The sequence below is a fragment of the Pseudoclavibacter sp. AY1H1 genome (assembly GCF_002931055.1).
Classification (GTDB): Bacteria; Actinomycetota; Actinomycetes; order Actinomycetales; family Microbacteriaceae; genus Pseudoclavibacter.
Genome location: NZ_PSXX01000009.1, coordinates 111,566 through 166,777 on the forward strand (window position 1 = coordinate 111,566; position 55,212 = coordinate 166,777).

The window sequence follows — 55,212 nt, forward strand, 5'->3', positions numbered from 1 at the left end:
GGTGGAGGTCGCGGTGACCTCCGGCAACAAGTCTTCCAGGCGGCATACGCCCTGCCCGAGCTCGGCGAACCGGTCGACGCGCTGGGCGAATCAAAGCGCGCGAAGAGCCGGAAGGCAGCGCGATCCAGGCAGCTCAGCAGGAATACTGCAGCGATTCTGCGCGTGCTCGCCGCTCCTGCCCACGTGCTTGCCAGGACCCTCTCAAGTGGGGCCCGGGCGTGTCACTCAGTCGAGGCGCACCGGAGCAAGCTCCGACCACACATCCCCCGGCCCCGGGTTCCCGGCAGCGGATGCGCCCCCGAGGTGCTTCGCGACGCCCCACACGGCGTTGAGGGCCGTCGTCACCGCACCCTCGGCCCAGCCCGCCGTGAACGAGATGTCGTCGCCCGCGAGGAAGATGCCCCGCTGGTGGTCGTCGAGCTCGTCCTGCACGAAGTGGCCGAAGAGGCGTTCCTGGTACCGGTAGTGGCCGGGCAGGTTGTTCTTGAACGCGCCCATGTAGTTGGGGTCGGCCTCCCACGACACGGTGATCGGCTCCCCCACGATGTGCGCGCCGATGTCGAGGCCGGGGTAGATCTTGTCGAGCGAATGCAGCATGAGCCGCGTGCGCTCCGACGCGTCGAGGGCCAGCCACTTCAGGGCGTCGTCGTTCCACGTGTAGGAGAGCAGGATCACGGCGGGCTTGTCGGGGCCCTCGTCGATGAGGTAGGTCGCGCGGGGCAGGCGGTCGGTGAGCGTCATGCTCATGACGGGCTTCCCCGTCGCCGGGTCCAGGTCGCGCCAGAAGGGCCGGTCGACCATCACGAACGTCTTCGACGAGAGCATGTAGTGGCTCTTCTCGATGGCCGTCCACATCTCGGGCGTGAACAGCTCCTCGTCCGTATCGATGCGCGCCGACAGCAGCCACGACTGGCAGGTCACGATGGCGGACGCGAACTCCTGCGTGCGCCCCCACTTCTCCGTGATGCTGACGCCACCGTTCTGCCCGCGCTTGATCGCGGCGACTGCACCCCGCGGCACCCCACCGTGCAGGCTCGCGAGGCTCGTGCCCTCGGGCCAGTGCTCCAGTTCGGTCGGCTCGTGGTGCCACAGGTCGACGGGCAGCTTCTGCGCGCCGCCCACGATGCGGCGGTGCGCGTCGTCGGCGTTCGTGAACACGACCCGCAGGATCTCGAGGATCGAGTTGCCGAAGTCGGTGTCCCAACCACCCGTGCCGAAGCCCACCTGCCCGAACGCCTCGATGTGCTCGAAGCTGAGATCCCTGAAGGCCGCGCTCTCTGCCACGAATCCATAGAACGAACGGTTGTCGAACTTCTCGACCAGCTCGTTCCATGCGGCCTTCAGGGTCTCCGTATCGCGTGCGCGGATGGCGTCCTGGATGCGAACCAGGTCGGCCTCCTCCGTCAGCGCACGCTTCCACGCCTCCGCCACCTCCGTGAAGAACGGGGGCAGGTCGGCGGGAGTCTCGGCGTAGAACGAGGTGCCGGCGAGCTCGATGACCGTCGACGGCGTCACCTCCGCCAGCGGGTTCGGGAACGCCTGCGTCTCCAACCCGACGAGGTCGACGTAGTGGTAGAACGCGCGCCCAGACTCGGGGAAGCGCATGCCGCCCAGGTCGGCGATGACGCTCGGCGCCGCATCGAACGACCGCGTCTTGAGGCGTCCGCCGATGCTGTCCGCCTCGAAGATGACGGGCTTCAGCCCCATCTTCATGAGCTCGTACGCGGCGACGACACCCGCGAGACCGGCGCCGACGACGGCGACCTCGGTGCCGTGCATCCGCTCCGGCACCGAGCCGAGCCCGGCCGGGTGCGTGAGGAACTCGTCGTAGCTGAACGGGAAGTCCGGGTTGAGCATGGTCACCGGCTGGGAGTCCTGCGGCGTGGATGCGCCTTCCGCGCGCTGCGGGCCGCTCGGCATCGGGGTCGCGATGGTCACTTGTGCTCCTTCATGATGACGGGGGTCGCGGCGGTCGCCGCGTTGACGTAGTCGTTCTCGCTCATGGCGCCGACGATGGAGTGCTTCCGACCGTACGCGAAGTACAGGCCGACACCCACGAGCATCCACAGGCCGAACACCATCCAGGTGGTGCCGCCGAGCGTGACCATGAGGCCGAGGCACATGACGATGCCGAGGATCGGCACGACGGGGAAGAACGGCACCTTGTAGCTGCGCGGCAGCTCGGGGCGGGCGCGGCGCAGGTAGATGACCGAGAGGTTGACGAGGGCAAACGCGAACAGCGTGCCGATGCTCGTCGCATCCGCCAGCTCGCCGAGCGGGATGAACGCGGCGACGACCGCGATGATCGACCCCACGATGACCGTGCCGGCTACCGGGGTGCCCGTCGAGGGGCGCACGCGGCCGAAGATCTTCGGCACCATGCCGTCGCGCGACATGCGGAACAGGATGCGCGTCTGCCCGTAGTAGACCGTCAGCACGACGCTCGCGATCGCGATGACCGCGCCCACCGAGAACATGAGCGCGAGCAGCGGCTGGCCCGTGATGTCGGTGAGGATGCGCACGAACGCCGCCTCGCCGTCGTTGAACTCGGTCCACGGGAGCGCGCCGATGGCGGCGACCGCGACGAGGATGTACACGACCGTGACGATGACCATCGACAGGATGATCGCGCGCGGCAGGTCCTTCTGCGGGTTCTTCGCCTCGTCGCCGGCCGTGGAGGCGGCGTCGAAGCCGATGTAGGAGAAGAAGAGGCGGCTCGAGGCGGCCGCGACGCCGGCTGCGCCCATGGGGGCGAGCGGCTCGAAGTTCGCCGTCGTGAACGCCGTGAAGGCGATGAACACGAAGATGAGCAGCACGATGACCTTGATGGCGACCATGACGGTGTTCACCCACGCGCTCTCCTTCGCGCCGCGCACGAGCAGCAGCATCGCGACGATCACGAGCGCCGCGGCTGGCAGGTTGAAGAAGCCGCCGTCGAGGCCGATCGGGTTCGCGAGCGCCGGCGGGAGCGCGAGGCCGAAGACGCCGAGCGTCTCGTTGACGTACTGCCCGGCGCCGACCGCGACGGCGGCCACCGAGACGCCGTACTCGAGCACCAGGCACCAGCCGCACACCCAGGCGACGCCCTCGCCCATCGTCGCGTAGGAGTAGGAGTAGCTCGACCCGGAGACGGGCACCGAGCTCGCCATCTCGGCGTACGAGAGGGCCGAGAGCAGCGCGGCGAGGCCGGCGACGGCGAACGCGATCCAGACGGCGGGGCCGGCGAGCGGCACCGCGGTGCCTAGGATCACGAAGATGCCTGTGCCCAGCGTCGCGCCGACGCTGATCATCGTCAGCTGCCACATGCCGAGGGTGCGCTTCAGGCCGCCCTCGCCCGACTCGGTCAGGGACTCGTCGGTGAGCTGCTCCAGCGGCTTGCGGCGCAGCAGCTGCGTGCCGAGCGGCGTGCGTGACCGGCCGGCTGTGGTGGGTGGTGTCGCCATTGACGGTTGCCCTTCTTGGGTTCGGGACCAGCATGATCAGGGATCGATCGGCGCTGTCCAACTGCGCCCAGCAGTGCTGGGCCTGGCAATCGTATGGTCGCACCACGCAGTGCTTCCACGGGCGATATGCTCGGTTCGTCGCGAAGATGCGACAGAATGCACGGGAGCTCGCATGCCATCACCCTCGTCACCGCACGGCCAGATCTCACTCGCCCAGCTGCTCGCACGCCCCGAGCTGCACCTCGAGGTGCTCGTGCCCGGCGACCTCGATGTGAGCATCCGCTGGGTCGCGACGAGCGACCTCACCGACCCGACGCCGTACCTCCTCGGCGGCGAGTTCCTGCTGACGGCCGGCGTCGGGCTGCGCGATCTCGACCACGCGGAGCTGGAGGGCTACGTCGAACGGGCCGTCAGCGCCGGCGTCGTCGCGCTCGGCCTCGGCATCGACCCGGTGTTCCACGAGGTGCCACCAGCCCTCCTCGAGGCCTGCACCGCAAGCGACCTCACGCTCGTGCGCATCCCCAACGACACCCCGTTCGTGGCCGTGTCGCGCACCTTCGCCGAGATGACCGAGCTGCGGCGAGTGGATGCGCTGCGCACGCTCGCCGACGCGACCCGCCGGCTGCTGCGCGCCGCATCCGCGGACCAGCCCGAGACGGCCGTGGCGGCGGCGCTCGCCGAGCGGCTCGGCTCCTGGGCGGCGATCGTCGGACCAGGCGGCGCCGTGCGCGCGCGGGCCGGCCAGGTACCACCCGCGCCCGTGCTGGGCGCCCTCGCCGAGTCGGCAGACCAGACGAGGGGCGGACCGGCCGCCTACCCGCTGCGCAGCCTCGGCGGGGCCGCCCTCGGCACGCTGCTCGTGGAGGCCGCTCCCCCGGCGGGCTCGACGGCGCACGCGTTCCTCACGACGGCGCACGGCATGCTCGAGCTCATCGCGAGGCAACGCACCTCAGGCAGCGTCGCGCCCGGCCAGCTGCTCGTGCCGCTCCTCCTCGAAGCCGACGACGTGTTCGCGCGCCCGGACGGCGGCCCGGACACCGAGCTGTGGCGCGACCTCCTCCTGCAGGCGGCCGGCGGAGACGCGCGCGCCCGAACCCTCCGGGTCGTCGTCGCCTGCGCGCCCTCCACCCTCAAAGACGCGAGCGAGCTGCACCGCTGGCGCAGCCTCTTCGACACGAAGCTCGTCACCATCTCGGCCGAGCACGCCACCGTCACCCTCATCACCCGCCTCGACGTCACGGAACGGCGCCTCACCGCGTTCCTCGACGAGGGGTGGAGCTTCGTCGTCGGCCGGCCCGTCACGGCCGAGCAGCTGCGCGCATCCGCCGCGGAAGTTCGCGCCCTCGAGCGGCGAGCGAGGGAAGACGGCGGGGTGGTGCGCGTCGGCGCCGACCTCGCGCCCGTGCACTCGTTCATCGGCGCGGCCTCGGGACGTGCCCTCGCCGAGCGACGTCTCGAACCGCTCCTCGAGCTCGACGCAGAGGCCCGGAACGCGCGCCTCGCGCTGCTGCGCGCCTGGCTGCACGCGAACGGGCACTGGGATGCGACGGGCCGCGAACTCGGGATGCACCGCAACAGCGTGCGCCGCGGCATCGACCAGCTGCGGGGGCTGCTCGGGCTCGACCTCGACGACGCCCGCGTGCGCGCCGAGCTCGTCATCGCCCTCGAGTACGTGGAGTAACTACCCGGCGAACCACTCGGTCAGGACCCAGAGCAGCACCAGCGCTGCGACGACGATCGCGAACAACGGCGCCCCCGCCACGAGAACCTCACCGAAACTCGCCCCGCCTCGGTATCGGCGCCGCACGAGCACCGGGGAGAGCGGCTCGCTGACCAGCGTGACGCGGCACCCGGCCGAGCGGAGCGCATCCACGACCCCGAGACCATGCGGCGTGAACGCCGCGATCGTGTCGCCGCCGCCCCGCAGGATCACTCGCGCGGCAGATCCCGGTCCCATCCTCGTCGGAAGCAGCAGGCGCTCGACGACGACGACCTCGTCGATGACGGCGAGCGGGATGACCCGCCCCCTGCGCCGAACGGCGTTGATCACGAGACCGGTCTTCTCGACCCTCGCTTCGACGAACCGGCCGAAGAGCACCCCGCCCACGGCGAACGCCACGGCCCCGAGGATCGCCAGGACCGCGCCGCCCACCGAGCCCTGCGCCCACGGCCCCGCGGCAGCCTCGACGAGCGCGAACCATGCGAGGCCGACGAGCAACGCAGCGGCGGCGACGACCAGAAACCATCGCCCAGCCCGTACCGACATGCGGCCCCTCCGTTCTGCCCGCCGAGCGTGCCCCGAGTCGGGCTTCTCCGCCCCGCGCAGACGGCGGTCGGCCAGCCGCACGAGCAAGCCACCAGGGTAGCCCGCGCGCCACCGCAGGCGCCCGCCGTCGCGGTAGGCTTCGGGCACGCTCTCCCAGCGCGCAGCACCGCACCTCAGCGAGACCAGTGCTCGCCGAACGCACCGCTGCATCACTTGGCCTGAGCCGAGGTGCCCTCGACGTGACCCGTTCCATCGATGCCCGAGCAGCACGCATCCCGCTTCGCGCGACGCGAGGCGATGCCCTGCGCCCGGCCCTCCTGCTCATCGCCGTGCTGGCGCTCGCCCTCGGCGGCGTGCAGCTCGCCGTCGGCGTGGATGCGCCCGTCCCGTTCTGGGTGCCGCTCGCCTTCACCGCCGTGTTCTTCGTCTGGACGGCCGCCGGCGTCATCGCGTGGTGGCAGCGCCCCCTGAGCATGGTCGGCGGCCTGCTGCTCGTCGGCGCGATCGCCATGTTCCTCGGCGGGGTCGGCAACCTGGGGCTCCCCGTGCTGGTGGAGCTGAGCACCATCTTCGCGACCCTCATCCTCGCCGTCACGGTGCACCTGCTGCACGCCTTCCCGTCCGGACGTCTGCAGGGGCGCGTCTCCATCGCCACGGTCGCCGTCGGCTACGGCGTGACGCTCCTGCTGCAGATCCCGCTGTACGTGCTCCCGCCCGACACGCTCCCGCACCTCGTCGGAGTCTGGGTGCAGGCGTTTGTCGGCCTCGGCGTCATGGGGGTCACTGCGGCCCTCCTCATCCGCCGCCTCCGCTCGGCCGACCCGAAGAACCTGCGCGTCCTGCTCCCCCTGTACCTGTACGGCATCCTCGCGGTGCTGAGCATCCCCCTCTCCGCGAACGTGCTGCGCCTCCTCGGCGCGCCCGGCGAGGTGATCGGCTCCATCCAGCTGGTCGTCATCGCGGGCATCCCCATCGCCTTCCTCCTCGGCGTGCTCATCGGCGGTTACGCCCAGACCGTGGAGGCGGAGGTGCTCAGCGCCTGGCTCAGCCTGGCCGGCTCCGCGCGAACCGTCGTCGGGGCGGCGCTCGCCCGCTCGCTCGGCGACGACTCGCTGCGGGTCGCGTACTGGGCAGAGAACCGGCAGGTGTTCGTCGACGAAGCGGGCCTCGACGTGGAGGTCCGCGCCCAGTCGACACCACGTCAGTGGCAGGAGGTGCACGTCGAGTCCCGACTGGTCGGCGCCATCACCTACGACGAGCGGATGATCGCAGACCCGGAAACCGTGAGCCGAGCCGGTCGTGTGCTCGCCATCGCGCTCGACCGCGAGCGCCTCACCGCCGCGCTCCTCGCGAGCAACGATGCGCTGCAGCAATCAAGACTCCGCATCGTGGAGACCGCCGACCGCGAGCGCAACCGCATCGCCCGCGACCTCCACGACGGCCTGCAGGTGCAGCTCGTGCTGCTCGCGCTCGAGGCCCAGCAGATCGCGAACTCCGGTGACGCGCATCCGTCGACGGTGACAGAGGCGACCGCGCTCAGGCACCGCATCGACACGGCAGCCGCCGACCTCCGCCGCCTCGTGCACGCGGTGCTGCCGTCGGCGCTCGTCGAGCGCGGGCTGACGGCGGCCGCCGAAGACCTCGTCGATCGCCTCGAGATCCCCGCGAGCCTCGTCAGCGACGCCGACGACAGCACATTGGCCCCCGCGACGTCGCAGTCGGCGTACCTCATCATGGCCGAGGCCCTCACGAACGCCGTCAAGCACTCAGACGCGCGCACCGTGAACGTGCGCATCGCGCAGCGAGGCGCGCTGCTCAGCGTGACCGTGAAAGACGACGGCCGTGGCGGGGCACGGGTCGAAGATGGCACCGGGTTGAAGGGGCTCGTCGACCGGATCGACACCCTCGGCGGCTCCTTCGAGCTCGTCTCGCCCCTCGGATCGGGAACGGAAGTACGGGTGGAGCTGCCATGCGGGTCGTGATCGGCGAAGACGAAGCGCTGCTGCGCGAGGGGCTCAGGCATGTCCTCAGCAACGACGGCTTCGAGGTGGTCGCTGCGGTCGGCACCGCCGTCGAGCTCGAGGTCGAGGTCGCGCGGCTCGCGCCCGACCTCGTGATCACCGACATCCGGATGCCCCCGACCTTCACCGACGAGGGACTCGTCGCTGCCCTCCGCATCCGGCAGGCGCATCCCGAGGCCGCCGTGGTCGTGCTGTCACAGCACGTGCAGCGGCGCTACGCGAGCGAGCTCATCGGGCAACGCGACGGTGGCGTCGGCTACCTGCTCAAGCAGCGCATCGCCGACGTTCGGGCCTTCACCGCCGATCTGCGCCACGTGCAGGCGGGCGGCACCGTGCTCGACCCCGACGTCGTGGCCGTGCTCCTCGCGCGGGCGACGAAGATCAGCGGGCCCGTCGGGGAGCTCACGCCCCGACAGCTCGACGTGCTCGGGCTCATGGCCGAAGGCCGCAGCAACAGCTACATCGCCGCGCGGCTCGGTTCCTCCGAGAAGGCCGTCGTGCACCACACCTCCAACATCTACGACGCCTTCGACCTGCCCGTCGCTGCCGACGACCACCGCCGAGTGCTCGCGGTCGTCCGCTACCTCGCGGCCGCCGGAGACGTGGATGCCGGCGGCGGGCGCTGAGGCTCACCCGCGGGTGCCACGCGAAACGCCGACGGGCATTCTGGAACCACGATTTGTAACACTCGCCCGTTTCTGGGCATGTAGGTGATGTGAGCCCGAACAGACTCGAACCCAGCCGCGCGGAGCGCTTCTCGGCGCTGTACGACGACGCGTACGTCGACGTGCTGCGCTTCGTCACCCGCCGCACCAGCCACGAGGCGGCCGAGGACGTCGCCCACGAGGTGTTCCTGACCGCGTGGCGGCGCTTCGACACGGTGCCGACCGTCCGGGACGAGGCTCGCGCCTGGCTGCTCGGCACGGCTCGCAACTGCCTGCTCCGCGAATGGCGAGAGCACGGGAAGCGCGACGCGCTCGGCGTGCGCATCGCGGACGCCGAGCAGGCCCGGACGCCGGACCTCGAATCGCTGGCCGCCGATGTGCGCCTCGACCTCTCCGCCGCCTGGAAGCGGCTCGACCCGAGCCACCAGGAGGTGCTCTCCCTCGCGATCTGGGAGCAGCTCCCCTCCGCACTCGCCGGATCGGTGCTCGGCATCAGCGCGCAGAGCTACCGCGTTCGCCTCCACCGGGCGCGCGCCGCGCTCCGGGAGCACCTCGAGCGCGCCACACCACCACGCACCAGCCCCTCGACCGTGACGGAGCAGCAGGCATGAACGTCGACGACGAAACCCTCAAGCGCCTGCGCGCACTCGATGTCGCGCCGCGCACATCTCTCACCGACGCCCAACGGGAGGTGGCCGCGGCCAGGAAGGCGAGCATCCTCGCAACCGACCCGACCGATCGCGAGGGCGCGGCCGCAGGTGCATGTGCAGCTGGCGCTGGCGCACTCCAGGCACCCTCGCGGCGATCCCGCAGGAGCCGCACTCGACGGCGCCTCGCGTGGGGCATCGGCATCGTCGCAGTGACGGGCGCAGCCGTGGCGGCACTCGTCGTCGCCGCGACCACCTACCTCGGCAACCCGGCCCCCGTCGTCGGCACCACCCCCATCGCCACTACTTCACCGTCACCGCTCGAGGCATCAGCACAGCCGCGGCTCACCGAGGCCGAGGCCATCGCCGGGTGCGTCGACGCATGGCGCCCCGATCCGGACGTCCAGTCGACGGAACAGTACGAGAGCTTCTACGTGAACGACAAGTCGATCACGAACGTCGTCGACGGCGAATGGCAGATCACCCTCGTGCCGACGCAGCAGATCGAAGCGGAGTGGAACCTCTACTGCACGTCGTCCGACGACCTCGTGATCATCTACACCAATGGCTACGACGATTGGCCGACGATCGACGAGACACAGACCACAACGATCGGCGAGACCGTGCTCCTCGCCGCCAGCGAAGCACCTGAGACGATCATGGAGGCACGAATCGGCGGAACGCTCGGGCTCAACGAGGGCGGCTGCTGGGTCGTGATCGAGAACGACTACGAGACCCTGTTGCAGTTCCCCTTCGGTTCCACACTGACGCAGGACGGCCGCGGAGTGGACGTTCCCGGCGTTGGCATTGTCGGCGAGGGCGACACCATCGGCGGCAGCGGCGGCATCGATTCCGCCCCTCCCGAGACACCCGCGATCTGCGGGGGTCCCGCACAACCCATGGCGTTCTGGCAGGCAGCCTCGTGAACCAGCCACTCGGAGACCGCGGGCTCGCACCCGAGCCGACGGGCCAGCGCCCCGCCGCCAGGAAGGCACCGACCACAGCTCGCGCCCTGTTCTGGACGTTCTTCGGCCTCGGGTTCGTCGCGATGATCCTCGCCTGGAACGGGTACGCGCTTGCCCAGTTCGAAGCACAGACGGAGCAGCCGAAGGCCCTGGCAGCCAACACGACGATGGCGGGGTTCGCAGAGCTGACGGGCGGCGTCCCGCTTGTGCTCGCTCACCTCGTAGGGGCGGGACTGCTCCTCCCGTTCGGCTGGCGCGCATGGCGGTGGAAAGGACTCGCGATCGGAGCGGCCTCCGTGGTGGCGGCCAGCGTCGTCGGCATCCTCTCGGGTCAGCTGCTCTGGGAAGGCGAGCTCTTCGAGCTGGGCATCACCAACACCTCGTACCAGCCGTAAGCCGGTCAGCTCGCGACGGGCGAGCTGTAGAGGGTGCCGATGAGCTGCTTCGCGATCTCGGTGGCGGGCCCTTGACCGTTCGCGGCCGGGGCGAGGTTCGCCCAGACGACGAGCGTCACGTCGGCGACCGGGTCGTAGCCCATGAAGGAGTTGAAGCCGGGGAGCTCGCCCGTGTGGCCGTAGAACTGCCCGAAGTGGGCGATGTTGTAACCGTAGGACGGGTCAGCCGGGTTCTTCGTCGTGGGCTGGAAGCTGTCCATGCGCGCCTGCTGCATGTCCGGTTCCAGGATGTCGCCGCTCTTCCCGCCGAGCGCCTCCACCCAGTCGGCGAGGTCGCCCGCGGTGGAGATGCCGGAACCGGCCGACCACGCCCACGACGGGTTGTCGAGGGTGCCGTCGTTGGGCGTGAACGTGCCCTCCTCGACCTGCTTCATGAGGTCCGGCGGCAGCTTCGACGAGCCGATCGTGTTGACGTTGGTCCACCAGAAGTAGCCGTCGGAGTGCGGCGATGGGATACTGCTGTCCCCGATCTCGGGGAACGACGTCTCGTCGAGGCCGAGCGGCGTGAAGATCCGCTCGTCGTAGATCTCGGCGAGCGGCTTCCCGTCGAGGTCCTCGGCGATGAGCCCGAGGAGGATCGTGTTGGTGTTCGAGTAGTGGTAGTCGGTGCCCGGCTCGAAGTCGACCGGAAGAGGAAGCGCCATCTTGATGAGCTCCTCCGGCTCCCACACGCGGTCCGGGTCCTCATCCAGTGCCGTGTTGAGCTCGAGCGTCTCCGTGTAGTTGGCGAGCCCGCTGCGCATGAGCAGCATCTGCTCGATCGTGATGTTGTCGCCGTTCGGCACGTCGGGCCGGTACTTCGACACGGGGTCCGCGAGCGCGATCTTGCCCTCCTCCACAAGCTGCAGGATGACGGTGCCCGTCCACGTCTTCGTGTTGGAGCCGATGCGGATGTGGTCGTCGACCGAGACGGGAGTGCTGCCGCCGGGGCTCGTCACCCCGTAGGTCGCCGTGAACTCCCCCTCTGGCGTGCGCAGCAGCATCACGGCACCCGGCTGGCCGAGCTCCTCCGCGGTCTCCTCGAAGATCGCAGTCACGGCCGCTTCGTCGAACGGCTTCAGCGTGGATGTCGGTGCCTCGGTCTCCGCGGCCTGCGCCGTGCAGGAGACGAGGGCCAGGGCGGCGACCATGGCGGTCGCCGTGTACGTCGTTCTCTTCGCGATCGTGGACATGTGCTGTCTCCTCATGGATTGCGTGCGAACTCGGGGATGCTCGGTCAGTACGCCTGCTGGATGATCGCCGCGACCTTGCCGACGTCATCGTTCGCTTCGAAGACCCCGGGCATGCCCTCGTAGAAGCCCTGGTTCACGATGATCGTGAAGGCCAGGTTGCGGCCGGACTCGGTGACCATGACGCCGCCGAGGGTCTTGGTGCCGAGCCGGAGCCTGCCGTTGAACGCGTCGGCGCTCGCGAGGGTTCCCGTCTTCGCGAAGACCTTCCCCGCGGCGGGACTGTCCTTCTGCACGTCGGCGAGCGACCCGTCGACGCCGAGGATCGGCATCGTGTCGCGCCACCGCTCGGCGTCGGGACGCTCCGCCATGAGGCTCTGGATCTGCACCGCGTTCTTCGGGGTGATGTAGTTGCCTTCGAGCCCGGAGCCGTCGACGAGGGAGGCGCCCGTCGTGTCGAGGCCTGCCTCGGCCCAGATGGCTTGCGCGACCCGCATGCCGTCCTTATTGCAGTCGGTCTTGCCCGCGTCGACCGCGAGGCGGCAGACGAGGGTCTGCGCGCCACGGTTGTAGCTGACCTTCATGACGTAGGTGATCTCCTCGGCGAGCGGCAGCGACTCGAGCTCCGCGACCGCGGGGAGCGCCTCGACGGCGTCCCAGTTCGGGAGGGCCGACTTCGCGTTCTCCGCGAAGGGGTCGGCGCTGACAGTGACCCCCGCGCGCTCCAGGGCTTCGATGAACGCCGTGCGGGCGAAGGTCGACGGGTCGTCGAACTCGAACACCCGTAGCACGGGGGCGGCGTCCGCGGCGATCGTGCCGGTCACGACGATCGTGTTCGGATCGCTCGCAGACAGCTCGGGTGCCTCGACCTTGTACTCCTCACCCGCTGGCACCGTCTCCACCTGGAGGTCGAGCGCCCACTTTCCGACGGCGGGTGTAAGCGCAGCGGTTGCCGGCGAGCCCGCCTCCCCCGGCGTGACGAGCACGTCGAGGAGGTTCTGGTTGATGACGATGGGGGTGATCGGCTGCTCGGCGAGCGTGCCCTGGAACAGGCGGTCGTCGATGATCACGTCACCGCTGACGGTCGTGATCCCGGACGCCTTCACCTGCGCGGCCAGCTCGTCGAGGCCCGTGAGGGGATCCTCGGGCGTGAGCGTCGCCCCCGGCAGGGGGTTCGCGTCGTTGTGGTCGAGGTTCGCGAAGCTGACGCTGCCGTCGTCCTTCGTGCGTCCGCCCATCGTCAGATCCCCCTGCCCGACCAGCACAAGATCACCGTCGAGCGTTCCCGCCGTGACCTCGCCCGACTGCTTCACGGGCGTCACAACCGTGTGGTCCGGCCCCCACTTCACCCACGCAGCGCCAGCGCTGTACGTCTTCACGAAGGAGCCCGGCTCGGCGAGCTTCTCGCCGTCCAAGTCGACGAGCACCTCGCCCGTGTCCAGATCCTCGACCGCGATCGACCAGCGGCCGCTCGCGAACTGCGGCTGATTCATGACCTCGAGTGCCGCATCCGGAAGCCCCGGGACGGACACGAGCGTCGTCCCGTCCCACACCGGGACGTCCGCATCGTTCGCGTCGGCCGCGACGCACCCCGTGAGCAGCAGCATCGCGACGGCCCCCGCCGTCAGGACGCGGGCGCCGCGGCCGAACCCTGCTCCGCGTGCTCGCCCGGCAACACCGTCGGCGATCACGCGCCCGCTCCGTTCGCGAGGACCTCAGCGAGGGCGCGGAAGGCGATATCCGCCGGATGCCCAGCAGGGCTGTCCGACTCGTTCATGTAGACGACGATGCTCGCGCCCGTCGCGGGATCGTGGAAGGTGGCGGCCGTGAAGCCGAGCCCCTCGCCGTTATGGCCGAGCCACCCGTTCGTCTCCCCCATCCCCACCGCATACAGGTCGTAGGGCGGCTTCGGAATCTCATGGCCCACCTGGCGAAGCTCCTGCGTCTCCGGCTTCAACAGTGATCCCGAACCGAGCGTCTCCGCCCAGGCACGCCCATCCTCGAGCGTCGAGAAGAGCGAGCCGGCGGCGCCGAGAATCGACGGGTTCTCGCTCTGCACGACGGGCTTGCCGTCGTCGATGACGTAGCCCGTGGGATGCGGTTGCGCCCAGTCGTCCACGTCGGTCAGGTACGTCGTGCCCGTCTGCCCGAGCGGGGTGAGGATGCGCGCGTCGAGCGCATCCGCGTACGGCTCGCCCGTGACCTTCTCGACGACCGCGCCGAGCAGGTTCGTGTTGGCGTTCGTGTACAAGTACTCGGCGCCGGGCTCGAACCGCGCCGGCTGATCGACGACGGGGGCGTTCAGCTCCTCGAGGGTGTAGATCTTCGTCGGGTCGGAGAGGAACTCATCCTGGAAGGCCTCCGTGACGTAGTCGGCGTTCCCGCTCGACATGTTCGCGAGCTGCAGGAGCGTGATCCTGTCGCCGTTCGTGATGCCCTCGACGTACTGATCGATGGTGTCGTCGAGGCTCAGCTTGCCCTCGTCGGCGAGCTGCAGGATGAGCGTGACCGTGTACGACTTCGTGATGCTGCGGATCGGCCACGACATGTCCGTCGTGACGGGCGTGCCGTCCTCGACGTTCGCGAGTCCCGTGGCCGTCGTCCACGAGCCCTGGCCCGGGATCCACACCCCGGCGGCCGCACCTGGCACCTCGAGCTCGGCCATCACCGCGTCGAGGGCAGCCTGCAGACCGTCCTGGAGTTCCGCGGGCAGTTCGCCGTCCGGCGCGGCGGGGCGCGTGACCTCGGGAGCCGTCGGGTCAGTCGCGCTCCCCGCGCCGTCACCGCCGGCAGACGTGCATCCGCTCGCCAACAGGCCGATGGCAGCGGCCATCGCCGCCATGCCGAGAAGACGAGCAGATCGGGGTGCTCTGGATGCTTGGGATGCTCTGGAGGGGGCTTGGGGGCTGCGCATGATTCCTCATTCGTCGAGGTTCCCTGAGAGACGTCGGGAAGATCACATCTCAGGAATCACACTCGCCGATGCGGGCACGCGCGACAATGGACCTAGGTCCCTGTTGAGCTGGTGTGCCGCACGCGTCGCGCGCGTGCTGGCAGGATGCCCGTATGACAGTGCTCCTCGACCAGGTCGTCATGACCGACTACGGACTCTTCTACCTGACGTGGGAGGCGTTCGATTACGACGGCGAGCTCGCGCCCCACTTCGCCGGGCAGCAGAACGGTTGGGTTGGGGCCGCACTGCCCGGCATGCTGTTCGTCTGCCTCGCACGTCGCGCGGGAGGGTCCGCGGTGAAGATCGAGCTGCTCGAGGCGCGCCCGCAGCTCGACGCCCCCGGCGAAGACTGCGTCGAAGTCTCCGTGACGCTCACCGACGACCGAGAAGTGTGGTGGAGCGGCTTCACCGGCATGGACGCAGGTGCGTTCGATCTGCCCGGTGGCACATACAGGCTCCGCGTGACTGCCCGAGGACGCGACGCGGGCCATGACGGCGAATTCGAAGACGAAGTGGTCGACTCGTACTTGCTGCAGCTCTGGTCAGCGCCCGTCGAGCACGACGAGATCGTTCGAACGGGCAGCACCGATGCGCGCTATTGGAATGACGCCTGGGGAACTCCCCAGGGCGAGACGGCGCCCACTCGAAGCTGAGGAGAGACCCGTCTTACTGTCCCAAGTCAGCCGGACGGGTTCTCGACCGGGAAGCCCTCGGCATCCGTGCCAGCTTCGGGGTCGACCTCACTCGGCGGGGTGGGCGCGCTCTCGTGTCGAGCTGCGTCCGGGTCGCCGCGGTCCTCGCCCACAGCGCGGACGCTTCGCAGCGCATCCCGCTCGGCGGCCTCGGCCGCCTCCGCGGCGCTCTGGCCCTCGTCGGACGTGTTTTCACCTGTTGGCTCATAGGTCATGGACCGGACGCTACGCGACGAACATCCACCAGCCGCAGGGGTTGCGCCGAAGCGCTTCCGGTGCTGCGTGCGCCGGTCAGCGGCGGCCGGCGCCCTGGCTGTCGACCTCGGCTGCCAAGACCTGCGCGTCTCGTCGGCGTCGTTCAGCCTCACGGTAGACGACCCACAGGAGCGCGGTCGGCAGGATGAGCAGGATGCGCAGGAGCACATCCCCGGTCTGGAAGGACGCGCCGACGACAAGCACCGACAGCAGCACGAGCCCCGCGAGGATCCAGCGGCGAGTGGTGGCGTCTTCCATGTTGGCCTCCGGTCTTGGATGTCGTGGCTCGCGCTCCGGTCGCGCTCCCCCAGAAATCACGTTCGCAGCAGTCAACCAGGCGCAGCTCCGAGTTGGCTCCGCTGGCGCCGTCGCACCTGGGCAGGCCCGGGTCTGGCCGCACTCAGGCCGTCTCGGTCCGCACGGCCTCGATGTGCATCGCCGTCTGCTGGAGCGCCGAACGCAGCGTGAAGCCCTCGAGACTCGCCCAGCCGGCCGACCACGTGAGGCGAGAGGCGATCTCGAAGATCGAGGCGTCGGGCGATGCTTCGAGGGCGCCGGCGACCTCATCGGTGCGGCGCTGGTGGTGGCGCGCATGCTCACCGCAGCGTTCGGCAAGCCCCACGAACCGGTAGCCGTGCCCCGGCACGGCCTCGTCGACGCCGAGCTCGACGATGCGCCGCAGCGAGTGCTGGTACTGGAGCACCGGGTTGTTGCCATCGTCGCCGCCGAGGCCGAGGCCCGGGTGCAGCACGGGCGAGACATGGTCGCCGGTGAACACCAGCCGGGCCTCCTCCTCGACGATCGACAGGTGCCCGGGCGTGTGGCCCGGGGTGTGGACGGCACGCAGCCGCCTGCCGGGCACGTCGAGCAGCTGCGCGTCATCGACAAGCACGTCAGCGCGCAGCGAGACCGGCGTCGCCGACCGCCCGACGAGCCGAAGGATCTCCGGGCGGCGATCGACCGGCACACCCCAGTCGACGAGCCTGGCCGTCTCGACCTCGACGCTCGGCACGTCCGCAGCCAGCGCATCGAGCGCCGCCTGCTCGGCACGGTGCAGCACGATCGGCGCACCCGTCGCGTCCCGGAGCCGCTCGGCCAGACCGAGGTGATCGTGATGCAGGTGCGTCGCGATGATCGACCGCACCTGGTCGAGCCGGTGGCCGGTCGCCGCGATGGCACTGGCGAGCACGGCAAGGTTTCCGTCGGAGTCTGAGCCGGGGTCGATGACGTGCACGCCACCCGCGTCGTCGGCGATCACCGAAGCGAGCGTGCACGGGATGCGGCCGCCGGGCGTCGGCCCCGCGGGCATCGGGCTGCCCACCGTCCAGATCCCGTCCCGCACCGCCTCGAGGGGCGCCACGGCTCCGTCGTGCCAGGCCGCTTCCTGCGCGGCGCTGCTCGCCGCGACGCTCGAGCCGCTCATGCCGCGGTCACCTGTTCTGGCGGAGCTCCGTGCCAAGTGCATCCCATGCCAGAAGCCTAGGACGCGGACGCGCGCGTAGACACCGGCAGTAACTCCGACACCGACAGCGCGCGTGGGGCGGGCGTGCGGGCGCGGACGCCGCCCGAAGCTCCAAGCCGGAGACCTCCGTGACCAACTTCAGTGCCAGAACGGCCCAAACCGCCCTTGGAACAGCGAGGAAGCGCGATTCTGCACTGAAGTTGGTCAGCACCCGGCGAGAGCGAGCCAGCGGACGCGGACGCGGACGCGGACGCGCGAGCAGTCCGCTAGCGGCGCACCGCGAACATCGAGACGAGCTCGTAGACGACGTGCGCCGCGGCGACGCCCGTGAGCTCGGCGTGGTCGTAGGCCGGCGACACCTCGACGACATCTGCGCCGACGACGTTGAGGTCCGCGAGACCACGCAGGATCTCGAGCAGCTCGCGACTCGTCATACCGCCAGCCTCCGGCGTCCCGGTGCCGGGCGCGTGCGCCGGGTCGAGCACATCGATGTCGATGGAGATGTACAGCGGGCGATCCCCGATGCGCTGCCGAAGCTGCTGCACGACCGCATCCGCTCCGCGCCGGTAGATGTCGGCCGAGCTGACGATGCCGAACCCGAAGCGCTCGTCGTCCTCGAGGTCCTGCTTGCCGTACAGCGGGCCGCGCGTGCCGACGTGGCTGAGCGCGTCCGTGTCGAGGAGCCCTTCCTCGAAGGCCCGGCGGAACGGGGTGCCGTGTGTGTACGCCGCACCGAAGTACGTGTCCCACGTGTCGAGGTGCGCGTCGAAGTGCAGCATCGCGACGGGGCCGTGGATGCGCGCCATGTTGCGCAGGAGCGGCAGCGCGATCGTGTGGTCGCCGCCGATCGTGACGATCTTCGCGCCCGTGTCGCTGAGGGCCTTCGCTGCCCGTTCCACCGTCCCAAGCGCTTCCTCGATGTCGAACGGGTTGACGGCGACGTCGCCGGCGTCGGCGACCTGCTGCGCTGCGAACGGCGACACGTCGAGCGTCGGGTGGTAGGGGCGCAGGAGGCGGCTCGACTGGCGCACGTGCGCCGGACCGAAGCGAGCACCGGGGCGGTACGAGACGCCGCTGTCGAACGGGACCCCGAGGATCGCCACGTCGAGCTTCTCGACTTCGTCGACCCTCGGCAGCAGCGCGAAGGTCGCGGGCCCTGCGAAGCGAGGAACCTGCGCCGAATCGGTCGGTCCGACGTTGCCGTCCTGCGTCACCCGAGCGGGGTTCATCCAGAAGAAATCGTTGCTCACTGTAGGGCCTCCTTGCCGCGTGCTTCTCCCCAGAAGCTAGCGAAAAAGACCTCAGACCAAGCGCACACTTTGCACCAGGTGCTTCAAGCTTCGGTGCGAATCGCACGCACAGTTCTCCCGCCGGATGCCCCATGCCACGCCACCCGGCCACCCTCGCTACCCCGCCGACGCTACCTCGCCACCCCGCCGCGGTCGCCCCCTCTCCCTCACCCTCGCCACGCCACACCGGAGCGATCGCTGCCCGGCGAGTCGCCCTCTGGCGCTGGCGCTAGGGGGCGACTCGCCGGGCAGCGATGAACGGGCGGGAGCGGTGGAGCAGGGGTCAGGCAGGGACAGGGCGGGGCAGGGTCAGGAGAGGTGGCCGGTGACGAGGCGCCGCACGACTCCGGTGAGGACGTCGAGACCGGCGACGAGGTCCGCGGGCTCCGTGTACTCCCCCTCGTTGTGCGAGATGCCGTCGACGGAGGGCACGAACAGCATGACCGTCGGCACGAGCTCCTTCATGTTCGTCGAGTCGTGGCCGGCGACGGTCATGATCTCGTCGTTCGAGAGGCCGAGTTCCTCGGCGACGGAGCGGGCCAGATCGACGCCGCCTGGCTGGTACGGGTTGACGTCCCACGAGTGCGACAGGGTGCGCTCGATCTCGACGTGGGCCTTCGCCTCGATCTCCGCGAAGCGCGCGTCCAGGACGGCGTTGGCCTCGGCGAGCAGGGCTTCGTCGTCGCTGCGCAGGTCGAGCAGCAGCGTCACCTCGCTCGCGACGACGACGGGCGAGTTCGGGTAGACGTCGAGCTGCCCGACGGCCGTGTGCAGCTTGCCGGGGAAGCGTTCGGTGAGCTCGCGCGCGAAGACGACGAGCAGGGAGGCGCCGTAGAGCGCATCCTTGCGGTCTTCCATGACGGTCGCCCCCGAGTGGGCCTGCTCGCCCTTGACGACGACCCGGTACTTGCTGGCAGCCCAGGTCGCGGTGACGAGTCCGATGGTCGTGCCGGCGTTCTCGAGCAGGCGGCCCTGCTCGATGTGGATCTCTGCGCACAGCGCCGCGACGGGACCGGTGCCCTCGCCGAGGAAGCCGGTGGGCCGCAGCGCCTCCTCGACGCTGATGCCGGCCTTGTCACGGACGGCGAGGGCCTTCTCGAGCGGCAGCACGCCCGTGTAGACGGACGATCCCATCATGGAGGGCACGAAACGCGAGCCCTCCTCGTTGAACCAGTTGACGACGGCGACGTTGTACTTCACGCCGTCGATGCCGCCGGCGGCTGCCTCGTCGGCGATGCGGAACGCCGCGTGCGCCGCGGCGAGCACGCCGTAGGCGCCGTCGTACTTGCCGGCGGTCGGCTGCGAGTCCATGTGCGAGCCGATGAGCACGAACGGCGCGCCGGGGACGAGCTCGAGGAGGCCGAACTGGTTGCCGATCCGGTCGTACTCGACGGTGAAGCCGCGCCCTTCGAGCAGCGCCTGGAACCAGCGGCGCTGCGCGTTGTCGGCGTCGCTCGCGGCCTGGCGGTCGACGCCGCCGTGCCCCGTCGCCCCGAACTCGCCCATCGTGTCGAAGTCGCGCAGGAAGCTCTCGTGCGCGGCGGCGGGGGTGGATGCTGTTGCGTCTGCCTGCGCGTGCGGCAGGCCGGGCTTGTCTGTCATGAAGTGCTCCCGGTGGGGTCGGCTGGTGCGCCGAGCTCGGCGATGATGTTGAGCGCTGGCTGCGATTCGTAGCCGGCGAGTGCAGCGTCCGACCACCAGGCCGTGTGCGGAGTGATGAGCGTGCCGGGGTCGGTGCGCATGGCGTCGCTCGGGTGCGGGGGCTCCCCGTCGAGGACGTCGGCGGCGTAGGTACGCAGGGAGCCGTCAGCCAGGGCGGCCTGAACGGCGGCCTCGTCGACGAGGCCAGCCCGCGAGACGTTGACGACGACGGCGCCGTCCGGCAGGAGGGCGAGTGCCTCGGCGCCGATGATGCCCCTCGACTCTGGGGTGAGCGGCAGGTGGAGGCTCAACGAGTCGGAGGAGCGCAGGAGCTCCTCGAGGGAGCCGACGAGCTCGACGCCGTCCGGTGCCGCCTGCGCGTAGGGGTCGAAGGCGAGGATGCGACCGAAGCTGGGGCGCGCGATCTCGGCGAGCCTGCCGCCGATGCGGCCCAGCCCGACAAGACCGAGCGTGAGCGTGCTGAGGCGTCGCGGCACACGGAGGCGCTCGGTGGCCTCGTCCGTCCACTCTCCGCTCCGCACGAGCTGCAGGCTCCGCAGCAGGGAGCGCTCCGCGGCGAGCAGCAGCGTGAGCGCGTGCGCCGCGACCTCCTCAGTCGCGACCCCAGCAAGGGTCACGATCTTCACGCCTCTGGCGGCGGCCGCATCCGCGTCGATCATGTCGGTGCCGACGGAGCTCGTCGCGAGGAGCCGGAGCGATGGGAGCTGCGCGAGCACGTCCGCCGTGATGCGGGCGTAGCCGACGACCGCGGCGACGGCGGCGAGGTGCTCGCGGGGCACGACCGCGTCGGGTCCCGGTGCGGTCGGCAGCTCGAGGTGGGCGGTTGCGTAGCCCGCTTCCCGCAGGAGCCTCGAGGCGGGTTCCTGCGAGAGGTCGGTCGTGTCGGTGAAGATCACCAGTGGACGCGTCATGTCAGCCCGCCTACTTGAGCACGCGCGCCAGGAAGCGCTTCGTGCGTTCGTGCCTGGGGTTCTGGATGACGTCCTCCGGGGCGCCCTCCTCGACGATGACGCCACCGTCCATGAACACGACACGGTCGCAGACGTCGCGCGCGAAGCCGATCTCGTGCGTGACGACGACCATGGTCATGCCCTCCTTGGCGAGCTTCGTCATGACCTGCAGCACCTCGCCGACGAGCTCCGGGTCGAGTGCCGAGGTGGGCTCGTCGAAGAGCAGCACGCTGGGCTTCATGGCGAGCGCACGGGCGATCGCGACCCGCTGCTGCTGCCCGCCGGAGAGCTGCGACGGGTAGTTGTCGCCCTTGTCGGCGAGGCCGACCTGCTCGAGCAGCTCCTTGGCGGCAGCGATGGCCGCCGACTTCTTGTGTCCGAGGATCTGCACGGGCGATTCGATGATGTTCTCGATCGCCGTCATGTGCGGGAACAGGTTGAAGCGCTGGAAGACCATGCCGATGTCCCGACGGCGCTTCGCGATCTCGTTCGGCCGCAGCTCGTAGAGCTTGCCGTTCTTCTCCTTGTAGCCGACGGGCTCCCCCGCCACCCTGATGACGCCGCGGTCGGCGGTCTCGAGGTGGTTGAGGCAGCGCAGGAGCGTCGACTTCCCGGAGCCTGACGGACCGAGGATGCTGACGACCTCGCCGGCGTGCACGTCGAGCGAGATGTCCTTGAGTACTTCGACGCTGCCGAACGACTTCGCGACGTTGCGCAGCTCGATCATGGGTGCGGTGGATGCGGATGCGGGCATCAGCGGATTGCCTCTCTGCTTGTTCCTGCAGACCTGCGGTTGGGCAGAATCGAGGTGAGCACTCGCTTCCACACGGGTTCCGGGGTCGTGAAGCCGCGGGACTTGCCGAGCTTGCGCTCGAGGAAGCCCTGGCCGATGCTCGCGATCGAGGTGAGGATCAGGTACCAGATGCTCGCGACGAGCAGCATCTCCATGCGGCTGAAGTCGGCGGCGCCGATCTGCTGGGCTCGCGTGAGGAGGTCTCCAGCGCCGATCACCGACACGAGCGACGTCTCCTTGAGGAGCGTGACGAGCTCGTTGCCCATGGGCGGCACGATGGAGCGCAGCGCCTGCGGGAGGATGATGCGGAACATGATCTTGCCCTGCGTCATGCCGAGCGCCTCCGCCGCCTCCTTCTGGCCAGGGTCGATGGAGATGATGCCACCGCGGATGATCTCCGACATGTAGGCGGACTCGTTGGCCGCGAGGCCGAGGACTGCCGCGGTGAGCGGCAGGATGAGGGCGTTCGTGTCGAGCTGGATGAAGATCAGGTCGATCTGCGGGAAGAACAGCGCGAGGTTGAACCAGATGAGGATCTGCACCAGGATCGGCGTCCCGCGGAAGATCCAGACGAATCCGCTCGAGATGGCGCGAAGCACTCCGTTGCTGGAGATGCGCATCACGGCGAGGGTGATGCCGCCGATGATGCCGAGGATCATGCTCACCACGGTCAGCATGATGGTGATGAGGAGGCCCTGCATGATGGCCTCTGCGAAGACTCTCGAGCCGACCTTCTCCCAGCGGATGCTCGATCCCGTCGCGACGTCGTAGACGAGCTTCGCGAGGAAGAGGAGCACGATCGCGGCGAAGATCCATTGGCCGTAGTGCCGCAGCGGGACGATTTTGGGGGCGTCGGCCGCGGGCGCGGCGGGGGCGGTGGTGACCGCTCCCGTCGCGCCCGTGGAGGGGCCGGTCGAGGTGTTCACTGTTCTTCAGCTCCGTTGTTGTTCGTCAGTCTCCGCGGGGCCTATTCGGCGCCGTTGATCGTGACTTCCTCGACGGCTCCGCCTTCCTGACCGTGGGAGGTCAGGATCTCGGTGTAGGTGCCGTCGTCGATGAGGGACTGGACCGCCGCCTGGATGGCTGCGCTCAGCTGGTTGTCCTTCGCGACTGCCATGCCGAGGGGCTCTGGCTGGAAGGGCTCCTCGTTGGCGAGCTCGAAGCCGCTTGCCTGCTCGACGTTGTAGCTCGCGACCGGGTACTGGCTGACCGACGCTGCTGCGCGGCCGGACTGCACCTGGATGAGGGCGTCGTTGTCGGTGGCCTGCGCGGAGATCTCGATGGGGCTCGATGCGCAGATGTCGGTGTTGAAGGCTTCTAGGATGCCCTGCTGCGCGGAGTCGCGGAGCACGGAGACGGCCTTGCCGCAGAGGTCGGCCTCGGCGGTGATGCCCTCCGGGTTGCCTTCTGCGACGACGATGCCCTGGCCGGCGTTGAAGTAGTCGACGAAGTCGTAGTTCTCCTGGCGCTCGGGGGTGTCGGTCATGGCGGCGACGACGACGTCGTAGCGTGCCGTGTCCAGCGACGGGAGGAGCGTGTCGAATGCGACGTTCTCGATCTGGACCTCGAGGCCGAGCTTCTGCCCGACGGCCTTGATGAGGTCCATGTCGAGGCCGATGACGGTGGCGCCGTCGGCGTCGAGGTACTCGTAGGGCGGGTAGTACGCCTCGGTGCCGACCGTGAGGGTGCCGGCGTCGGCGATCTCCTGCGGGAGGAGCGCGACGGCCGCCTCGTCGACGGCGACCTCGGAGACGTCGGCCTCCGGCGCGTCACCGGACGAGCATCCGGCGAGCAGTGCGGTGAGGGCGACGAACGAGGCGCCAGCCAGGCCCGCCTTCATGAGCTTCTTGGATGCCATGTGAATTTCTCCTTCTCTTGATCACCAGCAGTGATCATCTGTAGGCAACATGCGTAATCTAGGAGGCAACTTGCCGCCGGAGGCGCCAAGTCACGCAGGGTTTACAAGGGCGTTACGTGCCGAGCGATCGCTCGGTCTGTGCCGGTGAACGACAGTAGTGGGTCAGGCAAGGTCAGGTCGTGCCTCCCCACGCGGCAGGGGCGAGCACCCAGAGGAGTTCGACCCCCTCTGTCGAGTCGCGCGTGTGCCACGTGTGCGGCTCGCGACCGTCGAGCGTTATCGAGTCCCCGGATTCGAGTTCCCACGTCTCGGAGGCGAGCACCACCGTGATCGACCCGCGCAGCACGTGCAGGAAATCGACCTCGCAGTTCACGGAGTACAGCTCCTCCCCGCCGGTTCCGGACATGCCGGCGTCGACGCGGGAGCGCACGACCTGGAAGCGCGGGTCGTTGCGGGGGCTGAGCAGGCGCTCGTACACGTTGGTGCCGCCGAGGTTGATCTGCGGTGCGTCGTCGAAGCGGACGAGCTGCGCATCCGGTGCGCTGAAGAGCTCGCCGACCTCGATATTGAGCACGTCGCAGAGCAGCACGAGCGTGGAGACGCTCGGCGACGTCTGGTCGCGCTCGACACGGCTGAGGAAGCTCTTGCTGAGCCCCGTCGCGCTGGCGAGCTGCTCGATCGTCATCTGGCGAAGCTGGCGCACCGACCGGAGCCTGCCGCCGATGGCGGCGGGCTCGTTGCGCGGCACGACGGGCAGGGCTCTCATCGGTGGACCGCCGGCCGGTGGGTGTGGGTCGCCTCGAACAGCTCGAGGGTGGCGGGCAGCACGAGCACGCGGGGCCCGGGGGTGCGGATGCTCGCGGCGAGCTCGTCGGCGAGCGTGTCCAGCTCCACAGCCCTCGACTCGATGCCGAACGCGCGCGCCACCGCCAGGTAGTCGGGGCCCGTGAGCTCGGTCGCCGTGGCCCGCCCGTAGGCCTCGTTCATGTAGCCGCGCAGCACGCCGTAGCCGCCGTCGTCGACGACGAGCCAGGTCACGCTGAGCTGCGATTGCGCGAGTGTGGACAGCTCGGCGACACCGTAGAGTCCTCCGCCGTCGCCGGAGATCGCGACGACGGGGGCGCCGTTCGGCGTCTCGCGCGAGCGGGAGGCGAAGGAGGCGCCGATGGCCGCCGGCAGCCCGAAGCCGAGCCCGCCGCACTGCCCGTTCTCGTACACGCCGCCGCGCGCATCCCACGCCGACCAGGCCCAGTAGGCGCTGATCGTCATGTCCCAGAAGGTCGCGACCTCGTCGGGGATGGCCGAGCGCAGGGTGCCCATGAGCTCCCGCTCCGTGGCGAGGGGCTGCGCGTCGAGCCGGCCGCGCACGGTCGCGAGGAGCTCGTCGATGGCGGGGCGCGCATCCGCTCGCTCTCCGAGCTCGCTCGCGCGGAGGCGGTCGAGGACTCCCTGCAGCGCCAGGCCGGCGTCGGAGCGGAGCGTGATCGTGCCCTCGTGGTTCGCGCCGAGCACACGCGCGTCGGCGTCGATGTGGATGACGGTGCCCGTCGGGGCGAGTCGGAAGTAGTTCGACGAGAGTTCGCTCAGGCCCGTGCCGACGACGAGCAGCACGTCGGCGGCTTCGAGGAACTCGGTGGTCGCGATGTCCTCGATCCACCCCTCGGCCGAGAGCGGATGCGCCCACGGGAAGGCGCTGCGGCCGCCGTAGGTCGTGACGACGGGGGCCTGCAGCTGCTCGGCGAGCTGCTCGAGCAGCTCCCCGGCGCCGGAGCGGACGACGCCCCCGCCCGCGTAGATGCGCGGCGTCGAGGACTCGGCGAGGAGCCTCGCGACGGCGTCGAGCTGCGCACCCGTGGCCTCTGGAGCGAGCGCGTACGCCTCCGCCGCGAGGCCGCCGAGCTGCCCGTCCGCGAGCTCGACGCTCGCCTGCTGCACGTCGTGCGGCACCTCGACGTAGACGGGGCCAGCGGGGGCGCTCTGCGCCGTGCGCCACGCCTCGACGAGGGTCGGCACGATCTGGTCGACCGAGCGGATGCTCCACGTGCCCTTGGCGATGCCGCGGAAGTGCGACTCCTGGTCGCGCAGCTCGTGCAGGTAGCCGTGGGCCTGGCCGCCGATACCGGGAGTCGGCACCTGCGCCGAGATGAGCAGCACGGGCGAGCTCGCCGTCGCCGCCTCCTGCAGACCGGGAAGCGCCGTCAGCGCTCCGGGGCCGGCCGAGAGCAGGAGCGGAGTGACCGTTCCGGTGACGCGTGCATGCCCATCCGCCATGAACGCCGCGTTGTTCTCGACCCGCGCGCCGAGGTAGTCGAGCGACGAGTCGCCGAGCGCGTCGAACATGGGCAGCGCGTGCTGGCCGGGCAGCCCGACCACTCGCTCAGCGCCGAGCGCCTCGAGCGTTCGAATGACGAGCTCCCCGCCGGTGACGTTCTCTGACATCGCTTACCAGTCCCTCTGGAGTTCCATGGTCGAGCAGTGCAGCCCGCCGCCGTTCTTGTTGATCTCGCGGTAGGTGACGGGGATGATCTCCACGCCGTACTTCGAGTTGAGGAGCTCCGCCGTGCGCGGCAGGTGCGAGGGGAAGAGCAGCTTGCGGCGGTCGAGGGTGAGGAGGTTGCAGGCCCAGTCCTCCTGGGGTGCGACGTCGACGGTCTCGATGCCGAGCTTCCAGAGCGCGTCGAGGAAGTCGTATGGCGCGATGCGCGAGTTCACGAGCGCGAGGTCGTCGTCGAGCATGGCGCAGCACAGGTCGAGGTGGATCTGGTAGCCGGGCATCTGCGAGTGGACGAGCTCGATGCCCTGCTCCTCGAGGATGTTCCTGAGCTGACGGTACCCCTCGACGTTGCAGCGCACGGAGGTGCCGAAGAACGCGAGGTCGGGGCGCACCTTGATGAAACTGCCGCCCTCCACGAGTCCCGAGCCCGTGATCGTGCCGAGGATCGGCATGCCCTGGGCCGCAACGGTCTGCGTGATCGACTGCTCCTCGCCGCGCCGCATGCGCGGTGCGAGGCGGCCGATGATCGCGCCGCCGGGGATCGTGACGAGCGGGTCGCGGGTGAAGACCGACTTGGTGAAGCTGGGGGCGAGGTCGGGGGCCATGACGACCTCGACCTCGTTGTCCTCGAGCACCTTCACGAAGCTGTCGAACTCGCTGTGCAGCTTCTCGAGGTCGGGGAACTCGCGGCCAGACCAGTACCAGCGGCGGTCCGGGTCGACGTAGGCGCCGATCTCGGGCATCCAGGTCGACTCCCCCGCCTTCTCGACGGCTTCGAGGCCGGCGCTGGGGCGTCGCATCATGATGGTGCGGAGGCGTCCGACCTCGTCCTGCGCACCCCACTTGCGGCCCCAGTAGGCGGGCAGCTCGGAGTCGGCGAGGAAGCCGGGTTCGGCCTCAGGGCCGAGGAGGCGGTGGAAGGCGCCGTCTGACATCTCGAGGGTGGGGTCGACGTCGGTCATGTGAAAACCTTTCGTGGTCGCGTCGTTGCGACTCCGAGAAGTTTCGCTCACGACATCATGCGTTGTCTAGTGCGAAACTACGGTTGCTCGTTTCCGAGCACGTGACGCCCATGTTTCGAGCCCGTAACTTCTGCCGAATCCAGGCACGATGCGGCGCCCGTCACCCACCAGCGGGATCAGAGCAAGCAGCTGGATCAGAGCAGTGGGATCTCCTCCGCAGGGGCCTCGCCGAGCGCCTCTCGCAGCAACGGCAGCGCCGCCGTCCAGGCCATCGTCTCGATCTCGGCCGACGTCGAGTCCGCAGCGAGGCCTTCGAGCTCCTCGAAACCCGAATGGCGCACGGTCAGCGCCGACCCGCCGTCTGCCGGCTCGATCGTGAACTCGACGACGGTGCTGTTCTGCGGCTGCGGGTCCTCCTCCGGCACCGCGGCGAGGCGGTAGCCGAAGCGACGCGGCGACTCCACGAGCGTGACCTCGCCGCGGAACGTGCCGTGCTCCGGCCAGTGGACGGCGAGCACGCCCCCGGGCTCGGCCTCGATCGTCGCGCCACCGAACGCGTACCAGCTCGCAAACGACTCCTGCTCCGTGAGCATGCTCCAGAGCCGCTCCGGTGCGGCCTCGAAGGTGAAGGACTTCTCGACGATCTCGGGCGCGTCAGCCATGGTCGCTCCTCAGCTCGGTGGATGTTCGACTCCCCATCTTCGCAAATCTCGGCAGGAAGAGCGTCCGAGGCCAGACGAACGGAGGGCCCGGCACCAGAAGTCTCTGGTGCCGGGCCCTCCGTCTGCTGAGCAGGCTCAGTGCCCCATCGGGATCTCCGCGTCGGCGCGCTTCGGCGTCGACTTCACGAAGAACGTGCCGACGATGGTGACGAGCGAGATGCACGCACCAACGAGGAAGGCAGAGTGGATGCCCTGCGCCTCAGCCGAGATGGGCGCGAGGCCCTCACCGGCCGCCGCGAGCGTCGAGTTGGCCATGACGACGACGAACATCGCCGTGCCTGCGGCTCCGGCCAGCTGCTGCGCCGTGGTCACGACGGCGGAGCCGTGCGAGTACCTCGACTTGGGCAGGTCGCCGAGCGCGCTGGTCATGAGCGGCGTGAACATGAGCGCGAGGCCGATCGAGAGGGTGACGTGGGCGGCGATGACCATCCACTGCTCGGAGTTCTCGCCGAGCATCGTCATGCCCCAGATCGCTGTGCTCACGACGAGCGAGCCGGGGATGATGAGCGGCTTGGTGCCGAACCGGTCGAAGAGACGACCGACGAACGGCGCGAGCAGACCCATCGTGAGGCCACCCGGCAGCAGGGTGAGGCCGGCGCGGAGGGTGTCGTAGCCGAGCACCTCCTGCATGTAGATGGGCAGCAGGATGATCGTGCCGAACAGCGACATGAAGCTCACCGCGAGGAGGATGAGCGACACCGTGAACTGGCGGCTCGTGAAGACGCGCAGGTCGAGGAGCGCGGAGTCCGTCTTCTGGCGCGCGATCTGGCGCCAGATGAACGCGCCGAGCGCGAGCACGCCGACGAGGATCGGGACGAACGCGGGGACGACGGCCGTCGCCGAGCTCTCGCCGAGCCCGGAGAAGCCGTAGACGAGGCCGCCGAACGCGAAGGCGGAGAGGATGACGGAGAGCACGTCGATCTTCGCCTGGCGCGGCTCGGTGACGTTCTTGATGAACAGGGCTCCGAGCACGAGCGCGACGATGGCGATCGGGAGGACGAAGCCGAACATCCAGCGCCACTCGAAGACCTGCAGGATGAGGCCGGAGACCGTCGGTCCGATTGCGGGTGCCACCGAGATGACGATGGAGATGTTGCCCATCGTGCGGCCACGACGCTCCGGCGGGACCATGTTGAGCACGGTCGTCATGAGCAGCGGCATCATGATGGCGGTACCGGAGGCCTGCACGATGCGGCCGAGGAGCAGGACCTCGAAGCCGGGCGCGAGGAAGCAGAGCAGCGTTCCGAGCGAGAAGAGGATCATCGCCGCCATGAACACCTGGCGCACGTGGAACCGCTGCAGCAGGAAGCCCGTGATGGGGATGACGACGGCCATGACCAGCATGAAGGCGGTCGTGAGCCACTGGCCGGTCGCCAGCGGGATGCCGAGGTCGGCGTTGAGGGCGGGCAGGGCCACGCCCATGATCGTCTCGTTGAGGATGACGACGAACGCGGAGACGAGCAGGAGTGGGATCACGAAGCGAGTGCGCGGGTCCGCGCCGAGCTCGCTCGTGGAGGCGGCTGCGCCCGCGGATGCGGACTCAGCTGGGGTCGGTTCGGCGTCGCGGGTCGCGGTGCGCGAGTCGGTCACAGTACTCCTTGAGAGGTTCAGATCTTGGCGTGCGGGCGTGCCCGCACGGTCGGGGTTAACGCGGCGACCGCCCTCCGCATTCCCCGGCGCGTCGCTCACGTCATGCTGAGGAAGCCGGCCTCATCGAACACCTCGACGCCTCGCGCCGTGAGGATGAACTCGGTGAAGGCGGCGGCCGCCTCCGGATTGGGCGCGGCCTTGAGCGGGACGATGCCGTAGTTGTTGACCGCGTCGAGCGACTCGGGGAACTCGATGGCCGTGACCTCGCTCGCTGCGGCCTTCGCGTCGCTCGCGTAGACGAGTCCGGCATCGGCCTCGCCGAGGCGCACCTTCGTGAGCACCGCCTTGACGTCGCTCTCCTTGGTGTCGGGCTTCGGAACGATGTCGTTCTGCTCGAAGAGCTTGGCGCTCGCCGCGCCGCAGGGAACCTTCGCGGCGCAGACGGCGATCTTCAGCGTGGGGTCGGCGAAGTCCTTGAGGCCCGTGACACCGGCCGGGTTGCCCTTGGGCGTCACGATGACCAGCGCGTTGCGCGTGAACGTCGCGGGGGTCCATTCGACGAGTCCCGCATCCACGACCGTCTTCATCGTCGCGTCGTCGGCGGAGGCGAACACGTCGACGGGAGTGCTGCCCGCCACGATCTCGTCCGCGAGCGTCGAGCTGCCCCCGAAGTTCAGGGTCACGGTGACGCCGGGGTGCTCCGCTTCGAACTCCCCCGCAAGCTGCGTGAACGTCTCGGTGAGCGAGGACGCGGCATACACGGTGACGTTGCCGGTCGGGCCGGTCTCGCTGGGTGACGGAGACACGGACGCCTCGCCGGTAGGCCCAGTCGGGGCTGTCATCGGAGCACACCCCGCGAGCGCGCCCAGGACGAGGATCCCGAGGGCGGCCGCGACGGACCGGAGCGTTCCTGGTCTCCGCTTCCTAGGCACTGTGCACTCCTTCGATTCCCACGTTCGTCGCCTTCACGCTGGCCACGACGAGGCTCCCCACCTCGAGGCCGAGCTCGTCGACGGCCTCGCGTGACACGAGCGACACGATCCTGAAGGGGCCCGCCTGCACCTCGACCTGGGCCATGACGGTGTCGAGCGTCAGCTTGGTGACGATGCCTCGCATCCGGTTGCGGGCGGATGCGGGCGGCAGCTCGCCCGAGTCGGCTCTGGCGTCGCCGTCGGCGAGCTCCTTGGCGAGAGCCGCGAGCTGAACGCCCGCGACGGTCTTCGCGCCGGCGTCTCCCTGCAGGTCGAGGCGGCCGCTCGCACCCCAGCGACGAACGGTGTCGTCGCTGACCCCGAGGAGCGATGCGGCCTCGCTGACCCGGTATCGCTGTTCTGCCATGCGGGCATCTTCTCACGCGCTCCCGCATGTGCGTGGCCCGTGCTCTGGTGGGAACCGCAGCTGCGCTTGCCGAGCCGCTGATGCGCGCTAGCTCCGTTCCCCCGCGTCGGTCACAGTATTTGTCTCGGTCTCCGTTCCCAGCTCGATCTCCTCGGCGTCGAGGATGCGGTCAGGGCGCGAGTAGATGACCATCGACTCCCCGCGGAGGAACCCGATGAGGGTCATGCCGCTGGCCTCGGCGAGGTCTGCGGCGAGCGATGAGGGGGCTGAGACGGCCGCGAGGATAGGGATGCCCGCCATCTTCGCTTTCTGGACGAGCTCGAAGCTCGATCGGCCCGACACCTGCAGCACCGTCCCGGTCAGCGGGAGCCGGTCGTTCTGCACCGCCCAGCCGACGACCTTGTCGACGGCGTTGTGCCGTCCGACGTCCTCGCGCAGCACGAGGAGATCGCCGGTCGCGGCGTCGAAGAGCGCCGCCGCATGCAGGCCGCCGGTCTTCTCGAACACCTCCTGCTGTTCCCTGAGCCTGTCGGGGAACGTCACGAGCCGAGCCGCCTGGAGTGTGACGGGGTCGAGGGCCACGTCGTAGCTCGAGGTCAGCTCGACGGCGTCGATGCTCGCCTTGCCGCAGAGTCCGCAGGAGCTCGTGGTGTAGAATTTGCGCGCGAGGTCGGGGTCAGGCGGCGGGGTCTCAGCGGAGAGGCGGACGTCGAGCACGTTGTAGGTGTTGAGACCATCCGCGCTCCCGTCGGCACCGGCGCAGTACATCGCGGAGCGGAACTGCTCGCCGCGCGAGATGACGCCCTCGGAGACGAGGAAGCCCGCCGCGAGCTCGAAGTCGTTGCCCGGGGTGCGCATCGTGATCGCGAGCTGCTGTCCGCCGACGCGGATTTCGAGGGGCTCTTCGGCCGCGAGGAAGTCGGCCTTCCTGCTCGGGGGCTTCCCGAGGCTCAGGCGTGTAACGCTCCGTCGCACCGTGATCCGACCCACGCGATCATGCTAGCTCGCCGCGCGCATCCGCGCCCGCCCACCATTCCTGCCGAAAGCGCACTTCTGGTCGTCATTCCTCGCGGGTAGCGACCACAAGTCAGCCCTGGGCGGCGAGCGTCGCGGGCGCGAGGGCGCGAGGCGAACCCCGGGCAGTGTCGCCTGCCGGTTGGCTGCGCGGGATGCGGCGGTAGGGTGACGCCATGCGCCTCGCACCGCTTGTCGAACCGTCCCCAGAACTCCGGGGTGACGAGCTCGCCCGAACCGCTCGACAGCGCCGCCTGCCCGAGCTCGGCGAGATCGGGCAGCGCCGCCTCGCAGCCAGCCGGGTCGCGGTCCTGGGAGCCGGGGGCCTCGGCGCTCCAGCCCTGCAGTACCTCGCGGCCGCAGGAGTCGGCACGATCGGGATCATCGACGCGGATGCGGTCGAGCCGAGCAACCTGCACCGGCAGGTCATCCACGGCATCGACGACGTCGGCGCTCGCAAGACCGCGAGCGCCGCCCGCAGCCTCCGACGGCTCGCGCCGGGCGTGACGGTTGTCGAGCACGACGAGCGCCTCGATGGCGCGAACGCCGAGCGCATCCTCGGCGGCTACGACCTCGTGCTCGACGGTGCCGACAACTTCCCGACGCGCTACGCCGTCGCCGACGCGTGCACGAGCCTCGGCCTGCCGCTCGTGTGGGGCTCCGTGCTGCGCTTCGACGCGCAGCTCACCGTGTTCTGGTCGACGCCGCCGGCGCCCGCGGAGGGCGTCACCCTGCGCGACGTGTTCCCCGAGCCGCCGCCGGAGGGCTCGGTGCCGTCGTGTGCCGAGGCGGGTGTGCTCGGCGCGCTCTGCGGCGTCGTGGGCTCGATGATGGCGACCGAGGCGATCAAGCTCATCACCGGGATCGGCGACGTGCTCCTCGGCAGGCTCCTCGTCGTCGAGGCGCTCACGATGCGCGTCTCCGAGGTCCCGCTCCGGGCGGCCGATCACGCCGCCCGTGACCACGTGGCGGGCGCCTCGGCCCCGTCGGCGGCATGCTCGACGTCGCAGACAGCATCCCCCGCACCGGAGGAGGACCGAGCAGCCCCGCAGGCGAGGCTGGCCCCGCTCGACTTCGATCCGGTTCGGGACTCGCACGGCCGGCTGATCGACGTGCGCGAGCCGGACGAATACGCCGTCGATGCGCTCCCAGGTGCCTCTTCGCTGCCGCTCAGCGAGCTGCTCCAGCTCGAGCGCGAGCCGGACGTGCTGAGGGCGCGGCTCCTCGGGCTCGAGGCTGGGCACGCCAGCACGTCGGATGCCCCGTTCAACCTCTACTGCGTCTCCGCCGCGAGGGCCAGGCGGGCGGCGCTGCTCCTCGCGCCGCACGGTTTCGACGTGCGAGTGGTGCAGACACCTCAGCTGCAGGTGCTGCGAGCGTCCAGCGGCACACTCGGCGCGGATGCGTCGCAAACGGGGGCACGGGCATGATCGAGGTCGAGACGCAGCTTGCACGCGTGCTGGGCGAGTCCCGCCAGCTTCCGAGCGATACCGTTCCGCTGGCAGCAGCCCACGGCAGGTACCTGGCGGAGAGCCTCGTGTCGCGATACGCACTGCCACCCTGGACGAACTCGGCCATGGACGGCTACGCGGTCCGCTCCGACGACGTGGCCGCAGCGAGCCCCGAGTCGCCGGTGGTCCTCAACGTCGTCGCAGACCTTCCGGCGGGCACCGCCTCCGACCCCTCGCTCGCGAGCGGGCAGGCCGCCCGCATCATGACGGGCGCCCCCGTCCCAGCGGACGCCGATGCGATCGTGCCCGTCGAGGCGACCGACGGCGGCGAGCGGCGGGTGAGCATCACCGCCCCGGCGAAGCGCGGCGTGCACATCCGCTCGGCCGGCGAGGACCGCCAGCCAGGAGACCCGCTCGTCACCGCGGGGTCGCGCGGGAGCGCCGAGGCCCTCTCCGCACTGGCCTCGGCCGGGTACGGCACGGTCTCCGTCGCGCGGCGCCCACGCGTCGCCGTGATCGCCACAGGAAGCGAGCTCGTCGCACCAGGCGAGGCGCTCGAGCGCGGGCAGATCCCCGACTCGAACTCACTCCTCATCTCCTCCCTGGCCATCGAGCACGGGAGCGAGCTGGTCGACGTCGTCCGAGTCTCCGACGAGGTCGCCAAACTGGAGGCCGCACTGCAGGCACTCGCGGGCCGCTGCGACGTGATCGTGCTGACGGGCGGCGTGAGCATGGGCGCCTACGACCCCGTCAAGGAGCTCCTCTCCCCCGGCGGCCAGGTGCGCTTCGAGAAGGTCGCGATGCAGCCGGGCAAGCCACAGGGCTTCGGTCGCCTCGCCGAGCCGTGGGTCGGCGAGGGCGAGCTCGGCCCGCTCGTCTTCGGCCTCCCCGGCAACCCCGTCAGCGCCTGGGTGTCGTTCCTCGTCTTCGTGCGGCCGTGCCTGCGCGCCCTGCAAGGAGCCTCCGTCGTCGAGGACCCGCGTCTGAGCGCGCGCGCCGAGACGGGCTGGCGCACGCCGCCCGGGCGCCGCCAGTACCTGCCCGCGCGCATCCGCACCACCGATTCGGGGGTCGTGGTCTCGCCCGCCGCCGCGCGGGGCTCGGGTTCGCACCTCGTGGGCAGCCTCGCCGACGCGAACGGCTACGCCATCGTGGATGCGCGTGTCGAGCGGGTCGAAGAGGGCGACGTCGTGCAGGTGGTCCGCCTGATGTCGGACGTGGGTGCCAGACTCTGACCATGACGAACTTCACGCACCTCGACGCAACCGGCCACGCACGGATGGTCGACGTCACCGAGAAGCAGCCGACGGTCCGGGCCGCGACGGCATCCGGCATGGTCTACTGCGGCACCGACGTGCTCGAGGCCCTCGCCAACGATGCCGTGCCGAAGGGAGACGCGTTCGCCGTGGCGCGCATCGCCGGCATCCAGGGCGCGAAGAAGTGCGCGGAGCTCCTGCCGCTCGCCCACATCATCGGCGTGCACGGCGCCACCGTCGATCTCGAGCTGCGTGGCGACGGCGTGCTCATCACGGCGACGGTGCGCACCGCCGACCGCACCGGTGTCGAGATGGAGGCCTTCACTGCCGTCTCGGTCGCAGCGCTCGCGCTGGTCGACATGGTCAAGGGCATCGACAAGTCGGTCACGATCGGAGACATCAAGCTCATCGCGAAAACGGGCGGGAAGTCGGGGCCGTGGAAGCGCGAGCAGTAGCGCAGCCGCCGCGCCGCCGCCGCCCGACCCCGGGGCTCGATGCGGTCATCCTCGCGGGTGGCCGCGGCTCCCGCCTCGGTGGCGTCAGCAAGGGCGACCTCGAGGTCGGGGGCAGGCGCCTCATCGACGTGGCGCTCGGCGCGGCTCATGACGCCGGCGCGAGCCGCACCCTCGTTGTCGGTGCGGTCACCGTGCAGGCACCCGCCGAGCTGATCCGCGAGGACCCCCCGTTCGGCGGACCGGCAGCTGGCCTCGCGGCCGCGCTCCCCAGCATCTCGGCGCCGTGGCTGCTCCTGCTCGCCTGCGACCTGCCCCGAGCTCCTGCGCTCGTCGAGCTCCTCACGGAGGCGAGCGGCCGCGGCACGGCGGCGTCCGACGGTGGAACTGACGGGGAAGCTGACGGGGAAGGCTCCCCACCTGCCCTGGCAGAGGGGGCTGCCTCGGCGGATGGCGCACCCGCGGGCGGCCCCGACGGATTCGTGGTCGTCGATCGCGATGGACGCCCGCAGTGGCTTGCCGGCATCTACCGCACGACGGCGCTCAAGCGCGCCCTCGAGCGTGCGGCCGCAGCGTCCGGTGCCCACGGCCTGGCCCTCCGCCACGTCCTCGAGCCCCTCGCACTGACCCGAGTGCCGGACCGACGCGGCGCGAGCGCCGACATCGACACCCCAGAGCAGCTCGCTGCCGCACGCGCCGACGCGGTCGGCGCTGCCGGCACGGCCGACTCGGTCGACGGCGCCGCCGAGCGCGCTGGCGCCACACAGCAGACCATCACCGCTCACGGAAGGACCCAGAGACCATGACTGAGACTCCCAAGCACCTGCCACCGGAAGCACTCGACGCCTGGCTCGCCGAGGCCAAGCGTGTGCTCGAGATCGACGACGAGATCGACATCGCAGCGCTCCTCGACGTCGCGAAGGACGTCGCGCACAACGTCGCCAGGCCAGCGGCACCGCTCACGACCTTCGCGCTGGGGCTCGCCCTCGGCAGGCAGAGTTCCGCCGCCGACTCCCCCGAGGCCTTCAGCCGACTCGCTGAGCTCGTGACGGCTCGCGCGCTCTCCTGGGAGCAGGAGTCGTGAGCACCCCGAGCCGCGTCCGCGTCTTCGCCGGAGCGGCGGAGGCCGTGGGCGGCAGCGACTTCACGCTCGAAGCGGCGACGGTGGCCGCGCTCGTCGGCACGCTCAACCCCTCGGGCGACGTCCACGTCGCGGAGGTGCTCTCCCGGTGCTCGTTCCTGATCGACGGCGTGCGCACCTCCGACGCCGACGCACCGATCGCACCCGGTGCATCCGTCGACGTGCTGCCGCCCTTCGCTGGAGGCTGAAGCGACCGCCGGGTCGTCAGCCGCCGATGGCGTTCATCCCGCGAGCTGGCTGCAGGAAGCTCGGGTCGTTGATGGCGTGCCCCGGCAGCTTGTTGTGGATGCACGAGCGCAGCAGGCCATCAATCGCGAGATCCGTCGCGGCGGCGCTCGCCGCGCTGTCGGCCGCAGCGCCGGAGTCTCCTGAGCCGGCGGCCTCGGCTCGGAGGATGGGCATGAGGTCGTACTCGCTCGTCGAGAACAGGCAGTTGCGCAGCTGACCGTCGGCGGTGAGGCGCAGGCGATCGCAGTTGCCGCAGAAGGGCGCCGTGACGGAGGCGATGACGCCGACCGTGTGCGGGCCGCCGTCGAGCGTCCACCGTTCGGCGGGGGCGCCGCCGCGGCCGGGCACGGGCTCGAGCGTGAACCTCGCGCTGAGCGACTCGAGGATCTCCTCGCGCGTCACCATCTGCGCGCGGTCCCAGGTGTGTCCGGCGTCGAGCGGCATCTGCTCGATGAAGCGCAGCTGCGCGTCGTGCTCCATGGCGAACTCCACGAGCTCGACGATCTCGTCGTCGTTCACGCCGCGCATCGCGACGGCGTTGAGCTTGAGGGGCCGCAGGGAGGAGTTCTGGGCGGCGCGGATGCCGATGAGCACCTCATCGAGCTTGTCTCGCCTCGTGAGCGCAGCGAAGCGCTCGCGCCTGATCGTGTCGATGGAGATGTTGAGCCTGTCGAGGCCGGCGTCGATGAGGTCGGGAAGCATCTGCGGGAGGCGGATGCCGTTGGTGGTCATCGCGACCTGGACTGGGCCATCCGGGCCACGGAGCTCGGAGATGCGCCGCACGACCTCCACGACGTCGGGACGCAGGAGCGGCTCACCGCCCGTCAGCCGGAACGTGGTGATGCCGGAGGCCGCCGCGATCCGAGCGATGCGCACGATCTGCTCGGTGGAGAGGATGCTCGCCTTCGCCAGCCATTCGACGCCCTCGGCCGGCATGCAGTACGTGCACCGCAGCGAGCATTTGTCGGTGAGGGAGATGCGGAGGTCACGGTGAACTCTGCCGTGCTTGTCGACGATCGGATCTCCGGGAGACGGCTCGAGCTGCGGCTCCACGAGCCTCGGGCGGCGAGCGATCGTGACGGGGACGGCGGTCATGGCAGACCCACCCAGGAGGTTGCGCCGTCGACCTCGTGCTGCTGCTTCCAGATCGGCACCTCGGCCTTGACCGCCTCGACGAGAGCCCGGCTCACCTCGTAGGCGTCGCCGCGGTGCGCGCTGGCGACGCAGGCGATGAGGGCGATGTCGCCCACTCGGAGGTGTCCGATGCGGTGGCTCACGGCCACCCGAACGCCGTCGCGGCCGTGGTGCGCGACGAGGCTCTGGAGCACGCGCTCGGCGTCGGGATGCGCGGTGTAGTCGAGCGAGACGACTCGTCCGCTCGCCTCGGGGTCGTGGTCCCGGATCTGGCCGACGAAGGTCACGACGGCACCCGCGTGGGGATCCTCGACGGCGGCGAGGTGCTCGGCGAGGAGCAGCTCGTCGCTCGTGACTCGGGCGAGGGGGCTGGCACTCACGGAGTGTGATCTCCGCCGCGGAGCTGGTCCAGGATGTGCGGGATGAGCGGGGCCAGCAGCGCGACGCCGTCCCGGGCAGCGCCCGGTGAGCCGGCGAGGTTGACGACGAGGCTCGGCGCTCCGCGCCCCGGTCGGTCGATGATGCCCGCGAGCCCGCGCGACAGCACGGCCGTCGGGACCCGGTCGCGCGCTGTCGCTCGCAGCGCTTCGGCGATGCCGGGAAGCTCGCGGGTGATGAGGGGCCAGGTGGCCTCCGGCGTCTCGTCGCGCGGCGAGAGGCCCGTGCCGCCGAGGGTGAGGATGATGTGCGCGTCCGAGTCCGCCGCGTGGGCGATGGCGTCACGAACGACCGTGGCTCCGTCGGGGACGACGCTGAGCGTCACCGCCGTGTAGCCGTGCCGGGCGAGCGCCTCGAGCGCCGCCGGACCCGAGAGGTCCTCGCGCTCGCCCCGCGAAGACCGATCCGAGACCGTGATGACGGCGATCGTGGCCTGCTGTGCTGGGGACTCTTCCTGCATGGATCGAGCGTACCCGCTTGTCTTGCCCGTGAGCCCAGCTCGGCTCAGGCGGCGAGTGCTCCCGTGGCGGCTGCGATGCCGAGCAGCACCACGGCGAGCAGCGGGAAGCTGCCCTGGACGGCGCCGGCGCGCAGCTTCGTGCGGTCGCTCGTGACGAGGACGAGCGCGGCGAGCAGCATGGAGCCCGCTCCGGCGAAGATCAGCGTCGCGCCGACCACGCTGAGGCCGGCGATCGCGAGGATGACGCCGAGGCCGGCGATGATCGCGAGGAAGAGGTTGTAGAACCCCTGGTTGTAGGCCATCGACTTGGTCGTCTCGGCGACCTCGAGGGAGGGGATGCCGAACGTCTTCCTCGTCGATTCCGCCGTCCAGCGGACGGACTCGAGGATGAAGATGTAGACGTGGACAAGCGCCGCGAGGGCGGCGAAGACGAGGGCGGCGATAAGCATGTCAGCTCCAGGATCGGTGTATTCTGCAACGAACGTTACAGTATCGGAGGCCACATGGCACGCACGATGAGCTTCGACCGCCAGGACGTCATCGCCGGCGCACGCACCCTCTTCTGGCGCCAGGGCTACGACTCCGCATCGACGAGCGACATCGAGGCCGCCACCGGACTGAGCCGATCGAGCATCTACAACACCTTCGGCAGCAAGCGCGGCCTCTTCGACGCCTCCGTGCAGAGCTACCTGGACGACGTCGTGCACCCGCTGCTCGCGCCGCTGCTCGCGGACCCGACACCAGCATCCGCGCTCGACGACTACCTCGCTCGCCTCTCAGCTGCCGTCGCAGCCCAAGGGCGCCGCGACGACGTCCGAGGCTGCCTCCTGCTCGCGACGGCCTCCAGCTCACTCTCCGAAGACCGGGAGATTCGCGCCTCGATCACCGACTACCGAGCGACGCTCGAGCGCGCGATCTCGCGGGGCACCCGCGCGCTCGACCTCACTGAGCACACGGCCACACTCATGACCGCGGCCGTCGTCGGCGCCCTGACGATCGCGCGCGTCGATGGAGATGCCGCACGCGACGCACTCGAGGCTGCTCGCCAGCTCCTTCGAGCCTGAGTTTCATCAACCGAAAGGTTGACAAGTGCTCTCGCGCGACACACACTGGTTTCATCAACCACACGGTTGACGAACCCAGCCGAGGAGCTATGACCACCGACGCGCTCTCCCCCGTCTTCGCGGCGCTCGCCGACCCGACGAGACGCGACATCGTCGCGAGGCTCGCCAGCGGCGACGCGACCGTCGGAGAGCTCGCAGCTCCCTACGAAGTCTCGGTGCAGGCGATCTCGAAGCACCTGCGCGTCCTGGAGGACTCGGGCCTCGTCACCCGTACGAGCAGCGCGGTCCGCGCACCCCGGCACCTCGAAGCGGAGGTCCTCAGCCTCATGATCGCGTGGATCGAGCGCTACCAGGCCGCCGCGGAGGCGCGGTTCCGCCGACTCGACGCGCTGCTCGAGACCCTGCCGGACGACACCACGCAGCACCCAGCACCAGAACCAGCGAAAGGAACCACATCATGAGCACCACATCAGCCAACGACACCGCCGTCACGGTTGGCGAAGACGTGCCGAACGTCTCCGTCGTCCGCGAGTTCGAGGCCACCCCGGACCGCGTGTTCCGCGCATTCGTCGACCCCGACCTCTTCACGAAGTGGGTCGGCCCGCACGAGGTGTCGACGAACATCGACCACTGGAACGCGGCCACGGGAGGCGCCTACCGCTGGGTGAATCTCAAGGACGGCGAGGAGATCGCGACCTTCTACGGCTCGTTCCACGAGGTCCGGGAGAACGAGCGCATCGTGCAGACGCAGACCTTCGAGATGATCCCGGACGGCGTGCTCCTCGAGACCATCGTGTTCGAGGCGCTCGAGGGAGGCCGCACGCGAGTGACGAGCACGAGCCTGCTCGAGTCGTTCGAGATGCGCGACGGGCTCGTCGCGAGCGGCATGGAGCACGGCGTGCGAGAGGGGTACGAGAAGCTCGACGCCCTCCTCGCGCTCTGAGCCGCCCCGCGTCGGCGACGCTCCACACTGCGGACCCCGCCCCGCCACGCCACGCCATCTGTGGCCAACTCCCGTGACGAAAACCCCGAAACCCGGCAACGAGCACCGAATCCGGGACGTTCGTCACGCGAGTTGGTCAGGCGAACGGATGGGGCGCTGAGCGGACGGGCGGGTGGCTGAGCCGAGCGGCTGCTGGGCGGGCAGCCGGATGCCGCCCACCCATCCCGCGAGGCCGCGAGGCCGCGAGGCCGCGAGGCCGCGAGGCCCCAGGCCGCCAGGCCCCAGGCCGCGAGACCGCGAGGCCGCCAGGCCGCCAGGCCCCCGGCCGCGAGACCGCGCGGGTCAGGCCGCCATCGCGACTCGAGGCAGCCGGTCGAAGAGCTTGTCGAAGACAGCCAACCGGTCGAACTGGAGCGCGTAGTCGCGCGCCTGGACGGCAAGCAGCCGCCGCTCGGCGGCACTGGTCTCGAGCACCGCCGTGTTGAGCGCGTCCGCGATCGACGATGGACTGTTGACGGGCACGATGAGCGCGTGGTCCCCCACGGCCTCCCCGACGCCGCCGGTGACGGTCGTGATGACCGGCCCGCCGCCTGCGAGCATCTTCTCGGCGAGCGCGATGCCGAAGGTCTCGATGAACTCGGGGCGCGGCTTCGTGGGCAGCACGAACGCCGCGCATCCGGCCATCAGGAAGGGCTTTTCGGCGTCTCCCACGTCCTCGAGGAAGTGGATGCGGTCGGCCAGCGGTGACGCGGCACCGATCGCCTTCAGCTCCTCAGCCTGCGGCCCTCGTCCCGCGATGACGAGCTGGATCTCGGGGTCGTCGGCGACGCGGGACTGCTCGAAGCCCGCGATGAGGTCTTCGACGCCCTTCGCCTCGGTCAGCCTCGACAGGAACATGACATAGCCGTCGCGCTTGAGCCCGCGAGCTTCTACGGCGGCGGTGATGTCGGCGTCGGCGAGGTCGACGTACGCGCTCGAGTCGATGGCCGGGTAGGAGATGTCGATGCGCTCCTGGCACTGGGGCGCGTATCGGGTGCCGTGCTGCGCGTCCACCTTGGCGGCCTCCCCCACGATGAGGTCGCGCGTGTACTCGGAGACGGCGACGCACACGTCCTGGGACAAGTACGCCGAGAGGATATGGGCTGCCGCGCCGAGGCGGCCGTCCTCGACGGCGTGCTTGACGACGTTGGTGACGTCGGAGCCGACGGCCTCGGCGATGGTGGTGACGTTGACGGGCAGGCCCGTCGAACGGGCGACGGTGAGCGCCTCCGCGACGGCGAGCGTGTGCGGGCTGAGGTAGAGCGACATGCAGACGGTCGGCACCCCGTCCGTGAAGAGCTCGACGAGGCGCCCGACGAGCCCCGCGAGGTAGCGGCCGTCTGGGACCTTGTAGTCGCCGACGGGCGCGGGGCGGTCGACGAAGATGCCGTCGCTGTAGGGCATGACCGTCTCGAGGGGCTTGAGCGGCAGCCCTGCCGCTTGCAGGCGCTCGATGGGCCACGTGACGATGCGCACCTCGTCGAAGCCGCGCAGGCGTGCGGCCTCCGCCAGGTTGCGGGCCTCGACGGAGTGCCCGCAGATGACTGGATCGGCGCGGACGACGATCACGAGGCGGTTCTGGATCTTGTTCATGAGGGTCCTCCCGGGTTTGGTGTCGCCGGCTGGCCGTCGACGAGGGGTGGGGTGGCGGGGATGGATGCTGCGGGTGAGGTGGGTGCGGCTGGTGGGGCGGATGCTGGGGCTGGGAACGACGACGGCAGGTCCTGTTCGCGGGTGCCCCAGTCGCTCGGCTCGGGCCCGAGCTCCAGGTGCAGCTCCTGCGCCGCCATGAGCTCGCTGGGCGACAGCCAGCTCCTGCTGAGCGGCCTGCCGTCGAGGTGGGCGCTCTGCACGTACTGGACTGGGCCGCCGTGGGCGGGTTCTCGGAACCCTGTCGTCGTGATGCGGAAGCGCTCCCCGTAGACCGCGAGCGACGACTCGGCGAACGCGGGCGCGTTGATGAGGAAGCTCGCCTGTCCTGCCACGGGGAACAGCCCGAGCGAGGCCCAGACGTACCAGGAGCTGAGGCCGCCCGAGTCGTCGTTGCCTGGCAGGCCGCCTCGGCCCGTCGCGTACTGCTGGGTGATGATGGCGTGCACGATCTCCGCGGTCCGGTCCGGTCGTCCGGCGTAGTGGTACGCCCATGGCGCCTCCATGTCCGGTTCGTTGTTGAGGCCTTCGAAGCGTCCGAGGGCGTAGCCGGCCGCGAGTTCCTCGATGCCGGGCGAGCGGCCGGGCTGCACGACCGGCTGGGCGCCGTAGCCGAAGAACTCGTCGAGTTGCGCGACGAAGCCCTCCGGCCCGCCGCTCAGCTGCATCCGCCCCGCCATGTCGTGGAGGATCCGGAACGAGTAGTTGTGCTTGGAGCCCTCGTAGAAGTTGGAGTCGACGAGCAGGCCCGTGGCCGGGTCGAACGCGCCCCGCCACTGTCCTGCGCGCTTCTCGAGCTGCTGGACGAGCTGGAGGTCGCCGACGCGAGCCGCGACGCGGGCCGTGCACCAGTACCCGAACGCGAGGTCGAGGGTGTGCGTGATGGGATGCGCGACGCCGCGCAGCAGGAACTCCTCGCCGTAGGTGCGCCGCAGGTCATCGGCCATGTGCACAAGCGCCCAGTCCCAGTCGATGCCGGGCAGCCCGAGCTGGCAGAGGTCGGCGAGGAAGGTGTGCGCGAGCGCGCTGCCCTGTCGGGAGAAGCGGTCGCTGCCCTTGGCCATGCGGTAGCCGATCGGGAAGTTGCCTTCCTCCTCGCAGATGGTGAGGAGGGCGTTGGCGAGCTCGACGGCCTTGTCCGGGCGCAGCGCGGTGAGCAGGGGAAGCTGGGTGCGGTAGATGTCCCACATCGTCGACAGGTCGAAGACGAAGGGTCCGTCGCTTGGCCAGAAGGGGCTCTCGTTGAGCGCGAAGGAGGGCTTGACGAACGAGTGGTACATGGCCGTCGAGAAGACCGTCTCGCGCTCGGTCGAGCCCGTCTCGACCTGGACCTCGTCGAGCAGCTCCTGCCAGGCGCGCCCGGTTTCGGCGAGTCGGTCCGAGAACCTGCCCTCCCCGTCGCCGCAGTCGTCCCTGAGGTTCTGCTCGGCCTGCTCGACCCCGCGCAGGGAGAAGCCGATGCGCACCTCGACGACCTGGCCCTCCTCGCTCGGGCCCGCCCACATGAGGCCGAACGGCCGCAGCGTCGTTGGGCGGATGTGGTCGAAGTCGAGGCGCGTGCCGCCCGGCATGAGGCGCCGATCGTGCCACAGCATCTGGCGCCACTGGGGAGTGTCGCACTCGATGTGCACGGCGAGCGGGGCGCCCTCCGCCACGATCTCTCCCGTCGCGACGCCGGGCCTGACGGTCTCGAGGTGGGCCCGCAGCGGGACGGTGGCCCCGTAGGGGATGGCGAGGCCGCCGAGCGAGAAGTCGACGACGACCCTGGCGCTCGAGTGCTTCGGGAACGTGTATCGGTGCACGGCGCTCTTGGGACCCACGGTGATCTCGGCGCGGATGCCGTTGCCGAGCGTCGCCGCGTAGTAGCCGGGTGCGGCGTCCTCGTCGTCGAGCGACCAGGTGCGCCCGAGCACGTCGAGCGGCTCGATCATGGGCGTGACGCGGAAGTAGTTGTAGTACTTGCGGATCGCCCCGGTGCCCGATTGCTGGAAGTGCGTGAATCCCGAGGCGAGCGTGCCGTCGTAGATCGTCTCGGGGATGCCCTCGAGGCTGAGGTCGTAACGGCCGTATCCGGTCGGGTACGCGCCAGAGTAGGCGCAGGCCGAGACCATCCCGAGTGGGTAGGTGGCGCCCGGATGCGTGTTGCCGATCTGCGGCTTCGGCCACCACCAGGTCGCGGCGAGGCCCGTCTGCGTCGGCAGCGCGGTGGGCTCTGTGCCGATGAACGGGTCTACGCGGGTGGTCATGCTGTGAGCCTGGACGGGCCCTGCTACGGGAGTGTGGACGTCACGTTACGTTCACGCGTCGGGAGACTGTGCACGCCCTGGGTCGCGCACGCGAGCTCGCGGGGCGAGCGTGGGCACGGCGACGGCGCGCGCGTCCCTCACACCAGCGGGCGGTCGCGGCGGATGCGCCAGCGCACGTCGGCCAGCAGCAGCCGGTACACGAGGCCGGAGGCGGCGAGCGGGAGCACGCGTTCGATGCGCACGAAGACGGCGCGCTGCCGCCGGAACCACGTCTCGTCGGCCGGCGTCCACCTGACGCGGAGCGCGCGCCGGAACTCGGGCGGCAGGAAGCCGACCGTGAGACGCTGATGCCAGGCCCGCATCCGCTCGGGAAGCACCGCCGCGGCAAATTCGAGCCTGGCGATGTCGAGCAGGTAGCTTCGCACCTCGTCGTCGATGCGCAGCTTCGTGAGCTCGCCGCGCCAGTACTCCTCGAAAGCGGCGGTGCTGCCCGGCCACGCGCTCGGCGGCATCTGCAGGGTGGTTCCGAAGACGCGCCCTTCGAGCAGGAAACGCTCCGCGGATGCACCGGCCTGTGGGCCTTCGACGAGCTCGAGCACGTCGCGGGAGCCCACGAACAGGCATGCCGCGACCCAGCGCTGCAGGTCGACGCGGAGGGCCGAGTACTCCTCGGTGGCTCGCGGGTCACGGTCGGAGCGTACTTGCGCGTGCTGCCGCGTGACCGCCCTGCGGTACGCACGGCGCTCCTCCACGGTGCCGAGGACGGCCACGGCAAGGTAGCTCAGGGTCGTCCTGGTGCGCTTGATTGGGTGCGCGTCGAGGCGCCCACTCGTGACGCGGCTGTGCGCGACCCCCTGACCGACGGCGGGGTTGGAGAGCTGCATGATGACGTTCGCGGCCCCCATGGCCAGGGCGAGCAGGCGTGAGCTGCGTGGGAGCTCGACGCACACGAGGTCATCGATGGAGGCGGCGGTCCACGTCTCCATCAGTCACTCCCCCGCTCGGGGGCTGCTGAAAAGGTCACGCGTCGTGAGAGGTCAGGCTCTTCGCGATGGCCTTCAGCTCGGTGCTGCTGCAGCCGGCGAGCGGCGATGCGCGCTTGAGCGCTGCGATCGCGAGCTTGCGCACCCGCTTGCCCTCGGTGGTCAGCGTCAGCACCCGCGAGCGTCGGTCATGCTCGCTCTCCCGGCGCTCGACGAGGCCGCGATCGACGAGGCGGTCGGAGACGAAGGTGAGGTTCGAGGCGTTGCAGTGCAGCTTGGTCGCGAGCTCTTTCATCGCGGGAGGCTGCGCGTCCGGATCGATCGCCCAGAGCGCCTGCGCGGTCGGGAAGGTGAGCCCGAGCGCTTCGAGTTCCCGCTCAGCAGCCACATTGGTGCTCTGCGCGGTTTCGTAGACGGCACGCATCGCCCGTTCCAGCGAATCCATATTCAGTACCTTACGCCACGGAAATATTTCAGCAATCGAAGCGTTGTACTCTGAGTCTCGAAACGTTCGAGGCTTGAAGGAGTGTGACGATGAAGACCTTCGCCATCACCGGTGCCACGCAGGGTGTCGGCTACTTCGCCGCGGAAGAGCTCGCACGCCGCGGCCACCACGTCGTGCTGCTCGGGCGCAGCATCGAGAAACTCAACACGGCCCTGATCTCCATCACCGAGCAGGTGCCGGATGCGAGCACGAGCCGCATCGTCCTCAACCTCACGTCGAGCGAGTCGATCGCGAGCGCGGCCGCTTCGCTGAGCTCCCGCGAGCGCCTCGACGGGGTGCTGCTGAACGCCGCGCACATGGCTCCGGGAACGCAGCGCGAGCACGATGCGGCCGGTCGCGAGCTCACGATGTCGACCAACCACCTCGGCCACTTCGAGTTCACGGCTCAGCTCATGGATGCGCTGGTCGCCCCGAAGCCCGCAGCCCACGGCGATGCGGCGGAGATCAGCCGGGTTGTGGCCGTCGGCAGCCTCGCCACCCGCATCTACCCGTTCGACCTCGAGGACTGGCAGAGCACGCACCTGTACGAGCCGCGCCGCGCCTACGCCGCGTCGAAGCACGCGCTCGAGATGTTCACGTTCGAGCTCGACCGTCGCCTGCGAGCAGCCGGCGCCCCCGCGGAGGCGCTGGTCGTCGACCCGGGCATCCCCGTCAACGGGGCAACCCCAGTGCGCACGGGCGTGAACGAGCCGACCGCCTGGCAGCGCTTCGCGTCGCGCCTCGCCGGACCATTCGCGCACGGGAAGCATCGCGCTGCGGCTATCGCCGTGCACGCGCTGACGAGCGACACGGTCGCCGGTGGCGACTACCTCGGCCCGGCGCGCACCGTGCGCGGCGCCCCCGTGAAGCTGGACAAGCCGACCACGCAGCGCGACCGCGAGCGGGCCGAGCGCCTGTGGCAGCTGAGCGAGGAATCGACCTCAGCGACGTTTCGCCTGAGCGAGACGGTCGCCTGAGCCTGAGCGAGGCGGTCACCTCGGCCTGAGCGGGACGTTCGCCAAGAAGAGCACGACAGTTCACACGATCATGGCGTCGCCGGTCCGGGCGAGGTGCTCCCGCAGCGTGAGCTCCGGCTCGCTCCGGCGCGCCCGCTGGTAGGCGGAGAACTGCACCTGTTGGCGGAGGGTCGTGCCGAGGCGGATGCTCGTGGCCCGCGATCGCTCGGCGTCTCTGAGCTGCAGGGCGTGCATGAGCACCTCGTTGGCTCGATCTCCAGGCACGAACACGACCCCGTCCTCGTCGCCGAAGACGACGTCGCGCGTGCGCACGGTGTGCTCCCCGAACTCCGCGGACGAGAACGTGCTGCGCCGACGCTCGTCGAGGCGCGCGGGACCTGCGGGCAGCGAACCCAGGCTGAACACCGGGAACCCTGCGCGGCGAACCTCGCGCGTGTCCCGATGCAGTCCCCAGATGGCGATGCCCGCGAGCCCTGCCGCCTTCGCCTCGAGCACGATGAGGCCGCCGACGCAGCTCTCGTCGGTGCGGCCCTGGTTGTCGACGACCAGCACGTCGCCGGGGTGCGCCCGATCCATGGCCTCGAGGAGGACGTCGACGCTGCCGAAGTGGCGAACGGGAAGGCAGCGTCCCGCGAGCCGCGGCGCGTCCTCCGACACGGGCCTCACCGCCGCGGGCCCGCAGCGCGCGGCTACCCCGGCCCGCACGCTCCCGTCGGCGACGTGCGCGGTCGAAAGCCCCGTCGCACCGGTCCACAATTGCGCGATCTCCTGCACAGACGACTCCCCTGAACCTCACTCGAGCACTCGTCGCCGAGTGCCTGAACGCCCCCACGTTCGGCGAGATCACGATACGACATCCGGAGTTGTGAAACACTCTCCACATGGACGCGCATGAGATTCGCAATGCCTACCTCGACTACCAGGAGCGACTCGGGCACGTCAGGATCGACAGAGCCCCGCTGATCCCCCGCGGGGACGGGTCGACGCTCTTCACCGGGAGCGGCATGCAGGCCCTTCTCCCCTACCTTCTCGGCGAAGACCACCCCGCCGGAACGCGCCTCACCGACAGCCAGCCCTGCGTGCGCGCGCAGGACATCGAGGACGTCGGCGACAACCGCCACACGACGTTCTTCGAGATGCTCGGCAACTGGAGCCTCGGCGACTACTTCAAGGCCGAGCAGATCCCCGCGTTCCTGTCGTTCCTCGTCGACGAGGTCGGCATCGACCCGAACCGTCTCTACGTGACCGCGTTCATCGGCGACGAGGCCGCGGGCATCCCGCGGGACGACGAGGCCGCCCGCATCTGGCAGGCGGCCTTCGCAGAGCGCGGCATCGAAGCCGGCATCGTCGAGATGGGGAGCCAGGCGGACGGCGACGCTCGCGGCGTGAACCCCGGCGAGCGCATCTTCTTCTACGACGGCGGCGAGAACTGGTGGTCGCGTGGCGGATCGCTCGAGGCGACCCCCATCGGAGACCCCTGCGGCCCCGACAGCGAGGTCTTCTACGACTTCGGACCGGAGAACCACGACCCCTCATACGGTCGCGCGCACCCGGCGAGCGACAGCGGCCAGTTCATGGAGATCGGCAATCAGGTCTTCATGCAGTACCGGCGCGTCGAAGACGGCTCCTTCGTCGAGCTCGAACGACGCAACGTCGACTTCGGCGGTGGGCTCGAGCGCATCGCCGCGGCCGCTATCCACTCCCCCGACGTGTTCCGGATCTCGCTCCTGCGCCCGATCGTCGAGCAGATCGAGCAGCTGAGCGGCAAGAGCTACGAAGAGCACACGCTCTCGATGCGCATCATCGCCGACCACCTGCGCGGGGCGACGTTCCTGGCGGTCGACGGGGTCGTGCCGTCGAACAAGGAGCAGGGGTACGTCATGCGCCGCCTCGTACGTCGCGCGATCCGCGAGGCCCTCATCCTCGGGATCTCCGAGAACTTCTTCGCGGAGCTCGTGCCGACGATCGCCGACCTCTACGTGGATGACTACCCGGAGGTGCGCGAGCGTCGCGAGGACGTCGTCGCGGTGCTCGTCAAGGAGGAGCGCTCGTTCCGCCGCACCCTCAAGGGCGGCCTCAAGGCGCTCGCCGCGTACAAGGGGTCGACGCTCACCGGCGCCGACGTGTTCCTGCTCTCCGACACGCACGGGTTCCCGCGTGAGCTGAGCGTCGAGGAAGCCAGACGACAGGGCATTGACGTCGATGTGGCCTGGGAGGCGGAGTTCCTGGAAGCCCTCGAGGAGCAGCGGGCCCGCTCACGCGGAGCCACGAAGCTCGGCGCGGCTGGACTCCCGCACCAGGAGCCTCAGGCCCCCAAGGGCCAGGGATGATGTTCCGCTGGCGTCGCAGAGCTCGGACGGCTTCCACGAGTCAGCAGACGAAGCCCAAGAAGAAGACGGGGCTGCCTCCGGTCATTTTCCCTGAGCTCTCCGAGGCCATCGACGACGGCCTGCTGCTGGCGATGCGCATCGTTCGACTCGACGTGAAGAACTCGATCATCAAGCGGACCGTCGGCGAGAAGGTGCCGTTCGCTGCCGCCGACTATCGCGAGGCGGCGAACGCCTCGCTCGACCGGGTGCTCAAGGAGCTGCGGTACTCGGCGGAGCGCGTGGCCGGGGTTCGGGACCGCGCGCGACCAGGCAGATCGCTGAGCGCCCACGACTACCGGCACGCGGACATCGAGACGCTGAGCTTCCGCGAGCGGGCCTCGCAGGCGGTGAGCGAGCGCATCGAAGCGGACCGCGAGGACGAGGCGTTCATCGACGGGCTCATCGAGCAGGCGCGAGCTGACGCGTGGACCGAGATCTCAGCGCACATCGAGCACGAGCTGCTCGACCCGTGGTCGAAGGGCAGCCCGCGGATGCAGCTGCCGACCTCGCCAGAGGACGACCCGGAACGCGCCGATCGCTTCGACGACCTCGAGAAGGAGCTGCGGAAGCTCGCGCGCGAGGCGAAGATTCAGGAGCGACGCGAGTCCAAGCAGCGCGACCGCTCCTGACCTTGCTCCCCCGGCGCTGCGGGCAGACGCTCTCGGCCGTCGGCGTCCGCACGCCGCTACTTGGCGAGGATCGTGTAGAGCGCCTTGCGGGCGTCGTCCAGGACCTTGGTGGCCTCCTGCTGCTGCTCCTCGGTCGCACCGAGGCGGAACTGCTGCATGACGCCCATGAACTGCATGGCGGATTCGCGCAGGCCGCTCGCGGACTCTGACATCCCGGCGACGCCGCGCCAGCCCTGCTCGAGCTCCTCGGCGTGCTCGGCCACGTAGGTGCGGCCCGATTCGCTCAGCTCGAAGACCGGCTTCTTCTCAGTGCCGCCCTGCTCGATGAGGTCTTCGTCGACGAGCTGCTGCAGTGTCGGGTAGACGGAGCCGGGGCTTGGGCGCCAGACGCCGTCGGTCTTCTCCGCGATGCCCTTGATGAGGCCGTAGCCGTTGGAGGGGCCTTCCGCGAGGAGGGAGAGGATGGCGGCGCGGACGTCGCCCTTGCCTGCCCGGCGGTGGCCGCGTGGGCCGAACTTCGGGCCGAAGCCTGGACCGTGACCGGCCCCCGGACCGAATCCTGGGCCGAATCCTCGTCCAGGGCCGAATCCGTGCGAGAAGCGACGGACGCGCTCGTCCTGTGCGGCCTCGTGGCCGAACCCGTGGCCCTGCTCGTGGGAGCGGCCTCGCTCTGCGTCGAACGGGTGGTGGTTGTGGGTGAAGTGCTTTCGCATGGTGAACCTTTCTGCCGGAGCTGCACCGTGCAACTCCGATAGCTCGACGATATATCGGAGAAGAGTCGCTGTCAAGCGATATATCGGAGAATGTTCGAGAGGTTCGGGAAGCGCTCAGGCACGCGCGTCGCGGCGCCTCCGGAGCTCGGGCATGACGCACTCGCTGAGCAACGGCGCGAGATCGGCCAGGTCAGCTCCAGGGGCCGGATACGCATCCACCCAGCGCAGCTCCGCGATCTCGGCGCGAGCCCGTGGCGTCCCGCTCAGCTCTGCCAGGTAGACCGTGCCGATGAGGCCGGTCGCCACCTCGTTCGCGGCCGCGGTCGTCCACTCCCCGAGGAGCGTCACGTCGGCGTCGTCGAGCACGATCCCCACCTCCTCCTCGATCTCGCGAAGAGCCGCCGCCTTCGGCGACTCCCCCGGCTCGAGCTTCCCGCCGGGGAGCATGAACTTCGTCGTCCCGCGTTTGCGGACCGTGAGCACCTGCCCCTCGGGATCCTCGAAGCAGATGGCGGCGACAGTCAACACAGAAGCGGGCACGCACCAAGGATAGGTGCGTGCCCGCTGGCGCCGAAAGGAGGCGTCGCCGTTCCTGCCGCTACTGCCCGAGCTTGCCCACCGTGACCCGGACCGTCTGCTCCTGGCCGCCGCGCATGAGCACGGCTTCGACCTGCGTTCCCGGCTCGAGGGCACGGATCTGGGCCGTCAGGTCCGTCGAGCTGGAGACTCGGTGCCCACCGAACGAGGTGATCACGTCACCGGCCTGGATGCCGGCCTGCGCCGCGGGGCCCCCTGCGGTGAGCTGCGTCACGTAAGCCCCGGCCATGCTCGAGTCGGCCGCGGTCGGGTCGCTGACGCTCGCTCCGAGGAATCCGTGCGAGACGGCGCCGCTCGAGATGAGCTGCTCCGCCACCCGCTTCACGAGGTTCGAGGGCAGCGAGAAGCCGACGCCGATGTTGCCGGATGCGCTGCCGCTGCTGCTGCCGGCGCCAGCAATCGCCACGTTGATGCCGATAAGGGCACCGTCCTGGTTGACCAGCGCGCCACCCGAGTTGCCCGGGTTGATGGCGGCATCGGTCTGGATGACCGGGAGGGCGACGGAGGACGAGCCCTGGGTGCTCGTCTGACCCTCGGACGAGTTCGGGTCGCCGCGCCAGAAGTTGTACGGGCTGTCTTCCTGGGTGCCGTCAGACTGGACCTCCTCCGGAACCGCGGAGGAGCTGACGAGGATGCCACGGTCGAGCGCGCTCACGACGCCCTCGGTCACCGAGTCGGAGAGCCCGAGCGGAGCGCCGATGGCCACGGCGACATCGCCCACATTGAGCGAGTCGGAGTCGGCGAACGTGATGGGGGTCAGCGACGTGTCCTCGACCTTGATGATCGCGAGATCGAGCACGGGGTCGCCGGCGACGAGGGTCGCAGGCAGCAGGCGGCCGTCGCTCGTCTGGACCGAGAGCTCGGCGTTGCCGGTTGCGCCGTCGATCGTCGCGACGTGGTTGTTCGTGACGATGTACCCGGAGCCGTCGACGACGACACCGGAGCCGCTCGCCCCCGTCTGACCGGAGGATGCGGAGATCGTGACGACGCTCGGCGAGGCCACCGCGGCGATGCTCGTCACGAGTGTCGCGTCCTGCGGGTTGTTGACCGTGATCGACTGCGAGCTGGACGAGCCCGCGGCCACCTGGGACGAGCCGAAGCCGCCGACGACGGCTCCGCCAACGCCGCCACCGACGACGCCGCCGACAAGGAGGCCCGCGGTGAGGAGCGCGACCGTGCCGAAGCGGCGCTTGCGGGGCTTCGGCGCCTGCGCCGTTGCCGGCGACCCTGCCGGGCCGAAGCTGTTCGACGGGTACTCGGCGCCCGCGTAGTCCGGGGTCGAGTACTGGGGCGCCGAGTAGTCCTGGTACTGGGGCGCCTGGTAGCCGGCCGGCGCGTACTGGCCGGGCTGGTACGGGCCGGAGGAGTACTGCGGCGCGAAGGCGTGCGACTGCGAGGACGAGGAGGGCTGCTGAGCGGAGGACTCGAGGTGCGGCTTGGCGCCGTCCTGCGGGTTCGTTTCCGGGAAGGAGGGGGTGGACATGTGTGGTTCCTTTCGACACCACTGAGCATCCAACCCGGGGCTATGGCCTTCCTATGGCGAAGCTGTGGCTCAGCTTCGACCCGCGAGCGCGTGCACCCTGATCCGCACCCGCACCAGAGATCCGGGCGGGAGCACGGTGAGCGCAGCCGCCTTGATGCGCTCGGCGAGGCCTTCCAGGATCTGCGCCTGCGGGGCGGACGCCTCGACCCGCACCCGGACGGCCACGGTCGTGGCGTCGCCCGACGTGCCGACCTCCACGTGCAGCGATCCGAGATGGATGCTCGTGATGGGCAGCAGCTCCACCACCCCGGGGGCACCGATGGTCGCCGCCTCGACGGCTTCGGCGATACGCTCGCGGTCGATCATTCGGCGCTCCTCACGTCGGCGATGACGATGTCGATGCCGGTGACCTGCAGGGTCGTGTGGACGGCGAGCGCCTCGGCGATCGCCTCCCGCACGCGGTCGGCCAGCGGATGCAGCGGTCTCAAGCCCAGGACCGTGACGGAGACCGTGAGGTGCACGGGCGCACCTGGCTCCGTCACCTCGCCGTCGAGCACGCAGCGACCGATCAGGACGTCGTCCAGAGCATCGCCCGTGCGCCGGACGATCTCGCGCACGACGCCCTCGCTCTGCGAGAACTCGTACTCGGGCTCGACCGAGGTGAGCGGAATCTCGCGGCCTGCACGAGCATCCATCGCGATGCCACGCAGCATCGACTGCAGCCACGCTCCGCTCGGCCCTGGTGTCGCTGCCGACTCGGCTTCGATGAGGTCGTGGGAGGCGCGTGTGACGCGTTCGAGGGCTTCGAGCGCTCGCTCGCACTCCGGGTCGCTCTCGATGTCGGCGTTGTAGGGCACGCGACCGGCTTCCAGATACTCGGAGAGCTGCGTGAGGGTGTACCCCGCCGCGCCGATGGTCGGTTCGTCGTCTTCGCTCATGCCCATTCCTCCATTCCCCGCAGCAGCGCGAGCCTGGCCCGCGACAGGGCCCCTCGCACCGTCGAGGTGTTCGTTTCGAGCTGTTCGGCGATCTCGGCGTAGGTGAAGCCCGCCGTCTCCTTCAGGACCCAGCACTGCCGCTGGAGCTCGGGGAGCGTGCCGAGAATTCGGGATGCGGTATCGAGCTTTGCGTTCAGCTCGAGCTGGGCCGACGGCCCGAGCTCCTTCGCGGCGGGTGCCACGACGTCGTCGATGTCCTGCTCGAACTTCCTCTTCCTGAGCAGGTCGGTCGCCTTGCGAGCCGCGATCTGCACGAGCCAGGCGCGCACGGCACTGGGCTCGCGGAGGAGGTCGAGTCGCTTCCAGGCGACGATGCAGGCGTCCTGCACCGCATCTTCGGCGTCGGCGCGGGACGAGAGCAGTCGGATCGCGGTGGCGATCATGAGCCCCCAGTGGCGACGGATGAGCACCTCGAACGCGCGCTGGTCACCGTCTCTGGCGCGGGCGACGAGCAACGCGTCCGGCGCCTCGGCGAGGTCAGGCATGGCCCCTCCTTCGCGAAAGCCAGTGGACCGGGCGGCTCCACTCGCGAGCAACCCTATGACACCGATCCTCGCCGCTTCCTGCCAATGCCTGGTGCCCCGGGGAGACCGACGACGAAAGCGGCGAATTCGAGCGTCGACCGTCGTGTTTCCAACAGGTAAACTCCACTCGCGCGCGCGTGCCCACGCGCGCTTGCAACAATCCTGGGGGAACTCCTTGAGCTTTTTCGAAAGCCTGATGCGCACGAAGAGCATCGAGGCATCACTTGCGGACTCGCACTCCGAGGGACGGTCGCTCAAGCGCTCCCTCGGCGTGTGGGACCTCGCCATCATGGGCGTCGCCGTTGCCGTCGGCGCCGGCATCTTCTCCGTCGGAGCGAAGGCGGCCGCCAACAACGCCGGCCCCTCGATCACGATCGGCTTCCTCCTGGCGGCGGTCACGTGCGGTCTCGCGATCATGGCGTACGCCGAGTTCGCGTCGTCGGTGCCCGTCGCCGGCTCCGCCTACACGTTCACGTACGCGACGCTCGGAGAGCTGCTCGCGTGGATCATCGGCTGGGACCTCATCCTCGAGATGCTCTCCGCCTCCGCCGTCATCGCCAGCTACTGGGGCGTGTACCTGCAGGAGGTCGTCAACATCTGGGGCTGGGACATCCCGCCGAAGCTCAGCATCTTCGGGCTCTTCGAGCTGAACTGGGCCGCGTTCTTCATCGTCGCCGTCCTCACGACGCTGCTCGCGCTCGGCACCAAGCTGTCCTCTCGCGTCAGCGCGGTCCTGACGATCCTGAAGGTCGCGACCGTGCTCTTCGTCATCGTCGTCGGCGCCTTCTTCGTCAACGTGAAGAACTACACGCCGTTCATCCCGCCGTCCCAGCCCGCGCAGGACTCGGGAGCGGATGCGTGGCACCAGTCGCTGTTCTCCTTCATGTCCGGTGCTGAGCCGAGCATGTACGGCGTCTTCGGCCTCCTCGCCGGCGCTTCCATCGTGTTCTTCGCGTTCATCGGGTTCGACGTCGTCGCGACGAGCGCGGAAGAGGTCAAGAACCCCAAGAAGAACCTGCCCCGCGGCATCTTCCTCGGCCTCGCCATCGTCACCGTGCTCTACCTCTCGGTGAGCCTCGTCATCACGGGCATGGTGTCCTACACCGACCTCGCGGCGTCCGAGACCCCGTCGCTCGCGACGGCATTCGTGCTCGTGGGGGCCGACTGGGCCGCGCAGATCATCTCGATCAGCATCCTCCTCGGCTTCACGACCGTCATCCTCGTGCTCCTCATGGGCCTCGCCCGAGTGCTGTTCTCGATGAGCCGCGACGGGCTGCTCCCCCGCTCG

At 69.8% G+C, this 55,212-nt stretch carries 58 protein-coding genes (1 of these 58 running past the window's edge); 20 read left to right on the plus strand and 38 right to left on the minus strand.

Going from position 1 to position 55,212, the window contains the following annotated elements; translation table 11 throughout:
- Positions 1-225: 225 nt before the first annotated feature.
- Together C5E05_RS14065 and C5E05_RS14070 are read right to left on the minus strand one after the other, a co-directional pair.
- Complete coding sequence (locus tag C5E05_RS14065) at positions 226-1,938, minus strand: flavin monoamine oxidase family protein (protein WP_374953209.1); 1,713 nt, start codon at positions 1,936-1,938, stop codon at positions 226-228.
- Positions 1,935-3,443, minus strand: a complete 1,509-nt coding sequence (locus C5E05_RS14070; protein ID WP_104306428.1) for an amino acid permease — start codon at positions 3,441-3,443, stop codon at positions 1,935-1,937. Before C5E05_RS14070 ends, C5E05_RS14065 begins: the two co-directional genes overlap by 4 nt.
- A gap of 172 nt (positions 3,444-3,615) precedes the next feature.
- On the opposite strand from C5E05_RS14070, the gene C5E05_RS14075 reads away from it, so the two are divergent.
- The gene (locus C5E05_RS14075; RefSeq protein WP_104342263.1) at positions 3,616-5,124 is read left to right on the plus strand and encodes a PucR family transcriptional regulator; all 1,509 of its coding nucleotides are present in this window, start codon (positions 3,616-3,618) and stop codon (positions 5,122-5,124) included.
- Here C5E05_RS14075 and C5E05_RS14080 read toward each other — a convergent pair whose 3' ends face one another.
- On the minus strand, positions 5,125-5,709 hold the full coding sequence (locus C5E05_RS14080) for a hypothetical protein (RefSeq protein ID WP_104342264.1): 585 nt from the start codon (positions 5,707-5,709) through the stop codon (positions 5,125-5,127).
- 239 nt (positions 5,710-5,948) lie between these two features.
- Here C5E05_RS14080 and C5E05_RS14085 point away from each other — a divergent pair, with 239 nt between their 5' ends.
- The 5 genes from C5E05_RS14085 (at position 5,949) to C5E05_RS14105 (ending at position 10,402) form a co-directional block, all read left to right on the plus strand.
- Complete coding sequence (locus tag C5E05_RS14085) at positions 5,949-7,691, plus strand: sensor histidine kinase (RefSeq protein WP_146081125.1); 1,743 nt, start codon at positions 5,949-5,951, stop codon at positions 7,689-7,691.
- Entirely contained in the window at positions 7,679-8,356 is a 678-nt protein-coding gene (locus C5E05_RS14090; protein ID WP_104342266.1) for a response regulator transcription factor, read from the plus strand. Before C5E05_RS14085 ends, C5E05_RS14090 begins: the two co-directional genes overlap by 13 nt.
- 89 nt (positions 8,357-8,445) lie before the next feature.
- Entirely contained in the window at positions 8,446-9,006 is a 561-nt protein-coding gene (locus C5E05_RS14095; RefSeq protein ID WP_104342267.1) for an RNA polymerase sigma factor, read from the plus strand.
- Entirely contained in the window at positions 9,003-9,968 is a 966-nt protein-coding gene (locus C5E05_RS14100; RefSeq protein WP_104342268.1) for a hypothetical protein, read from the plus strand. The genes C5E05_RS14095 and C5E05_RS14100 overlap by 4 nt, the downstream gene beginning before the upstream one ends.
- Positions 9,965-10,402, plus strand: a complete 438-nt coding sequence (locus C5E05_RS14105) for a hypothetical protein (protein ID WP_258064880.1) — start codon at positions 9,965-9,967, stop codon at positions 10,400-10,402. Before C5E05_RS14100 ends, C5E05_RS14105 begins: the two co-directional genes overlap by 4 nt.
- A gap of 5 nt (positions 10,403-10,407) precedes the next feature.
- Here C5E05_RS14105 and C5E05_RS14110 read toward each other — a convergent pair whose 3' ends face one another.
- The 3 genes from C5E05_RS14110 to C5E05_RS14120 are packed head-to-tail and all read right to left on the minus strand — an operon-like array spanning position 10,408 to position 14,545.
- The gene (locus C5E05_RS14110) at positions 10,408-11,634 is read right to left on the minus strand and encodes a serine hydrolase (protein ID WP_104342269.1); all 1,227 of its coding nucleotides are present in this window, start codon (positions 11,632-11,634) and stop codon (positions 10,408-10,410) included.
- 44 nt (positions 11,635-11,678) lie between these two features.
- Entirely contained in the window at positions 11,679-13,322 is a 1,644-nt protein-coding gene (dacB, locus tag C5E05_RS14115) for a D-alanyl-D-alanine carboxypeptidase/D-alanyl-D-alanine-endopeptidase (RefSeq protein ID WP_219819540.1), read from the minus strand.
- The gene (locus C5E05_RS14120; RefSeq protein ID WP_104342270.1) at positions 13,319-14,545 is read right to left on the minus strand and encodes a serine hydrolase; all 1,227 of its coding nucleotides are present in this window, start codon (positions 14,543-14,545) and stop codon (positions 13,319-13,321) included. Before C5E05_RS14120 ends, dacB begins: the two co-directional genes overlap by 4 nt.
- 152 nt (positions 14,546-14,697) lie before the next feature.
- Here C5E05_RS14120 and C5E05_RS14125 point away from each other — a divergent pair, with 152 nt between their 5' ends.
- Entirely contained in the window at positions 14,698-15,237 is a 540-nt protein-coding gene (locus C5E05_RS14125) for a hypothetical protein (protein WP_104342271.1), read from the plus strand.
- A gap of 26 nt (positions 15,238-15,263) precedes the next feature.
- Here the strand turns inward: C5E05_RS14125 and C5E05_RS14130 are convergent, their stop codons facing one another.
- From C5E05_RS14130 to fdhD, 17 genes are all read right to left on the minus strand, one after another.
- Entirely contained in the window at positions 15,264-15,491 is a 228-nt protein-coding gene (locus tag C5E05_RS14130) for a hypothetical protein (RefSeq protein WP_104306419.1), read from the minus strand.
- Positions 15,492-15,567: 76 nt separating this feature from the next.
- Positions 15,568-15,789, minus strand: coding sequence for a hypothetical protein (locus tag C5E05_RS14135; RefSeq protein ID WP_104342272.1), 222 nt, complete (start codon positions 15,787-15,789; stop codon positions 15,568-15,570).
- A 142-nt stretch (positions 15,790-15,931) separates the two neighbouring features.
- Entirely contained in the window at positions 15,932-16,954 is a 1,023-nt protein-coding gene (locus C5E05_RS14140; RefSeq protein ID WP_258064881.1) for an MBL fold metallo-hydrolase, read from the minus strand.
- A gap of 305 nt (positions 16,955-17,259) precedes the next feature.
- Positions 17,260-18,222, minus strand: a complete 963-nt coding sequence (gene speB / locus C5E05_RS14145) for an agmatinase (RefSeq protein ID WP_104342317.1) — start codon at positions 18,220-18,222, stop codon at positions 17,260-17,262.
- 369 nt (positions 18,223-18,591) lie between these two features.
- The gene (locus C5E05_RS14150; RefSeq protein WP_104342273.1) at positions 18,592-19,884 is read right to left on the minus strand and encodes a M20 family metallo-hydrolase; all 1,293 of its coding nucleotides are present in this window, start codon (positions 19,882-19,884) and stop codon (positions 18,592-18,594) included.
- Positions 19,881-20,855 (minus strand): NAD(P)-dependent oxidoreductase, encoded by a 975-nt coding sequence (locus C5E05_RS14155; protein WP_104242193.1) that lies wholly within the window; start codon positions 20,853-20,855, stop codon positions 19,881-19,883. Before C5E05_RS14155 ends, C5E05_RS14150 begins: the two co-directional genes overlap by 4 nt.
- A 10-nt stretch (positions 20,856-20,865) precedes the next feature.
- A complete protein-coding gene (locus C5E05_RS14160; protein WP_308471710.1) occupies positions 20,866-21,648 on the minus strand; it encodes an amino acid ABC transporter ATP-binding protein in 783 nt (260 codons plus the stop codon).
- The gene (locus tag C5E05_RS14165) at positions 21,648-22,613 is read right to left on the minus strand and encodes an amino acid ABC transporter permease (protein ID WP_104242195.1); all 966 of its coding nucleotides are present in this window, start codon (positions 22,611-22,613) and stop codon (positions 21,648-21,650) included. Before C5E05_RS14165 ends, C5E05_RS14160 begins: the two co-directional genes overlap by 1 nt.
- A gap of 41 nt (positions 22,614-22,654) precedes the next feature.
- Positions 22,655-23,545 carry an ABC transporter substrate-binding protein gene (locus tag C5E05_RS14175; protein ID WP_104242197.1) on the minus strand — a complete coding sequence of 297 codons (891 nt, stop codon included), beginning with the start codon at positions 23,543-23,545 and terminating at the stop codon, positions 22,655-22,657.
- A gap of 172 nt (positions 23,546-23,717) precedes the next feature.
- Positions 23,718-24,311, minus strand: a complete 594-nt coding sequence (locus tag C5E05_RS14180) for a helix-turn-helix domain-containing protein (RefSeq protein WP_104242199.1) — start codon at positions 24,309-24,311, stop codon at positions 23,718-23,720.
- Positions 24,308-25,984 (minus strand): thiamine pyrophosphate-binding protein, encoded by a 1,677-nt coding sequence (locus tag C5E05_RS14185; protein WP_104342274.1) that lies wholly within the window; start codon positions 25,982-25,984, stop codon positions 24,308-24,310. Before C5E05_RS14185 ends, C5E05_RS14180 begins: the two co-directional genes overlap by 4 nt.
- A gap of 3 nt (positions 25,985-25,987) precedes the next feature.
- Entirely contained in the window at positions 25,988-27,001 is a 1,014-nt protein-coding gene (locus tag C5E05_RS14190; protein WP_104342275.1) for a dimethylarginine dimethylaminohydrolase family protein, read from the minus strand.
- Between the two features lie 194 nt (positions 27,002-27,195).
- A complete protein-coding gene (locus C5E05_RS14195) occupies positions 27,196-27,663 on the minus strand; it encodes an SRPBCC domain-containing protein (protein WP_104342276.1) in 468 nt (155 codons plus the stop codon).
- Positions 27,664-27,798: 135 nt separating this feature from the next.
- On the minus strand, positions 27,799-29,313 hold the full coding sequence (locus C5E05_RS14200; RefSeq protein ID WP_104342277.1) for an MDR family MFS transporter: 1,515 nt from the start codon (positions 29,311-29,313) through the stop codon (positions 27,799-27,801).
- A gap of 95 nt (positions 29,314-29,408) precedes the next feature.
- The gene (gene modA / locus C5E05_RS14205) at positions 29,409-30,119 is read right to left on the minus strand and encodes a molybdate ABC transporter substrate-binding protein (RefSeq protein WP_219819541.1); all 711 of its coding nucleotides are present in this window, start codon (positions 30,117-30,119) and stop codon (positions 29,409-29,411) included.
- A gap of 118 nt (positions 30,120-30,237) precedes the next feature.
- Positions 30,238-30,651 (minus strand): molybdopterin-binding protein, encoded by a 414-nt coding sequence (locus C5E05_RS14210; RefSeq protein WP_104242210.1) that lies wholly within the window; start codon positions 30,649-30,651, stop codon positions 30,238-30,240.
- 87 nt (positions 30,652-30,738) lie between these two features.
- Positions 30,739-31,641, minus strand: a complete 903-nt coding sequence (gene fdhD, locus C5E05_RS14215; protein ID WP_104342279.1) for a formate dehydrogenase accessory sulfurtransferase FdhD — start codon at positions 31,639-31,641, stop codon at positions 30,739-30,741.
- A 200-nt stretch (positions 31,642-31,841) separates the two neighbouring features.
- On the opposite strand from fdhD, the gene C5E05_RS14220 reads away from it, so the two are divergent.
- Genes C5E05_RS14220 through C5E05_RS14245 form a run of 6 tightly spaced genes read left to right on the plus strand, consistent with a single transcriptional unit; the run spans position 31,842 to position 36,153 of the window.
- Positions 31,842-33,095 (plus strand): ThiF family adenylyltransferase, encoded by a 1,254-nt coding sequence (locus C5E05_RS14220; RefSeq protein ID WP_104342280.1) that lies wholly within the window; start codon positions 31,842-31,844, stop codon positions 33,093-33,095.
- The gene (gene glp / locus C5E05_RS14225) at positions 33,092-34,351 is read left to right on the plus strand and encodes a gephyrin-like molybdotransferase Glp (RefSeq protein ID WP_104342281.1); all 1,260 of its coding nucleotides are present in this window, start codon (positions 33,092-33,094) and stop codon (positions 34,349-34,351) included. The genes C5E05_RS14220 and glp overlap by 4 nt, the downstream gene beginning before the upstream one ends.
- 2 nt (positions 34,352-34,353) lie before the next feature.
- Positions 34,354-34,827, plus strand: a complete 474-nt coding sequence (moaC, locus tag C5E05_RS14230) for a cyclic pyranopterin monophosphate synthase MoaC (RefSeq protein WP_104342282.1) — start codon at positions 34,354-34,356, stop codon at positions 34,825-34,827.
- On the plus strand, positions 34,809-35,630 hold the full coding sequence (locus tag C5E05_RS14235) for a molybdenum cofactor guanylyltransferase (protein ID WP_146081126.1): 822 nt from the start codon (positions 34,809-34,811) through the stop codon (positions 35,628-35,630). The genes moaC and C5E05_RS14235 overlap by 19 nt, the downstream gene beginning before the upstream one ends.
- Positions 35,627-35,908: a DUF6457 domain-containing protein gene (locus tag C5E05_RS14240; protein WP_104242221.1), complete on the plus strand. Its 282-nt coding sequence runs from the start codon at positions 35,627-35,629 to the stop codon at positions 35,906-35,908. Before C5E05_RS14235 ends, C5E05_RS14240 begins: the two co-directional genes overlap by 4 nt.
- Complete coding sequence (locus C5E05_RS14245) at positions 35,905-36,153, plus strand: MoaD/ThiS family protein (protein WP_104342283.1); 249 nt, start codon at positions 35,905-35,907, stop codon at positions 36,151-36,153. Before C5E05_RS14240 ends, C5E05_RS14245 begins: the two co-directional genes overlap by 4 nt.
- A gap of 16 nt (positions 36,154-36,169) precedes the next feature.
- Here C5E05_RS14245 and moaA read toward each other — a convergent pair whose 3' ends face one another.
- From moaA to C5E05_RS14265, 4 genes are read right to left on the minus strand one after another with little or no spacing between them, the layout of a single operon-like run.
- Complete coding sequence (gene moaA, locus C5E05_RS14250; protein ID WP_104342284.1) at positions 36,170-37,288, minus strand: GTP 3',8-cyclase MoaA; 1,119 nt, start codon at positions 37,286-37,288, stop codon at positions 36,170-36,172.
- On the minus strand, positions 37,285-37,707 hold the full coding sequence (locus C5E05_RS14255) for a molybdenum cofactor biosynthesis protein MoaE (RefSeq protein ID WP_104342285.1): 423 nt from the start codon (positions 37,705-37,707) through the stop codon (positions 37,285-37,287). The genes moaA and C5E05_RS14255 overlap by 4 nt, the downstream gene beginning before the upstream one ends.
- Positions 37,704-38,225 carry a molybdenum cofactor biosynthesis protein B gene (locus C5E05_RS14260; RefSeq protein ID WP_104342286.1) on the minus strand — a complete coding sequence of 174 codons (522 nt, stop codon included), beginning with the start codon at positions 38,223-38,225 and terminating at the stop codon, positions 37,704-37,706. The genes C5E05_RS14255 and C5E05_RS14260 overlap by 4 nt, the downstream gene beginning before the upstream one ends.
- A gap of 44 nt (positions 38,226-38,269) precedes the next feature.
- Positions 38,270-38,674 (minus strand): DUF1304 domain-containing protein, encoded by a 405-nt coding sequence (locus C5E05_RS14265; RefSeq protein ID WP_104342287.1) that lies wholly within the window; start codon positions 38,672-38,674, stop codon positions 38,270-38,272.
- 54 nt (positions 38,675-38,728) lie between these two features.
- On the opposite strand from C5E05_RS14265, the gene C5E05_RS14270 reads away from it, so the two are divergent.
- From C5E05_RS14270 to C5E05_RS14280, 3 genes are all read left to right on the plus strand, one after another.
- Positions 38,729-39,289, plus strand: a complete 561-nt coding sequence (locus C5E05_RS14270) for a TetR/AcrR family transcriptional regulator (RefSeq protein ID WP_104342288.1) — start codon at positions 38,729-38,731, stop codon at positions 39,287-39,289.
- An 89-nt stretch (positions 39,290-39,378) separates the two neighbouring features.
- Positions 39,379-39,750: a helix-turn-helix transcriptional regulator gene (locus C5E05_RS14275; protein ID WP_104342289.1), complete on the plus strand. Its 372-nt coding sequence runs from the start codon at positions 39,379-39,381 to the stop codon at positions 39,748-39,750.
- Positions 39,747-40,232, plus strand: coding sequence for an SRPBCC family protein (locus C5E05_RS14280; protein WP_104299223.1), 486 nt, complete (start codon positions 39,747-39,749; stop codon positions 40,230-40,232). The genes C5E05_RS14275 and C5E05_RS14280 overlap by 4 nt, the downstream gene beginning before the upstream one ends.
- A gap of 342 nt (positions 40,233-40,574) precedes the next feature.
- Here the strand turns inward: C5E05_RS14280 and C5E05_RS14285 are convergent, their stop codons facing one another.
- The 4 genes from C5E05_RS14285 to C5E05_RS14300 form a co-directional block, all read right to left on the minus strand.
- Positions 40,575-41,864, minus strand: coding sequence for a glycosyltransferase (locus tag C5E05_RS14285; RefSeq protein WP_104242239.1), 1,290 nt, complete (start codon positions 41,862-41,864; stop codon positions 40,575-40,577).
- Positions 41,861-44,167 (minus strand): glycoside hydrolase domain-containing protein, encoded by a 2,307-nt coding sequence (locus C5E05_RS14290; protein ID WP_104342290.1) that lies wholly within the window; start codon positions 44,165-44,167, stop codon positions 41,861-41,863. Before C5E05_RS14290 ends, C5E05_RS14285 begins: the two co-directional genes overlap by 4 nt.
- Positions 44,168-44,304: 137 nt before the next feature.
- The gene (locus C5E05_RS14295) at positions 44,305-45,153 is read right to left on the minus strand and encodes an oxygenase MpaB family protein (RefSeq protein WP_104342291.1); all 849 of its coding nucleotides are present in this window, start codon (positions 45,151-45,153) and stop codon (positions 44,305-44,307) included.
- A 34-nt stretch (positions 45,154-45,187) separates the two neighbouring features.
- Positions 45,188-45,595: a MarR family winged helix-turn-helix transcriptional regulator gene (locus C5E05_RS14300; protein WP_104242245.1), complete on the minus strand. Its 408-nt coding sequence runs from the start codon at positions 45,593-45,595 to the stop codon at positions 45,188-45,190.
- 89 nt (positions 45,596-45,684) lie between these two features.
- Between C5E05_RS14300 and C5E05_RS14305 the strand changes: the two genes are divergently transcribed.
- On the plus strand, positions 45,685-46,611 hold the full coding sequence (locus C5E05_RS14305; RefSeq protein ID WP_104342292.1) for an SDR family NAD(P)-dependent oxidoreductase: 927 nt from the start codon (positions 45,685-45,687) through the stop codon (positions 46,609-46,611).
- 60 nt (positions 46,612-46,671) lie between these two features.
- Here the strand turns inward: C5E05_RS14305 and C5E05_RS14310 are convergent, their stop codons facing one another.
- Positions 46,672-47,385, minus strand: a complete 714-nt coding sequence (locus C5E05_RS14310; RefSeq protein ID WP_219819542.1) for an RraA family protein — start codon at positions 47,383-47,385, stop codon at positions 46,672-46,674.
- A gap of 107 nt (positions 47,386-47,492) precedes the next feature.
- Here C5E05_RS14310 and C5E05_RS14315 point away from each other — a divergent pair, with 107 nt between their 5' ends.
- Together C5E05_RS14315 and C5E05_RS14320 are read left to right on the plus strand one after the other, a co-directional pair.
- On the plus strand, positions 47,493-48,941 hold the full coding sequence (locus C5E05_RS14315) for an alanine--tRNA ligase-related protein (RefSeq protein ID WP_104342293.1): 1,449 nt from the start codon (positions 47,493-47,495) through the stop codon (positions 48,939-48,941).
- The gene (locus C5E05_RS14320; RefSeq protein WP_104308685.1) at positions 48,938-49,609 is read left to right on the plus strand and encodes a hypothetical protein; all 672 of its coding nucleotides are present in this window, start codon (positions 48,938-48,940) and stop codon (positions 49,607-49,609) included. Before C5E05_RS14315 ends, C5E05_RS14320 begins: the two co-directional genes overlap by 4 nt.
- A gap of 56 nt (positions 49,610-49,665) precedes the next feature.
- On the opposite strand, the gene C5E05_RS14325 is transcribed toward C5E05_RS14320, so the two are convergent.
- The 6 genes from C5E05_RS14325 to C5E05_RS14350 form a co-directional block, all read right to left on the minus strand.
- The gene (locus tag C5E05_RS14325; RefSeq protein ID WP_104242253.1) at positions 49,666-50,322 is read right to left on the minus strand and encodes a PadR family transcriptional regulator; all 657 of its coding nucleotides are present in this window, start codon (positions 50,320-50,322) and stop codon (positions 49,666-49,668) included.
- Between the two features lie 114 nt (positions 50,323-50,436).
- On the minus strand, positions 50,437-50,862 hold the full coding sequence (locus C5E05_RS14330) for an NUDIX domain-containing protein (protein ID WP_219819543.1): 426 nt from the start codon (positions 50,860-50,862) through the stop codon (positions 50,437-50,439).
- A 58-nt stretch (positions 50,863-50,920) separates the two neighbouring features.
- Positions 50,921-52,402: a S1C family serine protease gene (locus C5E05_RS14335; protein ID WP_104342295.1), complete on the minus strand. Its 1,482-nt coding sequence runs from the start codon at positions 52,400-52,402 to the stop codon at positions 50,921-50,923.
- 69 nt (positions 52,403-52,471) lie between these two features.
- Entirely contained in the window at positions 52,472-52,768 is a 297-nt protein-coding gene (locus tag C5E05_RS14340; protein WP_104306405.1) for a hypothetical protein, read from the minus strand.
- Complete coding sequence (locus C5E05_RS14345; RefSeq protein ID WP_146081127.1) at positions 52,765-53,340, minus strand: hypothetical protein; 576 nt, start codon at positions 53,338-53,340, stop codon at positions 52,765-52,767. The genes C5E05_RS14340 and C5E05_RS14345 overlap by 4 nt, the downstream gene beginning before the upstream one ends.
- Positions 53,337-53,885, minus strand: a complete 549-nt coding sequence (locus C5E05_RS14350; RefSeq protein WP_104242263.1) for an RNA polymerase sigma factor — start codon at positions 53,883-53,885, stop codon at positions 53,337-53,339. The genes C5E05_RS14345 and C5E05_RS14350 overlap by 4 nt, the downstream gene beginning before the upstream one ends.
- A gap of 235 nt (positions 53,886-54,120) precedes the next feature.
- Between C5E05_RS14350 and C5E05_RS14355 the strand changes: the two genes are divergently transcribed.
- Positions 54,121-55,212, plus strand: partial view of an APC family permease gene (locus tag C5E05_RS14355; RefSeq protein ID WP_104242265.1) — the 5' portion only. The gene runs 411 nt beyond the window's last position; only the first 1,092 of its 1,503 coding nucleotides appear in the window; the start codon lies at positions 54,121-54,123; its stop codon lies off the right edge, out of view.

Bases quoted from the DNA above. Each gene is read 5' to 3' on its own strand.
- C5E05_RS14070 (WP_104306428.1), bottom strand. From the start codon at position 3,443: ATGGCGACACCACCCACCACAGCCGGCCGGTCACGCACGCCGCTCGGC.
- C5E05_RS14075 (WP_104342263.1), top strand. From the start codon at position 3,616: ATGCCATCACCCTCGTCACCGCACGGCCAGATCTCACTCGCCCAGCTG.
- C5E05_RS14080 (WP_104342264.1), bottom strand. From the start codon at position 5,709: ATGTCGGTACGGGCTGGGCGATGGTTTCTGGTCGTCGCCGCCGCTGCG.
- C5E05_RS14090 (WP_104342266.1), top strand. From the start codon at position 7,679: ATGCGGGTCGTGATCGGCGAAGACGAAGCGCTGCTGCGCGAGGGGCTC.
- C5E05_RS14100 (WP_104342268.1), top strand. From the start codon at position 9,003: ATGAACGTCGACGACGAAACCCTCAAGCGCCTGCGCGCACTCGATGTC.
- C5E05_RS14110 (WP_104342269.1), bottom strand. From the start codon at position 11,634: ATGTCCACGATCGCGAAGAGAACGACGTACACGGCGACCGCCATGGTC.
- C5E05_RS14120 (WP_104342270.1), bottom strand. From the start codon at position 14,545: ATGCGCAGCCCCCAAGCCCCCTCCAGAGCATCCCAAGCATCCAGAGCA.
- C5E05_RS14125 (WP_104342271.1), top strand. From the start codon at position 14,698: ATGACAGTGCTCCTCGACCAGGTCGTCATGACCGACTACGGACTCTTC.
- C5E05_RS14130 (WP_104306419.1), bottom strand. From the start codon at position 15,491: ATGACCTATGAGCCAACAGGTGAAAACACGTCCGACGAGGGCCAGAGC.
- C5E05_RS14135 (WP_104342272.1), bottom strand. From the start codon at position 15,789: ATGGAAGACGCCACCACTCGCCGCTGGATCCTCGCGGGGCTCGTGCTG.
- C5E05_RS14140 (WP_258064881.1), bottom strand. From the start codon at position 16,954: ATGAGCGGCTCGAGCGTCGCGGCGAGCAGCGCCGCGCAGGAAGCGGCC.
- speB (WP_104342317.1), bottom strand. From the start codon at position 18,222: ATGAACCCCGCTCGGGTGACGCAGGACGGCAACGTCGGACCGACCGAT.
- C5E05_RS14150 (WP_104342273.1), bottom strand. From the start codon at position 19,884: ATGACAGACAAGCCCGGCCTGCCGCACGCGCAGGCAGACGCAACAGCA.
- C5E05_RS14155 (WP_104242193.1), bottom strand. From the start codon at position 20,855: ATGACGCGTCCACTGGTGATCTTCACCGACACGACCGACCTCTCGCAG.
- C5E05_RS14160 (WP_308471710.1), bottom strand. From the start codon at position 21,648: ATGCCCGCATCCGCATCCACCGCACCCATGATCGAGCTGCGCAACGTC.
- C5E05_RS14175 (WP_104242197.1), bottom strand. From the start codon at position 23,545: ATGGCATCCAAGAAGCTCATGAAGGCGGGCCTGGCTGGCGCCTCGTTC.
- C5E05_RS14180 (WP_104242199.1), bottom strand. From the start codon at position 24,311: ATGAGAGCCCTGCCCGTCGTGCCGCGCAACGAGCCCGCCGCCATCGGC.
- C5E05_RS14185 (WP_104342274.1), bottom strand. From the start codon at position 25,984: ATGTCAGAGAACGTCACCGGCGGGGAGCTCGTCATTCGAACGCTCGAG.
- C5E05_RS14190 (WP_104342275.1), bottom strand. From the start codon at position 27,001: ATGACCGACGTCGACCCCACCCTCGAGATGTCAGACGGCGCCTTCCAC.
- C5E05_RS14195 (WP_104342276.1), bottom strand. From the start codon at position 27,663: ATGGCTGACGCGCCCGAGATCGTCGAGAAGTCCTTCACCTTCGAGGCC.
- C5E05_RS14210 (WP_104242210.1), bottom strand. From the start codon at position 30,651: ATGGCAGAACAGCGATACCGGGTCAGCGAGGCCGCATCGCTCCTCGGG.
- C5E05_RS14220 (WP_104342280.1), top strand. From the start codon at position 31,842: ATGCGCCTCGCACCGCTTGTCGAACCGTCCCCAGAACTCCGGGGTGAC.
- glp (WP_104342281.1), top strand. From the start codon at position 33,092: ATGATCGAGGTCGAGACGCAGCTTGCACGCGTGCTGGGCGAGTCCCGC.
- moaC (WP_104342282.1), top strand. From the start codon at position 34,354: ATGACGAACTTCACGCACCTCGACGCAACCGGCCACGCACGGATGGTC.
- C5E05_RS14240 (WP_104242221.1), top strand. From the start codon at position 35,627: ATGACTGAGACTCCCAAGCACCTGCCACCGGAAGCACTCGACGCCTGG.
- moaA (WP_104342284.1), bottom strand. From the start codon at position 37,288: ATGACCGCCGTCCCCGTCACGATCGCTCGCCGCCCGAGGCTCGTGGAG.
- C5E05_RS14260 (WP_104342286.1), bottom strand. From the start codon at position 38,225: ATGCAGGAAGAGTCCCCAGCACAGCAGGCCACGATCGCCGTCATCACG.
- C5E05_RS14265 (WP_104342287.1), bottom strand. From the start codon at position 38,674: ATGCTTATCGCCGCCCTCGTCTTCGCCGCCCTCGCGGCGCTTGTCCAC.
- C5E05_RS14270 (WP_104342288.1), top strand. From the start codon at position 38,729: ATGGCACGCACGATGAGCTTCGACCGCCAGGACGTCATCGCCGGCGCA.
- C5E05_RS14275 (WP_104342289.1), top strand. From the start codon at position 39,379: ATGACCACCGACGCGCTCTCCCCCGTCTTCGCGGCGCTCGCCGACCCG.
- C5E05_RS14280 (WP_104299223.1), top strand. From the start codon at position 39,747: ATGAGCACCACATCAGCCAACGACACCGCCGTCACGGTTGGCGAAGAC.
- C5E05_RS14285 (WP_104242239.1), bottom strand. From the start codon at position 41,864: ATGAACAAGATCCAGAACCGCCTCGTGATCGTCGTCCGCGCCGATCCA.
- C5E05_RS14290 (WP_104342290.1), bottom strand. From the start codon at position 44,167: ATGACCACCCGCGTAGACCCGTTCATCGGCACAGAGCCCACCGCGCTG.
- C5E05_RS14295 (WP_104342291.1), bottom strand. From the start codon at position 45,153: ATGGAGACGTGGACCGCCGCCTCCATCGATGACCTCGTGTGCGTCGAG.
- C5E05_RS14300 (WP_104242245.1), bottom strand. From the start codon at position 45,595: ATGGATTCGCTGGAACGGGCGATGCGTGCCGTCTACGAAACCGCGCAG.
- C5E05_RS14305 (WP_104342292.1), top strand. From the start codon at position 45,685: ATGAAGACCTTCGCCATCACCGGTGCCACGCAGGGTGTCGGCTACTTC.
- C5E05_RS14315 (WP_104342293.1), top strand. From the start codon at position 47,493: ATGGACGCGCATGAGATTCGCAATGCCTACCTCGACTACCAGGAGCGA.
- C5E05_RS14320 (WP_104308685.1), top strand. From the start codon at position 48,938: ATGATGTTCCGCTGGCGTCGCAGAGCTCGGACGGCTTCCACGAGTCAG.
- C5E05_RS14325 (WP_104242253.1), bottom strand. From the start codon at position 50,322: ATGCGAAAGCACTTCACCCACAACCACCACCCGTTCGACGCAGAGCGA.
- C5E05_RS14335 (WP_104342295.1), bottom strand. From the start codon at position 52,402: ATGTCCACCCCCTCCTTCCCGGAAACGAACCCGCAGGACGGCGCCAAG.
- C5E05_RS14340 (WP_104306405.1), bottom strand. From the start codon at position 52,768: ATGATCGACCGCGAGCGTATCGCCGAAGCCGTCGAGGCGGCGACCATC.
- C5E05_RS14345 (WP_146081127.1), bottom strand. From the start codon at position 53,340: ATGAGCGAAGACGACGAACCGACCATCGGCGCGGCGGGGTACACCCTC.
- C5E05_RS14350 (WP_104242263.1), bottom strand. From the start codon at position 53,885: ATGCCTGACCTCGCCGAGGCGCCGGACGCGTTGCTCGTCGCCCGCGCC.